Origin of the sequence: uncultured Desulfovibrio sp., from assembly GCF_944324505.1 — a bacterium.
GTDB lineage: Bacteria > Desulfobacterota > Desulfovibrionia > Desulfovibrionales > Desulfovibrionaceae > Desulfovibrio.
This window is the reverse complement of record NZ_CALUWO010000001.1, coordinates 503,003-557,394: the sequence shown is the minus strand read 5'-3', so window position 1 is coordinate 557,394 and position 54,392 is coordinate 503,003. Positions and strand designations below refer to the sequence as shown.

The window sequence follows — 54,392 nt, the reverse complement described above, 5'->3', positions numbered from 1 at the left end:
ATGTGGGAAAGTAGGCCGCTGCCAAAGATTGTTCCAGAACCCCTCGCTGCGTTGCGCGCGAGGGGTTCTTTGTTTTTATGCGGCCTCCTCTGGCCGCTTTTTTTGTCTGTGGCGCCTGCTGCCGCCTGCTCCAGGCAGAGGGCCTGCGCTGGTGCATCTGCCGGAAGGCTGTCCCGGTCCGGCAGGGAAGGGGGAATGGCACGGTCCGTCGGGACAGGGCGGCACGCTTGCTGCCGGCAAGCTGGCAGCGGGGACAATGCGGCGTCGGCTACGCATGCAATGCTGATCGTCGCGGCAGCCACAAAGGCAGGGGCTGTGCAACGCAGCTGGCTGGGCAGGAAATCGGCAGGTGGGACTGTGCAGCGTAGCAGGCCAGACTGGGAACGAGCCGCCGTGTTCTGATACGGGACCGGGCGGCAGCGAGCAGGGCGGACCATCACTGCGCGGCGTCAGGGACGGCAGGCTTTTGACTATGGACCGGACAGCAGCCGGGGAAGTGTTCCGCGTCTGCCACGGACCGCGGCAGACGGAGAAATGGCCCCTTCATGGCCGGTGGCGGGCAGGCTGCGCCCTTGGGGCAGCATGCGGGCCTTTGTACAGCGGAACGCGCCCTCGTCATGGCCAGGTGACCCGTGCCCAAAGGCGGGGTGTGGCGGCTGGTCGCACTGGCTGTCCAGCCGCGTGCCGCTAGTGCATCGGTCGCTGCAAAGGCTGGGAAGGGCGGACTGTTTGGCGGGCGCAGCCTGTTGGTGGAGTGGCACGGCTGCATGATGTCGTGGTGACAGAAAGCTGTCGTAAAACAGCGTCGTCCTGCCTTGTCACAGGGCGCCCCTATTTGCACGGCAGGCGCGACGGAGCCTTTCTGCCTGGGGGCGGGCAGGCCGGACGGCCTCTCCCTCATGGGCATGCGGGCCAGGGGGGCGGTGTGCTGCCGGACCGTGTTGACGAATACGGCATGCGCCTTTTCGACAGACCGTGCTGCGGAAAGCGGCCTCCCGGGTGGCCGGCTGGCCGTCTGACCGCCGCAGGAGCAGATGGGAGCCGCGTTCAGCTCAGGGCGGTGAGGTCGTAGGTGCTGTGCTCCACCACATCGGCCTCTATCAGCGCACCGGGATGCACGCCGGGGCCGCTGATATAGGTGATGCCGTCCACCTCGGGGGCCTGAAACCAGACCCTTCCCGTATGCAGCCCCGGCCATTCCTCGTGCGGCGCGTCCACCAGAACGGGCAGACGCCGGCCTTCTTCTTCCGCCAGCAGGCTTTCGCTGATGTCGGCCTGAATTTCCATGAGGGCGGCACGGCGCTCTTCCTTGATGTGGTCAGGAACCTGATCGGGCATGCCGGCAGCCGGCGTGCCGTCCTCGGCCTGATAGGCAAAGACGCCCATGTTGCGAAAGCGGGCTTCTTCCACAAAGCGGCAAAGCGCCGTGAAATGGGCGTCGGTTTCGCCGGGATAGCCCACAATGAAGGTGGTGCGCAGCGCGGCCTGGGGCAGCTCTTCCCGCACCAGATCAAGAATGTGGTGCGGATCGCGGGCAAAGGGGCGGCCCATGCGCGCCAGCACGTCCGGGTGGGCATGTTGCAGGGGAATATCCAGATACGGCAGCAGGGGCGCGCCTGTTTGGCGGATATAGCGCAGCAGGTCGCGCGTGATGCCCGTGGGATAGAGATAGAGCAGCCGCAGCCAGGCCAGGCCGTCAAGCGGCAGCAGCTGGTCGATGAGGGAACGCAGGTCCTGCGCGGGCATGAGGTCAGTGCCCCAGGACGTGGTGTCCTGCGCCACCAGCACCAGTTCGCGCACGCCCCGGGCCAGCAGGTCTGCGGCTTCCTGGCGCAGTTCCCCGGCCGGTGTGGAGTGCAGCCCGCCGCGGATGGACGGGATGGTGCAGAAGGCGCAGCGGTGGCGGCAGCCTTCGCCGATTTTGAGCCAGGCATAGGATGGCCCGGTGGACAGCAGGCGCCCGCGGCAGGGGCTGCCTTCCTGCAGGGCCAGGGCCTCGCGCAGCATGGCCGGCCATTCTTCCAGCCTGCTGGTGGGCAGCCAGAGGTCCACCTCCGGCAGTTCTGCGGCCAGGTCGGCAACGCCGTAGCGCCCCACCATGCAGCCGCCCACGGCCAGCAGGGGCCGCCGTTTGAGCGGCGCCAGTCGCGCAATGGCATCAAGAACGCTGCGGATGGATTCACGCACGGCAGGTTCGATGAAGCCGCAGGTATTGATGAAGACCAGGCGCGCCCGCCCCATGTGCGGTACGCAGGTAACGGGCAGCCCCAGTGACCCCAGCGTGTGCTCGGTATCCACACGATTCTTGGGGCAGCCGAGGCTGAGGGACCAGACGGGCAGGGCGGAAGGGTGCTTTTTCATGACCGCATGGTAGCCTCGTACGGGCCGTTTGTCATCCTGTGCCCGTGCTTCAGGCCCGCCGTACCAGGCGCAGGCTGGAGGGCAGAATACAGAGGAGTTTGTCCGGGCAGATATGCGTGGGATCGGTCACAAAGCCCTGGGCCGGAATGTGCAGGATGGCCTCGCGTTCATGGCTGCAATCAAAGAGATGCAGACCGTCCTGATCCAGGCGGTCCACCACGGTCCAGTGCCGGATCACCGGAGGCGTCTGGGGAGTCAGATGGCGCAGAAAGCGCAGGATGACGGCCCGCCCTTCGCCGGCAGCCAGCCAGTCCCGGCAGGTATGCAGCAGCGTCCGGGCATCGGGGTAGGGTTGTTGGGCAAAGGGGGTCAGCACTTCCAGGGGATGTCGGGCCTGCTGGGTGGCAAGCAGACGGTCCACCAGCCGGCTGTAGTCCGTTTCCTGCATGAGCACGGCCCGGAGGGCCTCCGGGTCCCTGGCCAGTGCGGTCAGCGTGTCGTTGAGAATCTGCCGGGCCTGCAAGGTGCGCAGGCCGTGGGTCAGCCGCAGGGCATTGAGCACGGCATAGATGGCGCAGAAGGTATCCAGCGTTCCCTGATAGAAGGGTTTGAGCATAGTGACTCCCGTCTTCTTATGCCCGCAGCCGGCAAAGGGGTCAACTGCGGGCAAGGGGGCCGTGCGGGCTTTACAAGTTTGCCGCAGCCATGTATAAGGAAGACCCCATAAACAATATCACAAAAACTTGATATGCAGATATTAACCAATCCCCAGGAACTGACGGCCCAGTGCCGCCAATGGCATAAGGACGGCGAGACCATCGCCCTGGTGCCCACCATGGGCTACTATCATGCCGGTCACGAATCGCTCATGGAGCGTGGCCGTCAGCTGGGCAGCAAGCTGGTGGTGAGCCTGTTTGTCAATCCGACGCAGTTTGGTCCCAATGAGGACCTGGATGCCTATCCGCGCGATCATGAGCGTGATGCGGCCATTGCCCGCAGCCATGGCGCGGACCTTCTGTTCATGCCCGAAGCGGGCAGCATGTACGCCAAAGATCACGCCACGTGGGTGGAAGTGCCCGACATGGCGCGTGGCCTGTGCGGCGCCAGCCGTCCCATTCATTTCCGGGGCGTGTGCACCGTGGTCATGAAGCTGTTCCAGCTGACGCAGGCCGATGTGGCGGTTTTTGGCCAGAAGGACTGGCAGCAGCAGGCCATCATCCGGCGCATGGTGCGTGACCTCAATGTGCCCGTGCGCATTGAAACCCAGCCCATCGTGCGCGAGGCGGACGGTCTGGCCCTGTCCTCGCGCAATGTCTACATGACGGCGGAAGAGCGGGCACAGGCACCGCAGCTGCACAAGGGCCTGGAACTGGCCCGCGCGCTGGCCCGTCAGGGAGAACGCAATGCCGGCATTCTGCGTGATGCCGTGCTGCGCTACTGGGCCGAAAATCTGCCCCTGGGCCGTCTGGACTACCTGAGCGTGGTGGATGCCGAATCCCTGGAGCCGCTGGATACGCTCAACGGGCGCAGCCTCATGGCCTGTGCCGTGCGCATGGGCAAGGCCCGCCTCATCGACAACATTCTTCTGGAAGACTAATTCCCCTCGCAAGGAGACCCCACTATGCAGACCAAGGGCAAGTATTTCTTTACGTCCGAATCCGTGACCGAGGGCCATCCCGACAAGGTGGCTGACCAGATTTCCGATGCCGTTCTGGATACCCTGCTGGCGCAGGACCCCGACGCGCACGTGGCCTGCGAAACGCTGGTGACCACCGGCATGGCCGTTATCGCCGGCGAGATTTCCACCACGGGCTATGCCGACCTGCCCCACGTGGTGCGCGAGACCATCCGCAAGATCGGCTATACCAGCTCCGACATGGGCTTTGATGCCGATACCTGCGCCGTCATTTCCTCCATTGACCATCAGTCCCCCGACATCGCCCAGGGCGTGACGCGCACGGCCCCTGAGGATCAGGGCGCCGGCGACCAGGGCATGATGTTCGGCTTTGCCTGCTCCGAAACGCCCACGCTCATGCCTGCGCCCATCTTCTGGGCGCATCAGCTGTCGCAGCAGCTGACGCGGGTGCGCAAGGACGGCACCGTGCCCTTCTTCCGTCCTGACGGCAAGACGCAGGTGTCCTTTGAATATCAGGACGGCAAGCCCGTGCGCATCAACAATGTGGTGGTCTCCACCCAGCACGCGGCCAGCGCCACGCAGGACGAGATCATTGCCGCGGTGAAGCAGCACGTCATCCGCCCGGTGCTGGAACCCTCCGGCTACTTTGATGAAAAGGACTGCGAAATCTTCATCAATACCACGGGGCGTTTTGTGGTGGGCGGTCCCATGGGTGACTGCGGCCTGACCGGCCGCAAGATCATTCAGGATACCTATGGCGGCAGCGGCCATCATGGCGGCGGCGCCTTTTCCGGCAAGGATGCCTCCAAGGTGGACCGCTCCGGCGCCTACATGGCCCGGTATATTGCCAAGAATGTGGTGGCCGCCGGTCTGGCGCCGGTCTGCGAAGTGCAGATTGCCTACTGCATCGGTGTGGCGGACCCGGTGAGCGTGCTGGTGTCCTCCCAGGGCAGCAGCGAGGTGCCGGATGAAGTGCTGACCAAGGCCGTGCGCGAGGTCTTTGACATGCGCCCCTACTTCATTACCAAGCGCCTGGAGCTCAAGCGCCCCATCTTCTCCAAGACCTCCTGCTACGGTCACTTTGGCCGCGAGCTGCCCGAGTTCACCTGGGAAAAGACCGATGCCGTGGCAGACCTGCGCACGGCTGCCCGGGTGTAGTCGTTCTGCACAGCGTATGTATGAGGCCGGGGTTTCCCCGGCCTCATTGTTTGGTCAGGCGGCTGGCCTGCTCCGTGCCGGGGACGGCCTGCCCCGCGGCATGGCGGCGGGCGTTTGCTTGCAAGCCCTGGCTGGATCACGTATAGTCATCTATTACGGATGACACCTTGGCCGGAGCCTTTTGCCACGGGCTGGCCGCCTCGTGGGCAGGCCATGGGGCAGGCAGGTCATGGACAGGCCCGCGTGCTGGCGGCGGCACAGGGGATGGCAGATGCCGTTTTTTCTGCCCGCTGTGTCCTGCGCACAGCCGCCTTTCCCGCCTTGGGCGTCTGTTCCCGCTACCGTTTCCGGCAGGTCCGGTCCCGATTTCCCGGAGCGGACGGTCATTCACGGATATATGCTGCTGTTCCGGCTGCCAGGCTGCTTCTGATGGCGGGCCTGCCTCGCAGCCGGCCGGCGCACGGCAAGGAGGCATGACATGGCCGGCAATACCTTCGGGCGCATTCTGCGCCTCACAACCTATGGGGAATCGCATGGTGCCGGCATTGGCGGCATTTTGGACGGCTGCCCGGCCGGTCTGCCTCTGAGTGAAGCGGACATGCAGCGCGACCTGGACCTGCGCAAGCCGGGGCAGGGGCGCACAGCCACGGCACGCAAGGAATCGGACACGGTGCGCATTTTGTCCGGGGTCTTTGAAGGCCGCACCACAGGCACGCCCATTGCCTTTCACATTGCCAATGAGGATCAGCGCTCGCGGGATTACGGCAATCTGGCCCAGGTCTTCCGGCCCGGTCATGCGGACTGGGGCTTTTTTCAGAAATTTCACGGCATCCGCGATTATCGCGGCGGTGGCCGTTCTTCCGGGCGGGAAACGGCTGCGCGCGTGGCCGCCGGTGCGGTGGCCCGTCTGCTGCTGGCTGTACACGGCATTCATGTGCAGGCTGCGGCGGTGGAGCTGGGCGGCATTGCCGTTCCCCCTGAGGAACGGGATCTGAACGGCGCGCTGGCACGTCCCTACTTTGCGGCCAGCGACAGTGTGGTGCCCCTCTGGGACCAGCGCGTGGCCGCTGCCCGGGCTGCGGCGGATACCCTGGGCGGCATTGTGGCCGTGCGGGCCTGCGGCGTGCCTGCCGGGCTGGGGGAACCGGTATTTGACAAGCTGGATGCCCTGCTGGCCTATGCCCTCATGGGAGTGGGCGCGGTCAAGGGCGTGGAGGTGGGCGACGGTTTTGCCGCCGCGCGGCACACCGGCTCAGGCAATAATGATCCCCTGACGGAAACGGGCTTTGCCTCCAATCATGCGGGGGGCATTCTGGGCGGCATTTCCAGCGGACAGGACATTCTGCTACAGGCGGCGGTCAAGCCCATTGCCTCCATTCCCCGGACGCAGCAGACCATCGACCGGGAAGGGCGCCCCGCCAGCGTGCTGGTGGGCGGCCGCCATGACCTGGCCGCCATTCCGCGCATTGTGCCCGTGCTGGCGGCCATGACCTGCCTGACGCTGGCCGATGCCCTGCTGTTGCAGGAGCGTATGCAGGCCCTGCCGGAAAGCATGCTGCCCCAGCCGCGTCCGGCGGCACTCCAGAGGCGGCGTTCCTGATGCTTGCGTTCCTGTCGTCCTGCCCGTGTGGGGAAGGTCATGTCCAAGCCCGCTGAACTGCCGCTTCTTGCTGACCCGGATGCCGTGACCCTGAGTGGGACACTGGAGCGCGTCATTTTCCACAATGAAGAAAACGGCTATACCGTGCTGCGCCTGCAACCGGACAGCCCCCTGCCGTCACCGTCCCGGGTGACGGGAGCGCCCTCGCGCGGCATCAGCCGTGATCCCGTGACCTGCGTGGGGCACATGCTGACGCCGCAGACCGGCGTGCACATACGCGTGCAGGGGCGCTGGGTGACCAACCAGCGCTTTGGCCGGCAGGTGCAGTTCAGCAGCGTGGAAGAGGTGCTGCCCGCCACCAGCGAAGGCATACGGCTGTACCTGGCCTCCGGCCTCATCAAGGGCGTGGGCAAGGAAATGGCCGGCCGTATTGTGGAAAAATTCGGCACCGATACCATCCGCATCCTGGATGAGGAGCCGGAACGCCTGCGCGAAGTCCGGGGCATCGGCAAAAAGAGCCTTGAGGCCATCCGCGAAAGCTGGGCCGAGCACCGCGGCATTCGCGATCTGCTGCTCTTCCTGCAACCGCATGGCATCACCCCGGCCTATGCGGTACGCATCTACCGGGCCTATGGCGCCGATGCGCTTGCGGTGGTGCGGGAAAATCCCTACCGCCTGGCCATGGACATTCACGGCATCGGTTTTGTGACTGCCGATGCCGCGGCCCGCAAGCTGGGCTTTGCGTCGGACAGCCCCCTGCGCGTACAGGCGGGCATTCTGTATATCCTGCAGAAGTCCACGGATGAGGGCAATGTCTATGAGCCGCAGAACCGCCTGGTGGAGGAGGCTGCCGCCAGGCTGGACGTGGCCCCGGAACTGGTTCTGGAGGGCATACGCGCCCTGGAGGCTGACGAGCGCCTGGTGCGGGAATGGCCCGACCAGCCTGCGCCCCTGCCGGCCGGTGACAGTCAGACCGCCGTTGCGCCTGAGGCGTCGGAGGAGGGGCCGTGCATCTACCTCAAGCGCTATTATCACTGCGAATCCAAGACCGCCTTTTATTTGCAGCGCCTGCTGCATTCGCCCAAGGCCGTGCGCTTCAGCGATGTGGACGCACTGGTGGACAAGGTGGCCGGCGAGCTGCCCATGACCCTGGCCCCGGAACAGCTGGAGGCCGTGCGCACCGCCGCGCGCAGCAAGGTCATGGTGCTGACCGGCGGCCCCGGCACGGGCAAAACCACCATCATCAATGCCATTATTCGTCTGTTCGGCGAAGTGCGGGCGCGCATTCTGCTGGCTGCGCCCACGGGGCGGGCTGCCAAGCGCATGGCCGAGACCTCCGGTCGTGAGGCGCGCACCATCCACCGGCTGCTGGAATACAGTCCCAAGGAAGACGGCTTTGCCCGCAATGAGGACAATCCCCTGGCCTGCGGCCTGCTGGTGGTGGACGAGGCGTCCATGATGGATATCCTGTTGTTCTACCATCTGCTCAAGGCCGTGCCCCTTGGCGCCACCCTGGTGCTGGTGGGCGATGTGCATCAGCTGCCTTCCGTGGGGCCGGGCAATGTGCTGGCGGACATCATTGCCTCCGGCGCCGTGCCGGTGGTGCGCCTGACCGAGATTTTCCGGCAGTCGGCCCAGAGCGAGATCATCTGCAATGCCCATCTGATCAATCGCGGGCAGGTTCCGCCGCTGGAGTGGCACAAGGACAGACTGTCGGACTTCTATTTCATCCATGAGGATGATCCCCAGAAGGTGGCTGATCTGGTGGTGGACCTGGTGCGCAATCACATTCCCCGGCGTTTCGGCCTGGACCCTGTGGATGACATCCAGGTGCTGACGCCCATGCGTCGCGGTGCCGTGGGCGTGGAGGAACTCAATCACCGCCTGCAGGAGGCCCTCAATCCCCACGGTCTGGAAGTGCGCCGGGGCGAGCGGGCCTTTCGCCTGCATGACAAGGTCATGCAGGTGCGCAACAATTACGATAAGGATGTCTTCAATGGCGACATGGGCCGCATCGTCTTTCTGGACGGCAAGGAGCGGACCCTCAGCGTCAGCTTTGACGAGCGGGTGGTGCCCTATGACTTTGACGAGCTGGACGAGCTGACGCCGGCCTATGCCATTTCCATCCACAAGTCCCAGGGGTCCGAATATCCGGCCGTGGTCATTCCGCTCATGCGGCAGCATTACATGCTGCTGCAACGCAATCTGGTCTATACGGGGGTGACACGGGGCAAGAAGCTGGTGGTGCTGGTGGGGGAATCCCGTGCCCTGAACATGGCGGTGAAGAATAACCGCACCCACCGCCGCTACACCCGGCTGGCCTTCCGCCTGCAACCGTTGACATAGCCGCCGCACTCGGGTAGAGGCGCAAGAATCATGCTCCCTGCCGCAGGGGGAGCTTCTTCATCGCCGCGCTGCCGGCATAACCCGGGTATGGTATGACGCAAAAGAAATACGACCTGACCTTCCATTATTTTCGGGCCTTTGCCATCCTTTCCGTCATGCTGACCCACATGTGGGTCGGCCCCCTGCTGGATGATGACGGCAGCTCCGGCAAGCTGCTGGACAGCCTGCGCCAGTGCCTCTTTCATTCCAGCACCATCTACTTCATCTTCATTTCCGGCTACCTCTTTGACCATGTGAACCGGCGCCGGGCCTTCCGCCTGCTGCGCTTCTACAAGGCAAAGCTGCTGCATGTCTTCTGCCCCTACTGCGTGCTGTCGCTGCTGCTTCTGGGCACGGCCTGGGTGGCGCACAATGCCTTTCACATCGACATTGCCTTCATCAACGAAGGGACGCCCGTGGCCTCGCTGGCGGATGTGCTGGAATGCCTCTGCTATGGCACGGCCTGCCTGGTGCCGTACTGGTACATTCCCTTCATCCTGTCGGTTTTCAGCATCAGCCCCGTGATCCACTGCCTGCGCGACAGCCTGCTGCGGCGGATCATGGTGCCGGCCGCCATCCTGCCCCTGCTGGTGCCGCGCGGTCTGCTGTTCTTCTTTCGCAATTACTGCTTCTTCTTCCCCGTATTTTTGCTGGGAGTGGTTTTTTCACGCCATCGCGGGACCTGCATGGCCTTCATCCGGCAGCATATTGTCATGATTCGCCTTGTGGCCGTCTTCACGTCCCTGCTTATCCTGCTTGACTGCTACCACAGCTTCATTCCCAATATCGAGGCGGCCTTCTATGTGCAGAAGCTCTGCATCGGCTCGTGGATACTGGATGTGCTGGAGGATTTGGACAGGGAGGTGGCCGCCCTTGACCTGCTGGCGCAGTGCAGTTTCCCCCTGTTTTTTCTGCATGTCATTTTTCAGAATCTGTTGCAGGATCATCTCTTTGTTCTTTTTTCCACAGTGCTGAGCCGGCAGACGGTGCTGGTGGCCACATTGACGGCAGGCACGGAGATTGTCCTGTGTCTGCTGTGCATTCTGCTCATCAGGCGCCTGCTGGGGCGGCATTCCCGCTATGTTATCGGGGGCTGACCCCGAAAATCCGGGGGCAGGGCCGCAGTGCGGGGAGAGCAAGGGCACCGTGTGCGGCAGCCCCCGGAGCATGCTTGCAAAATGATTTATAATATACTGAATTTATTTTATATTTTACGCATATTGCTTTCTGCCGCAAATAGGATAAGAAAAGCGTAAACTAAACTGTGCTCTTTTTGGGCACAAGGAGTTCTCCCATGACTGAAGAGCAACGGCGTGCCCTTGCCGCCCTCAATAACAAAGAACCGGATTTTGACCCCGAAGTGGCGGACGAGATTCTGCGCGACGGGGACGACTACCGCCCGCCCAATGATCTGGGCGGCGGGGCGGCAGACGCGCTTTCCCGCTCGCTGTCGTCCACGCCCATGTCCACGGACCGCATCATTGCCATTGCGGCCATGGTCTGCGCCATCTCCGGCTTCTTTTTCTTTGCCGTCTTCTTCATCCCTCCGGCGGTGGTGCTGGCCGTGATCGCCATTTTCCGCAAGCAGTTCATGCTGGGCGTCATGGCGCTGGGCATTTCGGTCATTGCCGCCTTTACCTCGTCCACCTTTCTCGCTCTGCTGGGACTGGTCTAGGTCCCGATAGTCCGCGAAAAAAAGGCCGCCCAAGGGCGGCCTTTTTTCATCCCGCATTTCGTCTGCCATGGTGGCATGGCAGCTCAGGACATGTCGTTTTCCCGGCGGAAGCGGCCGTTGCCGCCACAGGGCGTGACGGGCTTTCTGTCACGTCCGGGGATGCGGGGTCTGGTCCGTGCCTGTCAGTCCATACGGATGGCTGCGTCGCCGTGCTCCCGGCGCCAGATGGCGATATCCTCCACCGAGCAGAGCGGCAGTCCGTGCTGTCGGGCATAGGACGCCACCTGTGGCAGGCGGGCCATGCTGCCGTCATCCAGCGTGAGTTCGCACAGAAGACCACAGGGGCGCAGGCCGCTCAGGCGCATGAGATCCACCGTGGCTTCCGTGTGGCCGCGTCGCTCCAGTACACCCCCGGGGCGTGCCCGCAGGGGAAAGACGTGGCCGGGCCGCCGCAAATCCTGCGGCCGGGCATCATCGGCAATGGCGGCCCGCACTGTGGCAAGACGGTCGGCAGCAGAAACGCCGGTGGTGACGCCCTCGGCCGCCTCGATGCTTACGGTAAAGGCTGTTTGCTGTGCATTGGTATTGTGTGCGCTCATGGGTGGCAGATCCAGGCGGCGGCAATGCTCGTCCGTGAGGCAGAGGCAGACAATGCCGCTGCAATCGCGGATAAGACGGGCCATCTGTTCTTCTCGGCAGAGTTCTGCCGAAAAGATGAGGTCGCCCTCGTTCTCGCGATTTTCGTCATCAACAACCAGTACGCCATGGCCCTGGCGCAGGGCAGAAACGGCCGCCCGCAGCCGCTGTTCGGCAGAGCCGAAGGACTGAAGGGGAGAGGAAGGGGACTGATGCATACAGGTCTCCGTACCCGTAAATCCGTAACGGGTGTATACGATGCATCAGGGCGCGGGCACGACACAAGAGCAGCCTCATGGAAGCTGCTTTGCACGCGTGCCAGACACGATTCTCTTTCATCCGGACTGTTACCGTCGGCTCCGGGATCTCACCGGCTCTGCTGACCCCTGCGTGGGCAGGGCGCTCGCGGGCTTGTGAGCCGGTCCACGGGGCCGCTCCATCACCGCCGGTGGGGAATTGCACCCCGCCCTGAGAAACTATTATTTTAGCACTGAGTCCGGGGTGCCGCAAGCGATGGCAGGCGGTCCCCGGGGTCTGACGTACAACTCGCTTGCAGACGAGGCAGGAGGCCGGTCGGAGAGCAGGAAGATATTCACCGACACGAGGTCTTCAAAAAAACTTTTCCACAGGCTCTTGACGGATGGGGAAATGGCGTTACTTCTATTTCACAAGTTTTCCACAAGGAGGACATTATGAATCTGGTTCGTTTTCAACCTCGCCATTACGCCGCCAATGATACCGCTACGCCGCATGAGTATCAGCCGCTGAGCCGTCTGCATAATGATATTGACCGTCTGTTCAATGGATTCTTCACCGAAAGCCCCTGGGGCCGCATGACGGACATGCTGCGCCAGGTGCCGGACTTTGTGCCCAGCCTTGACCTGAAGAGCGATGCCGCTGCCTACACCCTCAGCCTGGAACTGCCCGGTGTGGCCCAGGACGATGTGAAGGTGGAAGTGCTGGACAATACCCTGACCATCTCCGGTGAAAAAAAGGCCGAAGAGCTGCCCAAGGAAGCCAGCCAGCATGTGCAGGAACGCAGCTATGGTTCCTTCAGCCGCAGCATGACCCTGCCGGAAGATGCTGATGTGGAAAATATCTGCGCCACCCACAAGGATGGGGTGCTGACCATCACCATCCCCCGCAAGACGCCTGAAAAGCCGCAGGCCCGGGCCATCACCATCACGCACGCCTAATAACGTCTCCTCAGGACGAAGGAAGGGGGCGCTCCCGTTACGGGGGCGCCCCCTTTGGCGTTTATGGACAGCTTGGGGAAAGGGCCGGTGCCTGTGGACGCGGCGCTCCGGCAGGCAGGCTCTATTGCGGCATGCGGTTCAGGCAGGAGAGCAGCTTTTTGAGGGCCAGGGCATCCCAGGGCATGTATTCGGTAAAGCTCATGCCCACCACATCCGTCTGTGCTCCGATGTCCTCCAGAATACGGTGCAGATGCCCTATCCGCAGCTTGCCATGCTCGGCAGCGATGGGCGTTTCTACATCGGGATTGGTGAAGAGCAGGGACGTGAAATGGGCCGGGTCAAGAACGTCAATGTCAAGATGGATGGCCGCATGGCGGAAGCCGCTCTGCCGCAGCCAGTCCAGCAGCGGCGTGCTGTTCCGGATAATGTCCCGGCTGGGGATGACGTGCAGTTGCCATTTGCGGATGGTGGCATCCTCATGGGGCAGTACGCCGTCAACGCCCACAAGGGCCACCTGTTCCGGCCTGACAGGCCGGGCCACTTCGGCCGCCAGCAGGGCTTCGCCTTCGCCCAGCAGATTGCCCAGCACCATGGCATGGGCATGGTCAAAGTCCCTGGGGGTGGTAATGTCAGGATGGGCATCAATCCAGATGATGGCCAGGTCGCCCGCGTACAGCTCATTGAGATAGCTGAAGGGGGCCTGGCTGATGAGGCAGTCTCCCCCGAAGGTGACGATGCGCCGGGGCGCATGCTGCCGGATGATTTCCTGTGCGGCCCGCAGCTGCCGCAGGATTTCCTGGCGGTAGAAGACGCCCCCGTCCCTGGGGGCGGGGCTGTCTGCCTGCGGGGGCGCCACGGGAATTTCCACCAGGGGAGCCGTGCTTTCCGGCGCCAGCCAGGCCAGCAGGCGTGCGCCCAGGGGGTAGATCTGCCCGGGGAAGGGGGATTCGTCATAGCCGCCCTGCCATTGCGGAAAGACAAGACGGAGCAGGGAGTGTGCTGTCTGGGGCATGGTTTCTTCTCCTTGCCGTGCAAGGTTTTTGCGGGGCAGCCGTTTCGCGCGGTGGCACAGCCGGTGCCGGCTGTCAGGCGGGCAGGGCCGCCGGAGGGCAAGGTCTGGAAGCAGGGCTGTTGCCGCAGTGCGGCCGGGGAACGGAAAGGGCGCGTGACAACAGCCGGCGCCGGACGCCGGGTCCGGCGGCCGAAAAATGACAGGGGAAAGGAAGGTATGCCCCTTCCTTTCCCCGGAAATAACGCGATGCCGGCCCGTGCCTACAGCGAGGCAGACACCAGGCGCAGCAGACGCAGGAGCTGATTGGTGAAACCGGCCTCATTGTCATACCAGACAATGAGCTTGAGCAGGGTGCCGTCCATGACCTGGGTGGTCAGCGAGTCCACCACGCCGCCGTGCGTATCGGCCTTGAAGTCAATGGACACCAGCGGTTCTTCGCAGTAGCCCAGGTTATCCTTGAGGGCGCCTTCGCTGGCGGCCTTGAGGGCGGCATTCACTTCGGCCACGGTGGTAGGCTTTTCCAGTTCGCAGGTCAGGTCAACCAGGGAGATGTCGGGGGTGGGCACGCGCACGGCCATGCCGTCAATCTTGCCCTTGAGGGCGGGGATGACCAGCGCGGTGGCCTTGGCGGCGCCGGTGGTGGTGGGAATCATGGACACGGCAGCGGCGCGGGCGCGGCGCAGGTCCTTGTAGGAACCGTCCAGGATGCGCTGGCTCATGGTGTAGGAATGGATGGTGGTCATGAGACCGTGGCGGATGCCGAAGGTATCGTTGATGACCTTGGCCGCAGGCGCCAGACAGTTGGTGGTGCAGGACGCCGCGGAAATGACGCTGTGGGCGGCGGCATCGTACACGTCGTCATTGACGCCCATGACGATGGTGGCATCGGCTTCCTTGCAGGGGGCGGAGACCACCACCTTCTTGGCGCCGCGGGCCAGGTGCAGGGCGGCATCGTCACGCTTCTTGGCGGTGCCGGTGGTGTCCACCACCAGTTCCACGCCCAGTTCCTTCCACTGCCATTCACCGGTCTTGAAGCGGGTCACCGTGATGTGGCGGCCGTTGACGATGATGCCGTCATCGTCAAAGCTCACCGTACCGCCGAAGGTGCCGTAGGTGGAATCATACTTGAAAAGATGGGCCAGGGTGGCATTGTCCGCGCGGGCATTGATGACGGAAACCACCACATCCTGCGAATCCGCCATAAGGCGCAGCAGGTAGCGGCCAATGCGGCCAAAACCGTTCATACCGAGTTTGACGGCCATAACAGAAACTCCTCTTTCTGGGTATTGATGTCAAAAGACGGGTTACGCCTTGCCGGACGAACCCATGACATTGCGAATCTTGTGGGCCACCATGTTCTTGACGGCTTCGCGGGCCGGCTTGAGGTAGGCGCGCGGGTCGAAGGCCTCGGGGTGTTCCACCATGTACTGGCGGATGGAGGCCGTGAGGGCCAGGCGGATGTCCGTATCCACATTGATCTTGCAGACGCCGGATTGGGCGGCACGGCGCAGCATGTCTTCCGGCACGCCCTTGGCGCCGCCCACGTTGCCGCCGTATTTGTTGCACAGGTCCACAAATTCCTGCGGCACGCTGGAAGCGCCGTGCAGCACCAGCGGATAGCCGGGCAGGCGGCTGCTGATGTCATCCAGGCGGTCAAAGTCCAGCTTGGCTTCGCCCTTGAATTTGTAGGCGCCGTGGCTGGTGCCGATGGCGATGGCCAGGGAGTCGCAGCCGGTGCGCTGGACAAAGTCCACAGCCTGGGCGGGATCGGTATACACATGGTCGGCGGAGGTCACATGCTCTTCCACGCCGGCCAGCTTGCCCAGTTCCGCTTCCACCCAGACGCCGCGGGGATGGGCGTAGTCCACCACCTTTTTGGTCAGGGCCACGTTTTCCTCATAGGGCAGGTGCGAGCCGTCGATCATGACGGAGGTAAAGCCGCCCTCGATGCAGGCGGCGCACATGTCGAAATCCGGGCCGTGGTCCAGATGTACCACCACCGGCACATCGGGGTCTTCGGCCAGAGCGGCTTCCACCAGTTTCATGATGTAGTTCTGGCCCGCGTATTTGCGCGCCCCGGAAGAAACCTGCAGGATAACCGGGGACTTTTCCTCGGAAGCGGCCTGCATGATTCCCTGAACGATTTCCATATTGTTCACGTTGAAAGCGCCTACGGCATACTTGCCTGCATAGGCGGCGGCAAACATTTCCTTTGGCCCGATAAGCGGCATGGCATCCTCCTGATACGTCAATGATGTTACCGCCCGTGGCGGCGCGCAGTGCAGACACAGAACAAAGACACGTTATCCCAATCACCGGAAAAAGAAAATCCCCGCAGAGCACCTGACAAGGTGGCGCCGTGCGCCGGGGACGGCCGCGGGGCTATTCGTCCCCCACCTTGAGCGCGGCAAGGAAGGCTTCCTGCGGCAGTTCCACATTGCCCATGCGTTTCATGCGCTTCTTGCCCTCCTTCTGCTTTTCCAGCAGCTTGCGCTTGCGGGTAATGTCGCCGCCGTAGCATTTGGCCGTCACGTCCTTGCGGAAGGCGGAAACGGTCTCGCGGGCAATGATCTTCTGGCCGATGGCCGCCTGGATGGCCACCTGGAAGAGCTGGCGAGGAATGGTGCGCTTGAGTTTGAGGGCCAGTGCTCGACCGTAGGGATAGGCCCGGTCGCGGTGCACGATGACGGCCAGCGCGTCCACCGGTTCGCCATTGAGCATGATGTCCAGCTTCACCAGGTCCGAGGCGCGGTAGTCGATGGGCTGGTAATCCATACTGGCATAGCCGCGCGTGGCAGACTTGAGCCGGTCAAAGAAATCATAGACGATTTCGGCAAAGGGCAGCTCGTAGGTGACCACCACCCGGTTGGTGGCCAGATAGTGCAGGTCTTTCTGGGTGCCGCGCTTTTCTTCGCAGAGCTTCATGACATTGCCCACGTATTCATTGGGCACGTGGATGTCCATGCGCACATACGGTTCGTAGAGGGCGCGAATCTTGGTGGGATCGGGCAGATGGCTGGGGTTGTCGATTTCCAGGGTTTTGCCGTCATGGGTTTCCACCCGGTAGATGACGGAAGGCGCGGTGGCAATGAGGTCCACCTCGAATTCGCGTTCCAGACGTTCCTGGATGATTTCCATGTGCAGCAGGCCCAGGAAGCCGCAGCGGAAGCCGAAGCCCAGGGCCTGGGAGGTTTCCGGCTCAAAGCTGAAGGCGGCGTCGTTGAGTTGCAGCTTTTCCAGTGCCGCCTTGAGATTTTCGTAATCGTCCGACTCCGAGGGATAGAGGCCGCAGAAGACCATGGGCTTCACTTCCTTGAAGCCGGGCACCGGCGCGTCGGCGGGATTGTCGGCCAGGGTGATGGTGTCGCCCACGCGGGCATCGCCCAGCTCCTTGATGGACCCGCAGAGAAAGCCCACCTCGCCGGCGTGCAGTTCCCGCACATCCGTGGCTTCGGGCTGAAAGACCCCCAGGCGCAGTACTTCGTACTCCTTGCCCGTGCTCATGAGGCGGATACGGTTGCCCAGGCGGACCGCCCCGTCCATGACGCGGAAGAGCACCACCACGCCCTGGTAGCTGTCGTACCACGAGTCAAAGATCAGGGCCTTGAGGGGGCCATCCTCCCGGCCCTGCGGCGCGGGCAGGCGGTGGACAATGGCTTCCAGCACCGCCGGCACCCCTTCGCCGGTCTTGGCGGAAACCGCCAGGGCATCGGAGCAGTCCAGGCCGATGGCTTCCTCGATTTCCGCCTTGACGCGTTCCACATCAGCGCTGGGCAGGTCAATCTTGTTGAGCACGGGCACGATTTCATGATCATGGTCCAGGGCCAGGTACACATTGGCCAGTGTCTGGGCCTCCACCCCCTGGGTGGCATCCACCACCAGCAGTGCACCTTCGCAGGCCGCCAGCGAGCGCGAGACCTCGTAATTGAAGTCAACGTGCCCGGGGGTGTCGATGAGGTTCAGCTCGTATTCTTGCCCGTCAGCGGCCACATAGGGGATCCGCACGGTCTGGGCCTTGATGGTGATGCCCCGCTCGCGTTCCAGGTCCATCTTGTCCAGATACTGCTGCCGGGCCTCGCGCTGGCTGACCACCCGGGTCAGCTCAAGAATGCGGTCGGCAAGGGTGGACTTGCCATGGTCGATATGGGCAATGATGCAGAAATTGCGGATATGGTCCTGCTTGGGCATGATTGGCTCGTGGGGTTTTGTCCGGAAAGAGACTGTTGTGGAAAACGTGTCTGTATACTCAAATTTTGCCGGAAAGTCCATTTGTCAGGCAGCCAGCCGGCGCGCCCCGTGCGGCGCGGCAGCTGCCGCCAGGAGGACGGGCAGCGGGACCGGCCGCACACCGGCAGGCCGGCAGGCGGGAACAGCGGCAGCAAAAAAGGCCGGAAGCGGACTTCCGGCCTTTTTGTCTTGCCTGTGGCGTCGGGGTTAGTGCCGGGCCAGCTCCAGACGGGTGATGGCACGGCGCAGGGCGGCCTGCGCCCGCTCCACATCCAGATCGGGAGAAGGCTTGGCCAGGCGTTCCTCGGCGCGTTTCTTGGCGGCTTCGGCGCGCGCCACGTCGATGTCTTCGGCACATTCCGCCGATTCGGCCAGCACGGTCAGAACATTGTTGTTCACATCGGCGAATCCGCCGGAAATGAAGACAAACTTGTCCTTGCCGTTGCTGCTGTAGCGCAGATGGCCGATCTTCAGGGCCGAAAGCAGCGAGACGTGATGCGGCAGCACGCCGAATTCACCCATGACGCCGGGGCAGACGACCATGTCCGTTTCGGCGCTGACCACGGTCTTGTCCGGGGTGACGATTTCCAGTTGCAGCGTGCTCATGCGTTGTCCTCGTTGTTCGGTGTGCCTTACTTGCCTTCCTGCTTGGAGCGGGCTTCATACTTGGCCACGGCCTGGTCAATGCTGCCGAGCATGTAGAAGTCGCTTTCGGCGAGGTGGTCGTACTTGCCTTCCAGAATGCCCTTGAAGCCCTTGATGGTATCTTCAAGTTTCACATACTGGCCGGGCGTGCCGGTGAAGGTTTCGGCCACGTGGAAGGGCTGGGACAGGAAACGCTGGATACGGCGCGCACGGGCCACGGTGAGCTTGTCGTCATCCGACAGTTCGTCCATGCCGAGAATGGCGATGATGTCCTGCAGTTCCTTGTACTTCTGAAGGACCATCTGCACCTGACGGGCCACCTGGTAGTGTTCTTCGCCCACCACGTCGGGGGCAAGAATGCGGGAGGTGGAGTCCAGCGGGTCCACGGCCGGGTAGATGCCCAGTTCCGCAATCTGGCGCGACAGCACCAGCGTGCCGTCCAGGTGCGAGAAGGTGGTGGCCGGCGCCGGGTCGGTAAGGTCGTCAGCGGGAACGTACACGGCCTGCACCGAGGTGATGGACCCCTTGTTGGTGGAGGTGATGCGTTCCTGCAGGGCGCCCAGGTCCGTCCCCAGGGTGGGCTGATAGCCCACGGCGGAGGGCATGCGGCCCAGCAGGGCGGACACTTCGGAACCGGCCTGCGTGAAGCGGAAGATGTTGTCGATGAAGAGCAACACGTCCTGATTTTCTTCGTCACGGAAGTATTCGGCGCAGGCCAGAGCCGTCAGGGCCACGCGGGCACGCGCTCCCGGAGGTTCGTTCATCTGCCCGTAGACAAGCGTGGCGCGTTCCAGCACGCCGGCTTCCTTGAGTTCGTTATACAGGTCGTTGCCTTCACGGGTGCGTTCCCCCACACCGGCAAAGACCGACGAACCGCCGTGCTGTTTGGCAATGTTGTTGATCATTTCCATGAGAATGACCGTTTTGCCCACGCCGGCGCCGCCGAACAGACCCATCTTGCCGCCCTTGGGGAAGGGGACAAGCAGGTCCACGACCTTGATGCCCGTTTCCAGCAGTTCCACCTTGGTGTTCTGTTCGGTGAAGCTGGGGGCCGGGCGGTGAATGGGATAGTATTTCTCGGCATTCACCGGCCCCATATTGTCCACGGGACGTCCGATGACGTTGAGAATACGGCCCACGGAAGCCTTGCCCACGGGAACCATGATGGGCTTTCCGGTATCCACCGCTTCCATGCCGCGCACCAGACCTTCGGTGGCGTCCATGGCGATGGTGCGCACCACGCCGTCCCCAAGGTGCTGGGCCACTTCGCAGATCAGGTCAGGGGCGTCGCTGTTGTTGGGGTTTTTGATTTCCAGCGCGGTGAGAATGTCCGGCAGGTGCCCGTCGCTGAACTCCACGTCCACGACGGCGCCAATGACCTGGACAATTTTCCCGATGTTTTTCTTCATGAGTGCTTGCTCCTGTTACCCGTTGAGCGCTTCGGCGCCGCCCACGATATCAATGAGTTCGCTGGTGATGGAGGCCTGCCGCGTCTTGTTGTACAGCAGGGTCAGCGTATCGATCATCTCGTTGCAGTTGCGCGTGGCATTGTCCATGGCAGCCATGCGGGCAGCGTGCTCGCTGGCGGCCGTGTCAAGCATGCCGCGGTAGACCTGCACCTTGACGTAGCGGGGCAGCAGCTCCGCCAGCAGCTGATCTTCCTGCGGTTCATAGAGGTACTCGCACTGAGCAGCAGCGGGAGCCGCCTCGTCGCCGGTTTCCGCTTCGGGGGCGCTCATGGGCAGCAGGCGCAGCGTGCGCGGCGGCTGATGCGCCATGGAAACGAATTCCCCGTAGACCATCCATACCTCGTCCAGTGCCAGCGTTTCATAGCCGTGGATCATTTCCTGCGCCACACTGTTGGCGAGGGGAAAGTCCACGTGCCCCATGCGGTCGGCATAGGCAAGCATCAGCTCGTATTCCGACTTGCGCAGGGCGTCACGGCCCTTGCGGCCCACGCAGGCAAAGCGCACGGTCATGCCCTCGGCCTTTTTCTGGGCAGCCAGCTTCAGGCCGGCATTGATGATGTTGGCGTTGAAGCCGCCGCACAGGCCGCGGTCAGACGTTACCAGCACAATGGCGCACTGCTTCTTGTCCTGGTGTTCGTCCAGCAGCGGGTGGGCGCTGCCTTCGGCCTTGCCGGCCAGGTCCGCCAGAACCTGGCGGTACTTGCCGGCATAGGGGCGAAAGCGCTCGATGCGGGCCTGCGCACCACGCAGCTTGGCCGAGGCCACCATGTTCATGGCCTTGGTGATCTGCTTGGTCTTGCCGACCCCCACGATCTTCATTTTGACGTCTTTGAGTGAAGGCATGGCTATCCTCCCGGCACTAGGCCTGCCACGTCTGCTTGAACGCGGCGATGGCTTCGGTCAGGCCCTTTTCCACGGCTTCGTCAATGACCTTCTTTTCCTTGATGGCTTCCAGGGCGGCGGGCTTGCTGTCGCGCAGGAAGGCCAGCATCTTGCTTTCAAACTCGCGGATTCTGTCCACGGGCACATCGTCCATATAGCCGCGGGTGGCGGCATAGATGGAGGCCACCTGTTCGTGAGCGGGCATGGGCTGGTACTGGGGCTGCTTGAGCAGTTCCACCAGGCGGGCGCCGCGGTCCAGCTTGGCCTGCGTGGCCTTGTCCAGATCGGAGCCGAACTGGGCAAAGGCCGCCAGTTCGCGATACTGGGCGAGGTCCAGGCGCATGGTGCCGGCCACCTGTTTCATGGCCTTGATCTGCGCGGCACCACCCACGCGGGACACGGAAAGACCCACGTTGATGGCCGGGCGCACGCCGGCGTTGAACAGGTTGGGTTCCAGATAGACCTGACCATCGGTAATGGAGATGACGTTGGTCGGGATATAGGCCGACACGTCACCGGCCTGCGTTTCAATGATGGGCAGGGCCGTGAGCGATCCTGCGCCCAGCTCGTCATTGACCTTGGCCGCGCGTTCCAGCAGGCGCGAGTGCAGGTAGAAGACGTCGCCGGGGAAGGCTTCACGTCCCGGAGGACGACGGAGCAGCAGCGACATCTGGCGGTAGGCCACGGCCTGCTTGGACAGGTCATCGTAAATGATGAGGGCGTGCCGGCCGCTGTCGCGGTAGTATTCGGCCATGGTGCAGCCGGTGTAGGCGGCAATGTACTGCAGGGGCGCCGGATCGGCGGCCGTGGCCGAAATGATGGTGGTGTACTCCATGGCGCCGTAGCGGCGCAGGGTGTCGGCCACCAGGGCCACGGACGACTTTTTCTGCCCGATGGCCACGTAGAAGCAGTGGATGTCCGTATCCTTCTGGGCAAGGATGGCATCGATGCACACGGCGGTCTTGCCGGTCTGGCGGTCGCCGATGATGAGTTCGCGCTGGCCGCGGCCGATGGGCGTCATGGCGTCGATGGCCTTGAGGCCGGTGGGCATGGGTTCATGCACGCTCTTGCGGGCGATGATGCCGGGGGCCTTGATTTCCACGGGCCGCACTTCCTCGGCTTCCACCGGGCCAAGGCCGTCCAGCGGCTGGCCCAGGGGGTCCAGCACGCGGCCCATGACCTTGTCGCCCACGGGCACGGAGAAGATCTTGCCCGTGCGCTTCACCGGGTCGCCTTCCTTGATGCCCACGTCGGAGCCGAGCAGGGCCACACCCACGTTGTCTTCTTCCAGGTTGAGCACCATCCCCATGACGCCGCCGGGGAATTCCAGCAGTTCCATGGACATGGCGTTCTGTACGCCATAGACGCGGGCGATGCCGTCACCGACATAGAGCACGGTGCCGGTCTCGCTCATTTCTACGCGCTGCTCGTAGTTCTTGATTTGTGATTCGATGATCTTGCTGATTTCTTCGGCTTTGATCTGCATCTGCTATTCACCCCTCTTGAATGTCTCCCGAAGGATAGCCAGTTGAGCGCGCAGACTGGCGTCCAGCACCTTGTCTCCCACCTTCAGGACCACTCCGCCCAGAATGTCGGGGTCCACATCGAATCCCAGCTCGATGCCGGTTCCGGCCTTCTGTTCCAGCGTGGCCCTGATGGCGGCCTGCTTGTCTTCGGTAAGCTCCACGGCGGTGGTGAGCCTGCCGCGGATGATTCCCCTGGCCTCGTCCAGCAGCGTGCTGTAGCAGCGTACAATATCGCCCAGGAAGGCCAGTCGTTCCTTGTCGGCCAGCAACAGGCAGAAGTTGCGGACCGTCCGGTTGACGTTCATTTTCTGGAGAACGGCATCAAGCACGGCCTTCTTTTCCGCGGGCGAGATGATCGGGCTTTTCAGCACGGTATCCAGCGCCGGGACGGCGGCAATCTCGTTGCCGATGGCAACGAGGTCCGCACCATAGCGGCCGATGGCGTCGTCGCCGTCTTCGCGCCCCAGCGCAAACAGGGCGCCCGCATAGCGGCGTGCAATCATGGAATTGGTCACTAGAGCACCACCTTGTTGAGGGCCTTGGCGATAAGGGCATCATGGCCCTTGGCGTCCAGTTTTTCCACAAGGGCCTTGCGGGCGGCATCCACGATTTCATCGGCGATGGTGGCGCGCACGTCGTTGAGTATGGCGCGCCCTTCATTCCGGGCGGTGAGGCGGGCCTGTTCCACAATCTGGTCGGCCTGGCGCTGCGCCTCGGCGATGATCTGCTGCTTCAGGCGTTCGGCCTGGGCCATGCTTTCATCGAGAATGGCCTTGCGCTCCGCCTCGAGATTGGCGATGCGCTTTTCCACGTCGGCCAGTTTGACCTTGGCCTCGGCGCGGCGCTGCTCAAGATTGTCCAGTCCGTCCTTGATCTGCTGACGGCGCCCCTTGAAGTACTTGCGGATGAGCTTACCCGTAAAGTACCAGAGGATACCGAAGAACAGGACAAAATTGAGCACACGCCAGCCAAAATCGCCCCAGCGCGGCGCTTCGTGCCCGTCTGCCGCCCAGCAGGTGGCGGCGACCAGCACCATGGCCGAGCAGAGCGCGAGGCTGCGTCCTGCGTGCATCCATTTGCTCAAGGTATTTCCCCCCGTTTCGTCTTGCCGGCCTAGCCGCGAAGAACCTTTTCCGCCACTTCGGCAGAAAGGGCGGGTACCTGACCGCGCAGGGCCGTCAGGGTTTCCTGCGCTTCGGCTTCCAGTTCCCGGCGGGTCTGGGCCAGAATGTCCTGGGCTTTCTTCTGGGCGACTCCCAGAAGCTGCTGCTGCTCTTCCGTGCCGGCCGCGCGTCCCTGTTCGCAGGTGGCGCTGGCATCGCGGCGGGCCTGCGTGAGGGCGGCCTCGTAATCGGCCATGCGCTGCGTGGCATCCTCCTCAAAGCTGGCGGCCTCGCCGCGCAGGTCGTCCATGACGGCACGGCGCTTGCGAATGATGTCGCGAATGGGCCGGATCAGCAGAATATTGAGGACGAAAATGGCAATGAGAAAGTTTGCCAGCTGGAAAAGCAGAGTGATATTGAGATCAAGCATGCCGCCTTCTCCTCACGGGTAGTAGTGATAATCGGCGCATTCAATGTACGGAACCATGGCCCGTATGTCAAAGCATTTACGGTTATGGCACGGTAGTAAGCCGCCATTTTTGCCGTTACGTCCGGCTCAGGCCAGCAGCCAGCGCTCGCTTTCCACACCGGCTGCGGCCAGCCAGCGGGCGGCCTCCTCGGGGGCGCCATGGGCCGTCAGGGCATTGAGCACAAAGGTATCTGCGGGCAGGTCCTGCCGCGCGCATACCGGAATGCGGCGCAGGCTGCCGCCCACCTGCACGGCCAGGCGCTGGCCGATCTTGCGGGGATCCACGTCAATGAAGCCTGCCGGCTCCACGCCGCATGCCCACAGCGGGGCCAGCCGCTGCCGGGCCACCCGCCCGGCGCCCAGCACCCAGACGCGCGTCACGCCCTGCCGCAGCAGGTGTCGGGCCAGCCAGCGGGCGCGCAGCCGGTTATTGGCCGCATGGGCATAGCGCCCGTCGGTGCGGGTCAGGCGACCGGGGGGATCATTCCAGACCAGCAGGGTCTGCGGCAGCTTTTCCATACGCGCGCCGCCATCCAGCCAGCGCAGCCACAGTTCCCAGTCCTCGGCAAAGTCTCCGTCGGCATAGGTGCCGAAACGCCGCAGGGCCTCGCGGCGGAACATGACGGACGGATGACAGAGGGGAGAATCGCGGAAACGGTTGCGGGCAATGTCCTCGTGGCGGCACAGGCCGTTGATCCAGTCCACATAATGGGCAAAGCCGTGGGCACGCAGCGCATCCCCGCCAAAGCGTACCAGCGAGGCGGAAAGGTCCGGTCCCCCGGCGGCGAGCAGATGTGCTGCCTGCCGGGCCAGGCGCTGGGGCAGGGCCGTATCGTCCCCGTCCATGCGGGCCAGCAGCCGGCCCCTGGCCAGGTGGATGGCCGTGTGCAGGCTGGGCACAATGCCCCGGTGCGGGCAATGCTGCACCCGCAGGCGGGCATCCTCGCGGGCCAGCGCTTCCAGGACCGTTCCCGTGGCATCCGTGGAGCCGTCGTCCACGGCCACGATTTCAAAGGGGGGCAGGGGCGCCTCCGGGCCGGCCTGCTGCCGGAACAGGCTGCGCAGGGTTTGTCGCAGACCCTCGGCCCCGCGGCCGCTGTCCGGGGCGGCATTCCACACCGGCAGCAGCACGGAAACAAGAACGTCAGCAGGCACCAGAGCCGTCCGTGCGGCGGAGGATGTGGTCCACGGCATCGCAAAGCTGTGGCAGGGGCAGGGCGGCGTCCAGCTCGTGATGCGCGCACTGCCGGTACAGGGGAAGCCGCTGTTCCAGCACCTCGGCCACTTCGTCCGCAAGCGACTTGCCCGTCAGGGACGGGCGCTGCCCTTCCAGGGGATTGTGCAGCAGGCGCTGCACCAACACATCCACCGGCGCGGCCAGAAAGAAAACCTGCCCGCTTTCGCGCATGAAGCGGCGGTTGTCCGCCGACAGGACCATGCCGCCTCCCGTGGCCACCACAGCCGTGCAGTGCGGCGTGGCCGACGGGGCCTCTCCGCCCAGCTGGCGCGCCACCTCCCGCAGGGTGGCGGACTCGCGCCGGCGGAATCCCTCCCAGCCTTCGCGGGCCACAATGGCGGCCACGTCCTCACCGGCCTGTTCCGTGAGCCAGTGGTCCGTATCCGCAAAGGGAATCTGCCGCTGCCGGGCCAGCCGGCGCCCCAGGGTAGTCTTGCCGCAGGCCCGTGGTCCCACAAGATAGATGAGCATGCTTGTATCCTTTGCTTGCGTCGTGCGTTTTGTGTGCCGCTGATGGCGTGCCCCGTCTGCGTGCCGTCTGTGTACGGTTGGCGCGCACAGGCAGGACCGTTCGGCCGGCGGCAAAGCTGCCTGCACGCATGGGCCGTCAGGCCGGGCATGTCCGGCCCGCGCGGCGGTCTGCGGCGCTACAGAATGCGCACGCCGTTTTCTTCCACCAGCACCGTGTGTTCCCAGCGCACGCCGCCCCATTCGGGATAATAGAGGCCCGGCTCCACGGTGACCACCATGCCCGGCTCCAGCACGTCTTTCCGCGCGGGTGACAGGGAGGGAGCTTCGTGGGTTTCCAGACCCACGCCATGCCCCAGGCCGTGGGTGAAGTGCTCTGCCTCGCCGGCCTTTTCAAAGACGGCGCGCGCCGCCGCATGGACATCGCACATGCGCACGCCCGGGCGCATCATGTCCAGGGCGGCCCGCTGGGCCTCCTGCACCAGATGCAGGGTGCGGGAAAACTGAGTCGGAACGTCTGCGCCCACCCAGAAGGTGCGCGTCTGATCCGAGCAGTAGCCGTCCACACGGCAGCCCACATCCACCAGCACCGGACAGTTTTCCGTAAGGCATGTATCGCCGGGGATGGCATGCGGCAGGGCGGCATTGGGGCCTGTGGCCACAATGCTGGCAAAGGCCAGTTCGCTGGCGCCGTGCTCGCGAAAGTATTTTTCCACGGCCCAGGCCAGTTCCTGTTCGCTGCGGCCCGGGCGCAGCTCCCCTTCCAGCCAGCGCAGCATGGCATGATTGAGCGCAAAGGAGCGTTCCAGCGCGGCAATTTCCTGCGCGTCCTTGATGCAGCGCAGCCGCTCCACCAGACCGTCAGCCCCCTGCAGGGCGAATCTGCCCCGGCTGTGCCGTTGCAGCGCCCGGGCCTCTTCCAGGCTCACGGCCCGTGCCTCCATGCCGATGCGGCTGCCGCAGCGGGCCAGCAGATCCGCCAGCTGGCGGGGCGTGTCCTGCCCGTAGATGCAGATGCGTTCCCTGTCCCAGAGGCGCGCCGCCGCATCGCGGTAGCGGGCGTCCGTGGCCAGCCAGTCCTGTCCGTCTGCCGTGATGACGAGGCGTCCTGCGCTTTCATTGCACTGGGGATCGTGCAGTTCAAAACCCGAAAGATAGTAGCGATTGGGGGCGCGGCTGATGAGCAGGGCATCCAGGCCCTGTTCCCGCAGCGCTTCCCGGAGGCGCTGCCGCCGCTGTGCAAAGGTTTGCTCGTTCATGCCATGTCCTTGGTCTTTGCCGGAGAAGAAAAAACGACCGCGCACCGGGCCGGCCGTGGCTTTCTGCGGCGTGATGCTCTGCCGGAGAGGCGGGCCTGACGGCCCGTTCTGTCCGTCCGGCGCTTTCCTGTTATCCTGCGTCCCGGCAGAAAAGGCAAGGCAGGACACGGGCAAGACAGGCGGGGGAAAATGCCGGCATCGGCCTGGTCAGAACAGGAGAATACAGCGGCATGCCGCCGCGGCGGTTATGAAAGGCTCTGGAAGACCATCTGCATGCCTGGGGGAAGTAGTGAGGCGTGCTCGTGCCACCCCGCTTGTCTTGTCGCGGTCTGGACAGCACAGGGCGGATGCGGTCAGCCTGGCAGCAGCGCAGGTGCCCCGTGAGGCGGGCAGGCCCGGCTGGCTGCCGGGGCGCTGCGGGGCGTTTTTTCCTTGTCGCGGTGGCGCGTTATGACGCAGCGGCTTCCGCTGCCGGACCGGGCAGGAATGTTGATTTTTCGTCCGCCAGGGCGGCCACGATGGCCCTGTCGGCAGGCAGAAAGGGCAGCGTCAGGGCTTCGCTGGCATGGACCCAGCGCAGGGTCTGGCCCTCGGCCCGGCAGGGCGTGCCCAGGAAGGCCGTGACGTGAAAGAAGTGCAGGCGCACGTGGATGCCCCGTTCCGGGTAGTCGTGTTCCGCAAGGCGCCAGAAGGCGGCCCGCTGCACATGAATGGTCAGTTCTTCCCGCAGTTCGCGGCACAGGGCGTCCAGGGGGCGCTCGTTCTGTTCCAGCTTGCCGCCGGGAAACTCCCAGAAGCCGGCGTGCGGCTTGCCCTGGGGACGGCAGGCCGCCAGAAAGCAGCCCTGCCGCCAGATGATGCCGGCAGCCACGTCCAGCGAACGCAGGGGGGCCGTCATGCCTTGTCGCCCATGTGCTCGGCCTCGATTTCCGCGATTTGCGCTTCCAGCAGGGCCATGTCGTCCATGAGGCGTTCCACGCTGTCCTTCAGTTCGTTGAAGCGCCGCAGCAGCTCGGTGGAGCGGGCGGCATCGGCATAGACGCCGGGATCCGCCAGCTGCTGTTCCACCTGGGTCTGTTCGTCCATGAGGGCGGAAAGCTGCTCTTCCATGGCGCCGTAGCGCTGTTGCAGGGGCTTGAGCTTCTTATGCAGGGCATTGCGGCGTTCGGCTTCCTCGCGTTTGCGCTTTTTCTGTTCCTCGCGGGAGAGGTTGCCGCGGTCCGCATCGGCAGTGGCCTGCGCCGCCGGCGCGGCAGAACGGCTGCCACGGTTTTCGGTGGCGGCTTCCAGGGCTGCGCGGCGGGCGGCATCGTAGGTGGCAAAGTCGGGATAGACATGCAGGCCCGACTGGTCCAGCGCCCAGGCCTCGGCCCCCACTTCGGCCAGCAGCCAGCGGTCGTGAGCCACCATGAGCAGGGTGCCGTCAAAGCGTTGCAGGGCATCGGCCAGGGCTTCGCGGCTTTCCAGGTCCAGGTGGTTGGTGGGTTCGTCCAGCAGCAGGAAGTTGCAGCGCCGGAGAAAGAGACTGGCCAGCACCAGACGGCTTTTTTCGCCGCCGGAAAGGGAACTGACCTGCCGGTCGAAATACTCCTGCCCCAGCAGGAAGAGGCCCAGCACGCTCATGAGTTCCTCTTCCGTGGTATGCGGATCGGACAGGCGCCGGATTTCGCCCAGCACCGTGGTGTCCGGGCGCAGGGTGTCCATCTGGTGCTGGGTATAGTAGCCCATGCGCACCTGAGCGCCGGTGACGATATTGCCGCCGCAGCGCTCCAGGGTGCCGGCCAGCAGCTTGAGCAGGGTGGATTTGCCGCAGCCGTTGTGCCCCACCAGGGCCACGCGCTGTCCGCGGTAGAGCGTGAAGGTGAGCGGCGGCCACATCTGTTTGCCGTCGCTGAAATGGAAGGCCAGGTCCGCGGTGGCAATGACCACTTTTTCGGAATGCGGAGCCTCCGGCCAGCTGAAATGCAGTTCCCGGCGTTTGGGTTCCGGGCGGTAGTCTTCCAGCTCCTTTTCCAGCTTTTTGGCCATCTTCTGGCGGGACCCGGCCTGACGGGCCTTGGTGGCCTTGGCGCGGAAGCGCTCCACAAAGGCCATCTTGCGGTTCAGCTCGTCCTGCAGGGCCTTGGCCTCGCGCTGGCGCTGGGCATTGTATTCTTCCTGCAGGGAAAGGAACTGCGAATAGGTGGCCTTGCGAAAGACGGGGCGGGACAGGCCAAGATAGAGCACGTGGGTACCCACGCGGTCCATGAAAACGCGGTCATGCGCCACAAAGACCAGCGCGCCCTGAAAGGAGAGCAGGAAGTCTTCCAGCCATTCCACGGCTTCCACGTCCAGGTGGTTGGTGGGTTCGTCCAGCAGCAGCACGTCGGCCCCGGCAGTGAGCACGCGGGCCAGCTTGGCCCGTTCGCGCCAGCCGCCGGACAGTTCGCGCAGGGTGCGGTGCCATTTGTTTTCGGCAAAGCCCAGACCGGAAAGCACGGTCTTGGCGCGCTGTTCGGGATTGTAGCCGTGGATGGCTTCCAGCTCCGCCTGACGCTGCATGAGTTCGGCCAGGCGGGCCTCGTCGCCGGCCGTGGCGGCATCCTCCCACTGGCCCCAGAAGTCGGTCCAGTCATGCAGCACGTCCAGCACATAGGTCAGCAGGGGCGTGTCCAGGGCTTCCTCGGAAAGCTCCTGCTCCACATAGCCCAGGCGGCAGCCCCTGGGCAGGATGACGCGCCCGCCGTCGGGCGGCTCCACGCCGGCCAGCATCTTGAGCAGGGTGGATTTGCCCGTGCCGTTGGGACCGCAGACGCACAGCCGCACGCCGGAGTCCACTTCCAGCGAGAAATTGGTGAAGATATCGCGCCCGCCAAAGGACTTGGACAGGTCCTGAATGGTGATTTTCACAGAAGACCCTCGGCGCGGTATCCGTTGACGGCCTCGGTCATGCCCGCGGCCAGCGACATGGTGGGCGCATAGCCCAGCTCCTGGCACAGGCGGGAGGCATCGCACAGCCAGCCGGCGTGACGGGCTTCGCGGTACTTATCCAGATTCCAGTTGGGGGCGCGGTCGCCGGAAGCGCGGCGCAGACGCCGCAGCAGCCTGGTCCAGAGGGTGGCGGCCAGGGCCGTCATGCCCAGCACGGGCACCGGAACCGGAATGAAGAGGGGGCGGGCATCCAGGGCCTGGGCCGCGGCCTCGTAAAAGGCGCGCATGGTGTGCTGCGCCCCGTCGTTGACATGGTAGACACCATGGGCATCCTTGCGGCAGAGCAGCAGAATGGCCTGTGCGGCGTCACGGGCATGCACCACGGAGACAGGGAAGGGCCGCTTCCAGCCGGGCAGGGCGGCCACGCCCTTCTGGATGCCGCGAAACACGGGCAAAAGACCTTTGTCTCCAGAACCGTAGATGATGGGCGGGCGCAGCACCACCAGCTTGTCGCCGGCGGCGCGCCCCAGAATCTGTTCCACCAGATACTTGGACCAGCCATAGGCGGAAACGGGCGCACCGATAGCCTCGTCATTGCGGCCGGGCATGCCGTCGGCCGGACCGCTGGCCGCCAGACTGGAAACCAGCACCACGCGCGGCAGGGCGCGGCGCCGGGCACGAATGCTCATGATGGCCGCGGCCAGATGCTGGGCGGCGACGGTATTGGCGCGCAGGTAGTCCTGCCAGTTCAGGCCGAAGAGCAGGGCCGCCATGTGGATGAGGATGTCCTGCCCGCCGAGGGCCTGGGCCACGCCGTCACCGGTGGCAAGATCGGCCCGGGCCACGGTAACCCCCTGGGGCAGGTGATCCGTGCGCGATGAGGCGCGGGTCAGGCAGGTGACGTCCGCGCCGGCGGCCACCAGCTGCGGCAGCAGGTGCCGGCCAAGAAAGCCGGTGGCGCCGGTAACAAGCACGCGCTTGCCCGCCAGATGGGCAAAGGGGGCGTGGGAAGGGTGGGGGGCGTTCATGCAGTGATCTCCCGTCGGTAAAGGCGATAGCGTTTGGTGATGCGACCGGAGAAGTCTTCGATGAGGTCGTCGATGGCGGTATTGTCCTCCAGAACCCACGATCCTTCCAGCTGCTGGAAGTCAGGATGCTGCTGCGCCTGGGTCAGCAGGCAGTCCAGCAGCAGCAGGGGCAGGCCCATGAGCCGGAACTGCGGCCGGATGCCGAACAGCATGAGCCGGTAGCGGCCGCGCATTTCGGCGCGTGCCTGCCACCAGTGCCAGAGCACGGACAGGCCCAGGCGGCCGCGCAGGCGGCGCAGCAGGGGGCCGAGATCGGGCAGGGCCACCATGCCGGCAACGGGCTGCCCGTCATGAAAGAAGAGGACGAAGAATTCCCGGTTGAGTATGGTTTTCAATTCGTTGACCAGCTCGTCGGCCTCTCCGGCCGACAGCGGAACAAAGGCAAAGTTTTCGGCCCAGGACTCGCGGTAGATGTCCAGCATGGCGCGGATGTCCTGTGCAAGGGTGGCGCGCCGGGCCGTGCGCCAGCTGAAGCGCCCTTCGGCCTTGAGGCGCCCGATTTCCTCCAGCAGCCAGGGGGCCAGCTCCAGCTGATCGCGCCGGATGCCGTAGGCAAAAAGGTCCTGCTCCTTGCGCAGATGCCAGCTTTCCAGCAGTTCCGCATAGTAGGGAGGGTTCCAGGGCATCATGATGGCAGGGGCCTGGTCAAAGCCGTCCACCAGCAGGCCGCAGGTATAGTTGGTGGAGGGATTGAGCGGGCCGCGCATATAGGCCATGCCCTGTTCCGCCAGCCACTGCCGCGCGGCGTTCAGCAGGGCATGGGCAGCCTCGCGGTCCTGACGGCATTCAAAGAAGCCGAAGGCGCCGCAGCGCGTGCGGGCATAGGCATTGTATTTTTCGTCCACGATGGCGGCAATGCGCCCCACGCAGACGCCGTCGCGCCAGGCAAGAAAGAGTTCGCGCCGGGCAGTGTCCCAGAAGGGATGCCTGCCGGGGGTCAGCAGCTTTCTGTCGTCGCGGAACAGGCCGGGCGACCAGAGCGAGTCCGGGGGATAGAGCGACAGGGGCAGCTCCACAAAGGTGGTCAGCGCTGCGTCACTGTCCACGCGGGTGATGACAGGATCGGCCATACCCGTTGCCTGCTAGGAAAGGATCAGCGCGCCGCGCAGATCGTCAAGGCTGGAAACGCCCAGGCGCTGGCAGGTTTCCGGCAGTTCCTCCACAATGGCAAAGGAGGCGTCGGGGCGCATGAAGTTGGCCGTGCCGATCTGCACGGCATGGGCGCCCGCCAGGATGAATTCCAGCACATCCTCGGCCGAGGAAATGCCGCCGATGCCGATAACCGGAATATCCACGGCGCGGCAGACCTGCCACACGCAGCGCAGCGCCACGGGCTTGATGGCCGGGCCGGACAGGCCGCCGATGACATTGGCCAGGCGGGGTCTGCGGCTGGCCACATCCACGGACATGCCGGACAGGGTATTGATGCAGGAAATCATGTCCGCCCCGGCATCGGCCACGGCCCTGGCCATGAGGGCAATGTCCGTCACATTGGGCGACAGCTTGACGATGACGGGCTTGTGGGCGGCCGCGTCGACCACGGCACGGGTGACGGCGGCGGCCAGGGCAGGGTCCTGCCCGAAGAGAATGCCGCCTTCCTTCACATTGGGGCACGAGACATTGACTTCCAGCGCGGCCACGCCTTCCACCTCGTCAAGGCGGGCGGCCAGTTCACCGAATTCGGCGGGCGAGGTGGCATAGAGATTGGCAATGACCGGCGTTTCCTGCCAGGGCAGGAGGGGGAGCTTTTCCCGCACAAAGGATTCCACACCGTCGTTTTGCAGGCCCACGGCATTGAGCATGCCGGCGGTGGTTTCCACCACGCGGGGGCAGGGGTTGCCGTCGCGCGGGGCCAGGGACAGGCCCTTGACCACCATGCCGCCCAGCTGGCGCAGATCGCCATAGGGGGTGAATTCCACGCCGCAGCCGAAGGTTCCGGAGGCGGTGAGGACAGGATTTTTCAGCCGCAGCTCATGCCGCGGACCGTGAAGGGTAACGGAAAGGTCCATGCTGCACCTTGCGGAAGGGGGCCGCCGCAGGCAGCCCGCCGGGATTACAGTTCGATCTGGTCAGCCCAGAAGACGGGGCCGTGATTGCAGGTCTGCACATAGCCGCCGCGCCGGGCGGCCACGGGCCAGGCCTCGGTGGTGCGGGTCACGCAGCCAAGACAGGCCCCCACGCCGCAGGCCATGCGGTTTTCCAGGGAAAGCTGGCAGCGCACGCCCGATTCCAGGGCAAGGCGGCGCACCGTCTTCAGGAAGGGCAGCGGGCCGCAGGCCTGCACCAGGCCCTTGTGATCCGCCATTTCCCCGATGCGTTCCTGGAGCGTGAAGATGAAGTTTTCCAGGTCTTCGGGCTGGCTTTCCAGCACGCAGTCCAGCGGCACATGCTCGCTGATGCTGTCCACGGGGTAGCAGCTCAGGGGTTCGCGGTGCCCGAAGATCATGCTGAGGTTCCACGGCCTGGGATGCATGGCCACATAGCCCACAAAGGGGGCAATGCCCATGCCGCCCGCCAGCAGCAGGGTGGGGGTTTCCGGCTCCATGACAAAGCCGTTGCCCAGCGGTCCCCAGACGCGCACCACATCGCCTTCCCGCAGGGAGGCCATGCGCTGCGTGCCCCGCCCCTGTACCTGGAAGAAGCAGATGAGGTGCCGTGTGGTCATGTGGCAGATGCCGAAGGGGCGTGCCCACGGCATTTCCAGACCAAAGGAAACGGGCCGGACCATGACGAACTGCCCTGGGCGCCAGGTGTCCCAGTCGGGGCGGGTCAGGCTCAGGGCAAAGAAACGGTGCTCCTGCCCCGTCTGCCCGAAGGGGACGAGGTCAAGCACTGTCAAAAGACAGGAACTTTGTTGTGTCATGCCCATGATTATAAAAAGATGTGCGCAGCGGGTCAACAGCAGGAAGGAAGATAATGCAGAAAGGCCGCGCCCCTTCGGCAGTGCCATCCCGCCGGACTTGCTCTGCGGGAAAATCGGGGCAGCGGGGGCCGTGTTGCCTTCCCTTTTGGCGCATTGCCCGCTATAGTCCTTCTTTCAGGCCGGGGCAGAAGCAAACCGGCCAATTCCGCGCTCGTGAGGAGAGAAAGATGAGCAAGAAGTTGACCGTAGCCGTGGTGGGTGCCACCGGCGCCGTGGGCCGGGAAATGCTGAAGACCCTGCATGATCGCCATTTTCCCGCTACGGAAGTGCGCGCCTTTGCCTCGGCACGTTCGGCAGGCAGCAAGGTGCCCTACGGTGAAAAGGAACTGACGGTACAGGAACTGAAGGAAGACGTCTTTGACGGCGTTGATATTGCCATTTTTTCCGCAGGGGGCGGCACTTCCGCCACCTTTGCGCCGCATGCGGCCCATGCCGGCTGCGTGGTGGTGGACAATTCCTCGCAGTGGCGCATGGATGACCGCTGCCCGCTGGTGGTGCCCGAAGTGAACCCCGGTGCCCTGGAAGGGCATAACGGCATCATTGCCAATCCCAACTGCTCCACCATTCAGATGGTGGTGGTGCTCAAGCCTATTCATGATGCCGTGGGCATCCGGCGCGTGGTGGTGTCCACCTATCAGGCTGTGTCCGGCACGGGCAAGAAGGGCCTTGACGAACTGGAAAAGCAGACCAGCGACCTCTTCAATCTGCGCGAGCCGGAATGCCATGTCTACCCCTACCGCATTGCCTTCAACGTACTGCCGCACATCGATGTCTTCCTGGAAAACGACTATACCAAGGAAGAAATGAAGATGACCAATGAAACCGTGAAGATCCTCAATGATCCCTCGGTCAAGGTCACGGCCACCTGTGTGCGCGTGCCGGTCTTCTTCGGGCATTCCGAATCCGTCAATGTGGAAACGGTGAAAAAACTTACGCCCAAGGAATGCCGCATTCTGCTTTCGCAGGCGCCCGGGGTGCGCGTCATCGACAATCCGCGGGAAAATCTCTATCCCATGGCGGCCTATATTGCGGGCGACGACGATACCTACGTGGGCCGCATCCGTGAGGACGAAAGCATTGCCAACGGCCTGAACATGTGGATTGTGGCCGACAACGTGCGCAAGGGCGCGGCGCTCAATGCCGTGCAGATCGCCGAGGAGCTGCTGCGGCGTGACCTGGTGCGCGTGAAGGACCGCAATGTCTTCATGGCCTGAACATGAGCCGGGGCGGGCCGTCGCCAGCGGCGGCGGCCTGCATCAGAACGAGGGGGAACGTCATGGAAGCCGTGGCTTATGATGCCTATCTGCGCGCACTGCTCGCAGCACCCCGTCCGGGAAGGGACAGGGTGCTGGCCTTCTATGATCATCGCGTGGGCTGTATCGGGACGGATGCCCGCCTCATGCTGCTGCCGCTGGATGACCACCTCTGCCATCGCGGGGACGGCCTGTTTGAGAGCCTCTGCTACCGCGACGGCATGATCTTTGCCATGGACGACCACCTGGCCCGCCTGAAGCGCGGCTGCGAGGCCATCAGCCTGGAGCCGCCCTGTTCGTGGGACGAGGTGCGGCAGCGCATTCTTGATGTGGCCCGCGCCTCCGGGCAGCGCCACGGGGACATCCGCCTGCTGCTGGGGCGCGGTCCCGGCGGTTTCGGCATTTCCCCTGCCGAGTGCCCGCAGTCCACGCTCTATATAGTGGCCATCCGTACCCCGCTGCCCGACGCATCGGTCTATCAGCGCGGGCTGACGGCCTTTACCAGTGCCATTCCGCCCAAGCAGGAATATCTGGCCAAGATCAAGAGCACCAACTATCTGCCCAATGTGTTCATGGCCCGCGAAGCGCACGAAAAGGGCATGGACGTGGCCGTGACCTTTGACGCCCAGGGCTGCATGTGCGAGGCCGCCATAGCCAATATCGCCATTGTGGACAAGGACGGCATCCTGACCGCGCCGGACATGCGGCATATCCTGGCCGGAACCTCCATGAACGCGGCCTTTCAGGTGGCCCCGGCACGGCTGCCGGTGGTGCAGCGCGACATTCGCCACGAGGACATTGCCCAGGCCAGGGAAATGCTGCTGTTCACCAGCGCCACGCTGTGCGTGGGCGTTACCCATTTTGACGGCAAACCGGTGGGGCAGGGAGAAGGGGCCGGACGGCCCGGCCCGGTGGCCCTCTGGCTCAAGGATGCCCTGCTCAAGCACATGCGCGCCACAGGAACGCCTTTTTAGCTGCCTGCCGGCACGGCGCTTGTGCCCGCCACCGGTCCCTGCCGCCCTGGCGCCATGTGTCTGTGTCGGGGAACCGCCGGCCCGGCAAGGCGGAACCAGCGCGGGGGCGCGATTGTGCTGCCGGCGGCAGCCGGGCGTCTGCCGCGGGAGCCGGTTCCGTGCGTGCGCCTGGTGGCGAGCGCGGGGCAGGGTGCAGAACCGTTGCCCCGTCCCCCCTGTCACGCCGGGCGCCGCGGGCACAGCGCTGTCTTGCCTGTGCCTCGCGTGGCGGCCGTTGTCTGCCCATCAACCCTAATGCGGCCCTGCCGCTTTCCGACGAGAACGCATGAAGTGCAAGATATGCAAGGCGCAGGCCGTGGTGGCCCTGCGCAGCCATAACGCGGCCTTCTGTGCCGACTGCTACAAGGCCTTCTTTGCCCGGCAGGTGGCCAAGGGCATCGAGGGACAGCATCTTTTCACCCGTGACGAGCGCATTCTTGTGGCCCTTTCCGGTGGCAAGGATTCGCTGGCCCTCATGCTGGAACTTTCCCGGCAGGGCTATGACGTCACGGGGCTGCACATTGATCTGGGCATCCCCGGTTCGTCCGCCGCTGCCCGTGCGGTGGTGGAGCGTTTCTGCGCCCGGCACGGGCTGCCCCTCATGGTGCGGGATATGACGGAAGAAGGACTGCCCATTCCGCTGGTCAAGGAGCGCCTTAACCGGCCTGTCTGCTCGGCCTGCGGCAAGATCAAGCGCCACTTTTTCAACAAGGCCGCCCTGGATGGCGGCTTTGACGCGCTGGCCACGGGGCATAATCTGGATGACGAAGTGGCGCGCCTGTTCAGCAATACCCTGCGCTGGGACACGGCCTATCTTTCCGACCAGGGGCCGCGGCTGGACGGCGAGGACGGTTTTGCCCGCAAGGTCAAGCCGCTGTGGCGGCTTACCGAATTTGAAACCGCCAACTATGCCTTTCTTATGGGCATAGAACACCATGTGGCGGCCTGCCCCTACAGCCCGGGCGCCAGTTTTTCCGTACTCAAGGGCCTGCTGCAACGGCTGGAGGCCGCCATGCCCGGCCGCAAGCTGGATTTCTATCAGGGCTTCCTGCAGCGGGGGCGTCCGGCCTTTGCCCGGCAGGAAGCAGAGGGCGGCGATGTGCTGGCGCCCTGCACCCGCTGCGGCTATCCCACATCGTCCGGCAGCACCTGCGGGGTATGCCGCATACGCGCGGCACTGGCTGGCGAGGAGGCATAGGCCAGAGGCAGAACGGGCATAGCTATATTTCAGGAAAAAACTGTTTAGTTTATAAATAAACATTGTCCAGAAAAATCAGGGAAAAGGCGGCCGTGAGGGCAGCGGACCGGCTGCGCACCGGGCTGGTCACCCAGGCCAGGGGCTGACGGATGGCGTCATGCTGCCCGGTGAAGCGCCTGTGACCGCCCCGCGCCGGTGCCTGGCCCCTGACGCGATGCCGCAGGCCGCCGCACGGCAGCCAGAAGAGGAAAGACATGAGCCTGTGGGAAAAGATTCGGAAGCATGACCTCACTCCGGCCAATATCATCAGTTATGCCAGTTTGCGCCTCATGCAGGCGGGGGGCAATCTGCTGGGAACCGTGCGGCTGCGCTGCAAGGCCCGTCTGCTGGGGGTGAAGCTGGGGGCCGGCGTGCGGGCGCATGGTCCGGTGGGTCTGCTGCGCTGGCCGGGGAGCAGCATGGAAATCGGCGCCGGATGCAGCTTTGTTTCCTCGTGGCGGCGTTCCACGGCGGCCACGGTGCTGGCGCCCTGCCGTCTGCGTACCTTTGGCCCCCGTGCGCGCATCGTGCTGGGGGAAGGGTGCGAGCTGACAGGTGCGGCCCTGACGGCCCGTTCCACCAGTATTGTGCTGGGGCGTCGCGTCATGCTGGCGCCCAACTGCATCATTGTGGATTCGGATTTTCATGAGCCATGGCCACCGGAGCGGCGCCATCTGGACCCCGGCATGAAGCACGATGCGCCGGTGCGCATCGGCGATCATGTGTGGCTGGGCATGCACGCGGTGGTGCTCAAGGGCGTGACCATCGGGGAAGGCTCCATTATCGGCGCCGGCAGCGTGGTGACGCGGGACATACCCCCCCTGTGCGTGGCCGTGGGAGCGCCGGCCCGGGTGGTGCGCCGGCTCACGCCGGAGGAAGCCGCGGGCCGGTGCCTGCCCCCGGAAGAGGGCCTGAGCCAGTCCGTGGACGCCATGATGGCAGCGCAGGGTGCCTGCCCGCCGGCAGACGACGCGTGCGCAACGCAGGAGCGCTCGGGAGATTAGCATGTCCGTGGCGGACTATATGGCCGCTCTGCTGGCATCGCCCCTTTTTGCCGGCCAGATTCGCGAGCATCGTCTGCTGCCCGGCAGCGAGGCCAGGTATGCCGCGCCGCGCCGCGGCTGGCCAGCGGCCGTGCAGCGCCTGCTGGATGCCGGGGGCATACAGTTGTACAGCCACCAGGCCCTGGCCACGGATCACATCCGGGCCGGGCATGACGTGGTGGTAGCTACGCCCACGGCCAGCGGCAAGAGCCTCATCTACAATCTGCCCGTGCTGGAACGCCTGCTGACGGATCCCGATGCCCGGGCGCTCTATCTTTTTCCGCTCAAGGCCCTGGCCCAGGATCAGCTGGCTGCCCTGGACCGTCTCTGCGCCTGCTGGCCGGCATCCGCCCGGCCCCGTGCGGCCCTGTATGACGGGGATACCACGGACCATTTCCGCCGCAAGATACGGCGCGATCCGCCGCAGATCCTCATTACCAATCCCGAAATGCTTCATCTGGCCATTCTGCCGCATCATGAGCAGTGGGCGGCCTTTCTGGCCGGCCTGAGTCATGTGGTGGTGGATGAAGCCCATATCTACCGGGGCGTCTTTGGCGCACACATGGCGCAGGTGTTCCGGCGGCTCAATCGCCTGGCCGGACGGTACGGGGCGCGCCCCACCTATGTTTTCTGCACGGCCACGGTGGGCAATCCCGGCGAGCTGGCCGGCGCTCTCTGCGGGGCGGACGAGAACGGCGCTGCGCCGGTGGTGGTGGACCAGTCCGGCGCGCCGCAGGGGCCGCGCCATGTGGTCTTCATCGATCCGGAGCAGAGTCCGGCCACAGCGGCCATCGCGCTGCTCAAGTCCGCGCTGGCCAGGGGCCTGCGCACCATTGTCTACTGCCGTTCGCGGCGCATGACCGAGCTGGTGAGCCTCTGGGCCGGCAGTCTTTCCGGTCGCTATGCCGGACGCATTGCCGCCTATCGGGCGGGCTTTCTGCCCGAGGAGCGCCGCAGCATCGAGGCCCGCATGGCCTCCGGCGAGCTGCTGGCCGTGGTGAGCACCAGCGCCCTGGAACTGGGCATCGACATCGGCGGCCTGGATATCTGCATTCTGGTGGGCTATCCGGGGACCATCATGGCCACCCTGCAACGGGGGGGACGTGTGGGCCGCGCCCGTCAGGAATCGGCGGTGCTGCTGGTGGCCGGCGAGGACGCCCTGGACCAGTACTTCATGCGGCATCCGGCGGATTTCTTTGCCCGGCCGCCGGAACGGGCCGTGGTCAATCCGCAGAATCCCGTCATCCTGGCCCGGCATCTGGAATGCGCGGCTGCGGAAATGCCCCTGCGGGCCGACGAACCGTGGCTGCGTCAGGAGCAGACCCGCTGCCTGCTGGACGCGCTGACGCGCCAGGGGACCCTGCTGCGCACGGCCGAGGGGGACCAGTGGCTGGCGGCCCGCAAGCGCCCGCAGCGCCATGTGGACCTGCGCGGCGCCGGGCAGTCCTGCAGCATCGTGGATACGGAGGGGCGCGTCATCGGCGCGGTGGATGCCTTCCGGGCCTGGCGCGAGACGCATCCCGGCGCGGTCTATCTGCATCAGGGCCGGAGCTATGTGGTGCAGGAGCTGGATACCGACCGTGGCCGCGTGCTGGTGAAGCCGGAAAAGGTGGGCTGGTTCACGCGGGTGCGCGGCCAGAAGAGCACGGATATTCTGGAAGAGTACGAGCGTCTGCCCCTGGGGCGCGGCCTGGTCTGCCGGGGACGCCTGCGCATCATGGACCGGGTGACGGGCTATGAAAAGCGCAGCACATCGGGGAACCGCCTGCTGACCATTGTGCCGCTGGAGGCTCCGCCCCAGGTCTTCGAGACCGAGGGCCTGTGGTACGTCATTCCCGACAGTGTGCGGCAGGAGCTGGAAGCGGCCTTTGTACACTTCATGGGATCCATTCATGCCGTGGAGCATGCGGCCATCGGCATGCTGCCGCTGCTGGTCATGGCGGACCGTAACGACTTTGGCGGCATTTCCATTCCGCTGCATCCGCAGGTGGGGCTGGCCTGTGTCTTCATCTATGACGGCCTGCCCGGCGGCGCCGGGCTGACGCGCCAGGGCTTCCGTCAGGCCGGCGAGCTGCTGCGCATTACCCGTGAGGCCATTGCTTCCTGCCCCTGCGAGGACGGCTGCCCGTCCTGCGTGCATTCCCCCAAGTGCGGTTCGGGCAACCGGCCCATCAGCAAGGGGGGCGCCGTACAGCTGCTGGATGCCCTGCTGGCTGCCGGAGGCCAGGCCGAGGGGCAGGAACTGGCCCGCACGCTGCATCTGTCCCCAGCGCCGGAGCGCGGCCTGGGTCGGGACGTGGCCGCCATGGCTGCGGCGGGACGGACGAGCGCACCGGACGCAGCGGACGCGCCCTGCCGCACGCTGGAAAGTGGCACCGCAGCACAGGTAGAGGAAAGGGGTCATGCGGCAGAGCACGGCATGCCCCGCCAGCCGGAGCCGCAGCCCGTGGCGTCGCTGCCGGATGAAAATCAGCCGGGCGAAGCGCCCCGTGCGCTGCCGCAGGAGGAGGAAGCCGGGGAAGCGCTGCCCCCCTTTGTGGTTTTTGATGTGGAAACCCGGCGCAGCGCTGCCGAGGTGGGGGGCTGGCACATGGCCTCGCGCATGGGCGTCAGTGTGGCCGTGGCCTATGACAGCCGGGACGGCAGCTTTCATGCCTTTGGGGAGGACTCGCTGGACGGTCTGTTCCGTCTGCTGCGTTCCGGGCCGCTGGTGGTGGGCTTCAACAGTCTGCGTTTTGACTATGCGGTGCTGGCACCCTTTGCGCCCTATGATATGCGGGTGCTGCCCACGCTGGACCTGCTGAAACACATGGAAAGCCGCCTGCATTACCGGGTTTCGCTGGACAACGTGGGGCAGGCCACGCTGGGCGAGGCCAAGAGTGCCGACGGCTTGCAGGCCCTGCGCTGGTGGAAGGAAGGACGCCTGGACGAGATCGCCGCCTATTGCCGCAGGGATGTGGACATCACGCGGCGCATCTATGAATTCGGCTGCCGGCACGGCTATGTGCTGTTCAGCAACAAGGCCGGGCAGCGGGTGCGCCTGCCCGTGGATTTCAGGTCGGCATCATGACACGGAAAGAAGTGCGCGCGGCGCTGCCGCGCTGGCGTCGTGCGGTGCATGCCCATGCGGAAGAGGGCTGGACCGAATTCTGGACAACGGCCTGTGTGGCGCAGACGTTGCAAGGACTGGGCCTCACGCCCCGTCTGGGGAGGGAGGTGCTGGACGCCGGGGCGCGGATGGGACTGCCTGCGCCGGACGTGCGGGCAGCCGCCAGGCGCCGTGCGGCTGCCGAGGGGGCGGATGCCACCCTGCTGGCCCGCATGGGAGATGCCACGGGGGTGGTGGTGGAGGTGGGGCCGGTGGACCAGCCCGTGGTACTGGCCCTGCGTTTTGACATGGATGCCCTGCCGTTGCAGGAAAGCCGGGAACCGGAGCATGTGCCGGCGGCAGGGGGCTATGCCTCGCGGCATGCCGGTCAGTGCCATGCCTGCGGCCATGATGCCCATGTGACCCTGGGTCTGGGGCTGGCGGCCTGCCTTCAGGCGGAGGGCGCGCCGGCGCTGCGGCAGCGGGTGCGGCTCATTTTTCAGCCGGCGGAAGAAGGCGTGCGCGGCGCAGCCTGCCTGCGGGCGCACGTGACAGGGGTTCCCTGGTTCCTGGCCGTGCATCTGGGGCTGGGCCAGCCTTCCGGAACGCTGATCACCGGCGCCACGGGGCTTATGGCCAGCACCAAGTTTGATGCCCTGTTCACGGGCCAGGCCGCCCATGCCGGCAAGGCGCCGGAGCAGGGACGCGACGCCCTCAAGGGCGCGGCGGCGGCACTCATGGGCCTGCATGATCTGCCGCGTTACGGCAGCGGCGAAAACCGCGTGCATGTGGGCTGCCTGCGGGGAGGAACCGCCCGCAATGTGGTGGCGGACCGTGCCCTGCTGCAAGGAGAGACCCGCGCCGTCACCTGCGACATGGCCGAAGACCTTTTTGCCCGCGCCCGCGAGGTTCTGGCCGGCGCTGCCGCCATGTACGGCCTGGGCTGCCGCATAGACCTGGCAGGGCAATGTCCTGCGGCGGACAGCGATGCCGCCTTTGCCGCACAGCTGGCCCGATGGGCGCGGGAGGTGCGGCTGGAAAACGGGTGTGCCGCCTTTGCCCGCGTGGGCGAGCGGGTCAGTATGGGCGCCAGCGATGATGCCGCCACCTTCATGCGTGCCGTGCAGCAGCAGGGCGGCCAGGCGGCCTATGCCATTCTGGGCAGCAGCGGACCGGCGGGGCATCATGATCCGCGCTTTGACCTGGACGAATCCGTGCTCTGGCCCGGCGTGCTCTGGCTGGAAAGCGTCTGTCGCCATCTGGCCTGACACAGGGCGAGCGGCGTTTTGGCGGACGGGCACGGCATACGCAGCCTGCGGTCACCGCAGCAGCGCAGGGCGTGCGCAGGAATGAGACAGCCGGGAAAGACGAATAGATATGTTCGCCTTTCCCGGCTGTCTTTCCAGGGGCATCATGATGCTGCCGCCGGAGACTGCCTGCCGCAGGGCCGGGAGCGGCGCAGCGGCGGGGCAGACCGGGGCTTGTGTGCGTAATGCTAGGAGGCGCTGCCGCTCAGCACCCGGCGGATGCCGCGGATGGCCTGCCGTGTGCGCTGATCGTTTTCGATGAGGGCAAAGCGCACGTGGTCGTCCCCGTAGGCGCCAAAGCCCAGCCCGGGCGAGACGGCCACCTGGGCTTCGGTGAGCAGCAGCTTGGAGAATTCCACGGAACCCATCTTGCGGAATTCCTCGGGAATGCGCGCCCAGACAAACATGGTTGCCAGGGGGGAGGGCACTTCCCAGCCGATGCGGTTCAGGCCTTCGATGAGGCAGTCGCGGCGCTGGCGGTAGATGTCGCATATCTGCGTCACTTCCTCGTCGCCGCTGCGCAGGGCCACGGTGGACGCAATTTGCACAGGCTGGAAAATGCCATAGTCCAGATAGCTCTTGATGCGGGCCAGGGCATGGATGAGCCGGGGATTGCCCAGGCAGAAGCCCACGCGCCAGCCGGGCATGGAGTAGCTCTTGGACATGGTGTAGAATTCCACGCCCACGTCCTTGGCGCCCTTGGCCTGCAGGAAGCTGGGAGCCTTGTAGCCGTCAAAGGCCAGGTCGGCATAGGCCAGATCATGAACAACCCAGATGTGGTTTTCCTTGGCAAAATCCACCAGCTTTTCAAAGAAGGCCAGATCGGTCACTTCCGTGGTGGGATTGTGCGGATAGCAGAGAAAGAGCAGCTTGGGACGGGGCCAGGCCTGCTTGGTGGCGGTGGTCAGGTCTTCAAAAAAGTCCCGGCCGGGGCCGATGGGCACGCTGCGCACATCCGCGCCGGCAATGATGGGCGCGTATTTGTGGATGGGATAGGTGGGATCGGGAGCCAGCACCACATCGCCGGGCGACAGCATGGCCAGGGAAAGATGGGCCAGGCCCTCCTTGGACCCCAGGGTGACAATGGCTTCCGTTTCGGGGTCAAGGTCCACGTCATACAGGCGCTTGTAGCGTTCGCAGATGGCGTCGCGCAGATGGGGAATGCCCTTGGACAGCGAGTAACGGTGGTTTGCCGGCTTCTGTGCGGCTTCCGTCATCTTGTCCACAATATATTGCGGGGTGGGAATATCGGGATTGCCCATGCTGAAGTCCACGATATCCACGTTCTGCCGGCGGAGCTTCATCTTGAGATCGCCCACAACGGCAAAGACATAGGGGGGCAGACGCTGTATACGCGAGAACTCTTCCATAAACGGATTCTCCTGATATGGGTAGATACACATTTCCGTACATGCCAGCGCATCCTGCCTTTGTAAAGTTCAGGCAGGGCGCGGGAGCGCGTTGCGCGTCTTGTGCCACAGGGAACAAGGCAAAAACGGGGCGTTTACAGGCCATTTTGGCGTCTGAACGGCGACATATGGTCCGTTTTTGCGGCAGAATTCCCCTGATGGCGAGATTATGACGCGAGTATGCAGCCCCGCGTTCCCCGAACAGGCCCAGGGGGCACGAGCGGCCCATCGGCCGGAAATGCCCTTGATATCAGGATGTTATTGTACGAACGATGTGTCTTTTTCTTTTTCCCCTGGAAAAATTGGAAAAAATTTTTTTCAGCAGGGGAGAAATCCGGCAGACAGCCCTTGTGAAGAGCGTATACAAAAGCCTGTGACCAGCCTCGCGGCAGGTGCTTTCCGTGCGGCACAGGGGCCGGAAGCTGGAAGACGGAAGAGTGGCAATGCGCTGTGCCGAGCTGCCTGCACCCAGACGGTTTCAGGGGGCGGTGACAGGGGATGCCCCGGAGATGCAGGCAAAGCGGCTGCCCGGTACCGGTCGCGCACGGGAGCCTCATGCGGGCGGATACGGTCCAGAGCGGGGAGGGGCTGCCTGCTGCGCGACGGCGCCGCTCGGCACCGGATCAGCCACCCGACATGGACGGGCCAGCGCCGGATGTGCGCCACGTCAGCGGCGGGAGGCGGCAGCGCCACGGGCGGGCCGATCCTTGCCGGCAGCGGCACGCAGGGCCTTGAGATGCTTGTGGATGGCATTGAGCGAGCACTGCTTGCCCATGCACTCCCTGATTTCGGCCAGGGTCATGTGCACATCACTGCGCACAAGGTCATCCAGCTCCTGGAGTTCGCTTGCCGAAAAGATGGCGGCACGGTGCCCGCGCGGGCGGGCCTGAAGGCGCTCTTCCTGGGAATATTCCCTCAGCCAGCGGCTGACGGTATTGGGGTGGTAGCCCACAAGATGGGCAATCTGTTGCAGGCTAAGGCCCAGCGCCTGCGCCCGGACGGCAATCTGGCGTATTTCGGGACTGGCGGTCTTCATGCGATGAAAAAACGGGGGAAGAAGGGTTTGCCCCTTCTTCCCCCGGAAGGGCATCAGAGCTTGAGTGCGGCCATGCCCAGTTCAAGTGCCTTGAGATTGACATCCTGGAGCTTGGGGGCCAGGTACTTGCCGATGGCGGCTTCCAGGTCCTTCACGCCAAAGGGCAGAATGCCGGAGGCGCAGGCCACGCTGAGCAGAACCGTATTGCCCGCCTGGACGGAGCCGGCTTGCAGGCCCAGTTCGCGACAGGGGATGAACTGGCACAGCCCGGCCACGCGGCGGACCTGGCTTTCCACCTCTTCCAGGGTGGGGTAGTGCGCGCCGCCCAGCGAGACGCTGAGGGGCGGCAGAGGGTCGGCGCTGGAGAATACCGCGCCGCCGGGCCGCAGATAGGGCAGGCCGCGCAGGGTTTCCAGCGGTTCAAAGCCCAGCAGCACGTCGGCTTCGCCCAGGTCGAGCTTGGGCGAACGCCAGCCGCCGAGCAGCAGGACGGATTCCACGACACCGCCGCGCTGGGCCATGCCGTGCACTTCGCCGGCCACCACGTCCAGCCCGGCATCCATGGCCGTGCGGGCCAGCAGGGTGGTGGCCGTCAGGGTGCCCTGGCCGCCCACACCGGTGAAGTAGATACGCATACGCTTTTGTTTTTCCGTATTCATGAGAACCTCGCAATGGCAGCGGGCTAGTTGCGGCGCCGGGCCTTGAAGGAATGGGGAGCCACCTGCAGACAGACCATGCAGCCGGAGCAGAGGCTTTCGTCCACGGCAAGGGCGTCACCGTCCTTGTAGAACGCGGGACAGGCCAGCGTTTCCAGGCAGTGCGCGGCATCGGGACCCTGTTCGCGCACTTCGGCCACCTGCGGCTGCACCTTCTTGAGCTGACGGCGGGCATACAGGGCGCAGGGTTCTTCGGTGATGAGCACGCGCACGCCGGACTGCTGCTTCATTTCTTCCAGCGTCTTCATGACGGCCTTGACGTTGAAGGAGCGCACCTTGGTGCAGCTGGTCACGCCCATGGCCCGCACAATGGCCTCGATGTCCAGGTGGCAGGCATCGTCACCCAGCATTTCCTGCATCATGCCCGGATTGGGCTGATGGCCGGTCATGGCGGTGGTGCCGTTATCCAGAATGACCACCAGCAGATTGTGCTGGTTGAAAACGGCATTGGCCAGCCCGGTCATGCCGGAATGGAAGAAGGTGGAATCGCCGATGAAGGCCACCACCGGCTTGCCGGAGGCCCGGGCAAAGCCGCTGCCGGCCGAAATGGAAGACCCCATGCACACCAGAAAGTCCGCGCACTTGAGCGGCGGCAGCATGCCCAGGGTATAGCAGCCGATATCGCTGGAATAGTAGGCATCGTCGCCAAAGACCTGCCGCACGGCATAGAAGACCGCCCGGTGCGAGCAGCCGGCACAGAGATTGGGGGGACGGCCGGGCAGGGCCGCAATCTGGGCATTGCTGCCCTTGAGCGGCGCGGGGCAGCCCAGAAAGGCCGCCAGACGGCGCAGGGTGAGCGTGGTGGAATATTCGTCCAGCTCGGTGAGGGTGGCATCCTTGCCTTCCAGCAGGGCCTTGCAGCCTTCGCGCTGGGCCAGGGCACGCACGTCATGTTCCAGCAGGGCCGGCCCTTCCTCAAGAATGAGCACGCGGTCGCACTTTTCCAGAAAGGCCGTGATGCGCTTTTCGGGCAGGGGCCAGGTCATGCCCAGTTCCAGCACGCGAACCCGGTCTTCCCAGCCGCCGGAGGCCAGGGCATCGGCCAGGTAGTTGCGGGCCACGCCGCTGGTGATGATGCCCAGGCGGGAATCGGCGCCATGCTCCGTATTGAAGCGGCTGGTCTCTGCCAGGGCACGGGCCTTTTCCATGATCTCGAGGATGGCCGCATGCCGCTTGCGGGCCACGGCCGGCACGGGCACAAAGCGGCCGGGGTTGCGCTCAAAGGGCACCATGGTCCGGCTGGCGGGCAGATCGTCGAATTCCACGGGGCCGCGCATGTGGTTGATGCGGGTGGTGGTGCGCATGAGCACCGGCTGTTGCAGCTCACGGGCCAGGCGGAAGGCCTCGCGGGTCATGTCGTGGGCTTCCTGGGCCGAGGCCGGTTCAAAGCAGGGCAGCATGGCCGCGCGAGCATAGGAGCGGTTGTCCTGTTCGTTCTGGCTGGAATGGCAGCCGGGGTCATCGGCACTGAGAATGACCAGGCCGCCCGGCAGTCCCGTATAGGCCGAGGTGAACAGGGGGTCGGCCGCCACATTAAGGCCCACGTGCTTCATGGTCACAAGGCACATGGCCCCGGCCAGCGCACCGCCGGCGGCCACTTCAAAGGCCACTTTCTCGTTGACGGCATATTCCAGTTTGTAGCGATCCTTTCCGCCCAGACGGCGGAAGGTGTCCGGAACTTCGGAAGACGGCGTGCCGGGATAACAGGTGACCATGTGCACACCGGCTTCCAGAGCGCCGCGCACGATGGCCTCGTTTCCCAGCAGCAGGTGGCGTTCGCCACGGCCGCCGTCCAGCAGGGGATGTTTGCTCATGGGATCTCCTCGCATGCCTGTCTTGCAGGCAGAAACCGTCCGGCATCAGGCCGGACGGTGAAATGTTCAGGGGCTATTTGCTGGTCTGGGCATCCGCCGCGGCGGGGGCGGCACCCAGGCTGGCGGCGCGGTAGGCGTAATAGGGCCGGTCTTCCTCGTCGCCGCTCTGGGCCAGCTTGCCAAAGGCCGTGGCCGCCACGTCATTCTGGCCGGCCGCCAGGGCCGCTTCGGCCACCATGCGCAGGATGGCCGGCGCCGCGGAAGGATCCACCCGGCTGCCCAGCGTTTGCAGAACAGCCAGCGCCTCGCTGGCGGCCTCGGCCGTGCCTGTCTGCATGAGGGCGCCGCACTGGGCCAGCAGGGCCGCAAGCCCCAGGGCGCCTTCACTGTCCAGCCGGGCGGCCTCGCCATAGGCGCGGGCGGCCTGTGCCCAGTCGCCATCTTCGGCGGCGCTGCGGGCCTGTTCCACAAGAATGGCATAGCGGCTCTGTTCCGGGGCATCCTTGGCCAGGGCGGCCAGGGCCTGCGTGCGCTCTGCGCCCTTCTTGGTGAGGACAATGCGGGTCAGCTCGTTGCGGGCGTCCTCGCTGGCGGATTCCGTATGCCAGTTCCAGATGCCGGCACCGATGATGGCCGCCAGCAGCAGCACCACCACGGCAGTGATGGCCCCCGCATGGCGCAGGATGAACTGGAGGAGCGGGGCCGTCTCCGCGCTCACTTCGGAGCGCAGGTCGTTGAGCAGGGCAGGGGACGGCTGGGAACTGGGCTGGGAATTGGGGATCATCACGTGGCTCCTTGGGTGACGAAATGGGCCTGCCGCAGGGCTTTTCTCCAAACGGCAAGGCATTGAGAATAGGTCACAAGGACGGAGCTGTCAAAATAATTCCCGTTCCGCGCACGGCTTGCCCTTGGTGGCGGCTGACGGTATAATTGCATAATTCGTCATCAGGAAAAGGAGTTCCCATGACCCTTGCAGAAGACATGGCCGGTATCGGCGCCAGGGCGCAGCGTGCGGCCAGGGTGCTGGGCAGCGCCGCTCCGGCGGCCAAGGTTGCGGCACTGGAAACGCTTGCCTCCCTGCTGGAAACCCGGGCCGATGCGCTCATGGCAGCCAATGCCCGTGACCTGGAGGCTGCCCGGCGGAAAGGGCTGGATGCTCCCCGCATGGACCGCCTGACCCTTACACCGGCCATTCTGGCCGACATGGCCGGAGCCTGCCGTCATGTGGCCGGCCTGCCCGATCCCATCGGAGCACTGGACAGCCAGTGGCAGCGCCCCAACGGCCTGCTGGTGGGGCGCATGCGCGTGCCCCTGGGCGTCATTGCCATGATTTACGAGGCCCGGCCCAATGTGACCATTGACGCGGCCATTCTCTGCCTCAAGGCGGGCAATGCCGTCATTCTGCGCGGGGGCAGCGAGGCCCTGCATTCCAATACGGCCCTGGCGGGCCTGTTGCAGGAAGCCCTGGCCGCCGCGGGCCTGCCGGCCCATGCCGCCCAGCTGGTCACCAGCACGGACCATGCCGCCGTCACGGCCCTGTGCAAACTGGATCAGTATATTGATGTCATCATCCCGCGCGGCGGGGAAAGTCTGGTCCGCACCGTCACCGAGGCGGCCACCATGCCGGTGCTCAAGCATTTCAAGGGCGTGTGCCATCTTTTTGTGGATCAGTCCGCTGATCTGGAGGCGGCCGAGAACATTGCCTTCAATGCCAAGGTGCAGCGCCCCGGCGTGTGCAATGCGCTGGAATGCCTGCTGGTGCACCGGGACGTGGCTGGGGCCTTCCTGCCGCGGGTGGCGGCCCGTCTAGGCGCGGCCGGCGTGGAGTTTCGTGCCTGTCCGGTGTCGCTGCCCCTGCTGGGTCCCACGGCCGTACCGCAGCAGCCCGACGATCTGGGGCAGGAATTTCATGATCTCATCCTGGCCGTGCGCGTGGTGGATGACCTGGATGCCGCCCTGGAGCATATTGCCCGCTACGGCTCGCACCATACGGAAGTGATCTGCACCAATGACCATGCCCGGGCCATGCGCTTTGTGCGCGAGGCCGATGCCTCCATGGTGGGCATCAATGTGTCCACACGCTTCAATGATGGCGGGCAGCTGGGCCTTGGGGCGGAAATCGGCATTTCCACGTCCAAGCTCCATGCCTATGGCCCCATGGGCGTGCAGGAACTGACCACCACCAAGTTCATGGTGCTGGGGCAGGGGCAGGTCCGCCAGTAGATGCCCTGCGCTGTTGCAGGCCCGCTGCTGGGGCGGGCCATCCTGGGCGGCAGTTTCAATCCGCCACATGTGGGACACCTGCGTCTGGCCATTGAGGTGCGCGAAGCCCTGGGGCCGCTGGTGGACAGGCTGGAACTCATGCCCTGTGCCAATCCGCCGCACAAGTCCGCGCGCGGCCTGCTGCCCTTTGCCCTGCGGGCAGACATGGTGCGGGCGGCCATCCGCGGTCTGCCCGGCATCATGCTGAATACGGAGGAGGGGCAGCGTCAGGGCCTTTCCTATACCTGGGACACGCTGTCCGTTTTTCGGGCCAGAGAGCCGGAGCGGCCGCTGTATTTTGTGCTGGGCACGCCGGATTTTGCCCTGCTGCATACCTGGCATCGCGGACTGGAACTGCCCCGGCTGTGTCATTTTGTGGTGGTGCCCCGCGGCGAACGGGACCACGGCTTTTTTGTGGAGGCGGCGCGGCGCCTGTGGCCGGCAGCAGAGGAACATGCCCCCGTGCTGCCCGGCAGTCACTGCATGGCCCTGCCGGGCGGCGGGCTGGCCCATTATCTGCCCCTGCCGTGGCTGGCCGTGAGTGCCTCGCGCATCCGGCAGCGCTGGCTGGCCGGGCGCAATGTGGACTATCTCATGCCGCAGGCCGTGGAGGACCTGCTGCGCCTGCGCCGCGAGGAAGTGGTCCGGCACTGGCGGGATGACCGCACGGTGTCTGGCGCGGATGCCCTTTGCCCTGATGCATAGCGGTGCTGCCGGCCTGGCGCTGCGTGCCGCCGTGGCGGATGTCCGTTTTCAAAGACTTGCCTTTTGGCCCGAAACAGACTATTTCTTGATTTCGGCCTTCGACGAAACGTCGATACTCCGGTGGGAGAGGTAGCGAAGTTGGCCGTAACGCGCTCGACTCGAAATCGAGTTATCGGTTAATAGCCGGTACGTGGGTTCGAATCCCACCCTCTCCGCCAGAAATTGTAGAAGTCCTTTTGGGTATATAATTGCCTGAAAGGACTTTTTTTATGCGCGCTGCGTTCATCAAAATGCAGGATGGAACAAGAAAAGTCTCCATACGTTCCTATCGTTTGTCAGCACATCGCAAATATCGGCACATTTTATGCAAAGAACTTAGTGCATTTTTCAGTAAAAAATATGCCGGTATCCTCTCATGGGCATTTTCCCCCCTGTATTATTGGCGGCAACGCCCCTCCTGGTGTATACAGGATGCGGTACCACGGCTGCGCACAGGGTGGATAGTCATATTGTTTTTAGCGCTCGAAGGGTGGTTGCAAACGGCGGAAGGGAGCAGATATGAGCAGGGATATTTCCCGAGTAGACACGACCATACCCGTTCCGGGACATGGCGTGGGGGCGTTGTCTCAGGAACAGCCTGACATTTCCGTTGCCGGAAAGGTCTTGCGTGACGCGCCGCCCCTTCTGCAGGATGCGCTTGATGTGGCAAAGGAAATGGCCATTGTGCCGGAGCGGGACCTTCCTGAAGCGACGCTGCATCAGCGCAATGCAGAAACATCGGAAACCCGCGCCCGACGTGATGCCGACGCCGCCACGGTACATGACGACGGCATGGCGAAGCTGGAGCCGGCAGCGTCTGCGCTGCCACGGCAGCAGGTCGGGCAGTTCGTGCCGCCGGTCTTCAACCATGTTCCTGAAATTCGCATGAGTGCATGTGGCGAGGCCTTGGCCGACGAACCATCCGCCAAGGCCGTCAGGGCTGCCCCGGCAGAAGGGCCTGACAGATGGCAGACACAAGAGAGCGAGGGGCTGGCGGATGCCCCCGTTTTCGCTCCGGCGGCTGCCCAGGGGGAAACTGTCGCCCCTGCATCAGGTCTGTCCGCCGCAGACACGGCCGGAACCGTCACCGCACAGGAGGCGCTCGAGCCGGAGGCGCCTTCCGCCGCGGCAAAGGCTGAAGATACGACATCCGTTGCGGCAGCGCAGGGGGATGCCGAGGTGGACGAATCCGCCGATATGCCGCTTGAGGAGCGCATGCGCGAGCTGGAGGTGCCCGAAGAACTGTTTGCCATGCTGCGCGATTTCAAACCCGGCCTGTTGCGTGGGCAGAACATGACCATGGAGCAGCTGCGCAGCCATGAGGCCAGGCTGGCCGACCTGCTCGATGCGGCGCCTGCCGGGGAAGCGCAGGAAGTATCGTATACCGCCATGCTCAAGGCGCGCCTCATGGAAAGCCGGATTCAGCTGACCAATGCCATCGAGAGCCGCACGCATCTTGACGAGCGGCTGGGGGACCTTGATGCCCTGCGGCACGCCGAAGGCATCGGCAAGGCCAGGAGTATGGATACGCTGGCTGATCTCTCTCTTATCTGGCGCAACGGCAGGGAGCAGACGCAGCTCATGGAGCAGATGGCGGCGGGCGATCCGCAGGCCCTGCAGGAGGCTGCCGAAGGTCTGGAGCTGGGCATCGGCGTGGTGGGGGACGATCTTGCCGTGCTGGAAGATTCGCTGGTGGAAACGGCGGCCATCCTGCTCGAGCGCTTCCAGACGGCGCAGCCGCCGCTAACGCATGACACGCTGCGTGATCTGGCCCGATTGTCCCTGCATGCCGGACAGCGCCCCGAGGTCATTCTGGAGCTGGTGCAGCAGGGTCTGGTCTGGGCGGGCGCGCAGGGCCACCGGGATACGCTTGTCCGCGTGCTTGCCGCCGGCGCCACCGAGATACAGCAGCAGACGGGCCTGGCCGACAGGGCCAGCCGTGCCGAGGTCCTGCGCTATGTGGACATGGTTTTTCAGGGGGCCTATCCAGAATACGCCGACACGGCGCTGGAACTGAAAAAACTGCTGGTACCCGGGCACGAGCGGGAAGTGGAGTTGCAGCATCAGTGCACGGTGGCCAGCCGGCACCTGCTGAGCCTTCTGCTTGTTGGCGAAGAGGCGTCCGGCAAGAGCCGCGCAGCGGCCCTGGAACGAACGCTCCACGGCATGGCCACGGCCTCGGCACGTTCCTTTCTGCTCACACCGGACATTGTGGGCAGTCTGACCAGAAAGGTGGATATCCCGGACTTCAATTATCATATCGCGCATGTGGCCCTGTTGCAGAGACGGGCGGTCAATGCCGGTCTGCTGCCCCTGACGGGAGCGGAGGCCGTGCATCCGGGCGATGTCAGGGCCTGGTGTCAGGCCCTGGGCCTGGACACACGTACCGTAGATTATGCCGAAGAACTGGGCCGAAACCTTGAGGATCCGAAGTACGGCGCCTACTGCCGGCGCGAGTTGCAGCGCGCCTGCGACCACTTTGTACGGGGCTTTCGGGGAGAGACGGAACTTCTTGCTGCGGGACGCCTGGTCCTCAAGCGTGCCAGGCTGACTGGCACATCGGGAGCCGCCCGGCGGGAACACAGCCTGTACGAAAGTTCTCCCGAATATCTGGCCCGTCTGGCGCTGGATCATCATATCGTCAACCTTACCGGTCTCATCCGCCCCGAGGATCGCTTTGTCCAGGGCGGCACGGGCATGACGCTGGATGGCGCTGCCATTGACGCGGCCATGGTCAGAAAGACAGGCGCCCTGTATGCCAACATGCTTGGCGGTGAATCTCCCGACGATGCCCGGCGGGCGGTGACGGAAAAGGCGCAGAAACGGCGCGCATTTCTGAGCGATCTGCAACGCTTTGAAGATCACGCGGGCACCATGCGGGCACTTGCCCGCAGTACCGGCGAAATTGTCCGGTTGCGCGCCACCATGACCCGCCATGAAAAACGTGTCAGGGAGAGGGAGCTGGACAGGAGCCTGCTGCAACCCAGCTGGCCGCACCGGCGCGCCGGCAGAATGGCTGTTTGCAAGACCGTGCTGGCCATCGAAAATCTGCACAAGGATCTGTCTGCGCTGCCGCCGGATGCTCCCGGGGCGGAAAGGACTGACCTGCTGCGCCGGATAGACGGTCTGCTGGGGGAACTGCATGGCGTCAGCCCCTTTACGCTGAGTCATAGTTTCCGCCACCGCAACGATACGCCTGATCTGGAAACCGTGCTGCGGCTCATGCTGCCGCGTGCCCGTGCCCTGCGATTCTTTGAGGCGCCCATCAAGGTCAACGGCTTGTTCAGCACGCGGGCCGGGGAAACCCTGCGCCGCATCCGTCAGACCCGCGCCGAAATCGGCCGGTTGCAAAAGCGTATCGATCACAGCCGAAAGATGCTGGGAAAGCAGATCGGCAAGGAAAATATCCGGCAGATCCAGCAGACGATTACCGCCGGTCTGTACAAGGTTTTTGTGGAATCTCAGCAGCCCGTCAGTCTGTTCAGCATCCGTGATCCGCAAACCGGACGCGCCGTGCGCGAGCAGCTCAGAACCTGGGGGCTGCCCGTGGATGCCGGCCTGACGAAGCAGTTCATCAGGCTCACGCTGATCTCGCTGACAAAGGC

General features: G+C 64.6%; 44 protein-coding genes, 1 tRNA gene and 1 riboswitch (1 of these 46 cut by a window edge). Of the genes, 17 read left to right on the top strand and 28 right to left on the bottom strand.

Annotated features, from left to right (window positions below; all coding sequences use genetic code 11):
• Positions 1 to 1,047 precede the first annotated feature (1,047 nt).
• Positions 1,048 to 2,361, bottom strand: a complete 1,314-nt coding sequence (gene rimO / locus Q0J57_RS02630; RefSeq protein ID WP_297216765.1) for a 30S ribosomal protein S12 methylthiotransferase RimO — start codon at positions 2,359 to 2,361, stop codon at positions 1,048 to 1,050.
• Between the two features lie 49 nt (positions 2,362 to 2,410).
• Positions 2,411 to 2,977, bottom strand: coding sequence for a hypothetical protein (locus Q0J57_RS02625; protein ID WP_297216762.1), 567 nt, complete (start codon positions 2,975 to 2,977; stop codon positions 2,411 to 2,413).
• A gap of 132 nt (positions 2,978 to 3,109) precedes the next feature.
• Between Q0J57_RS02625 and panC the strand changes: the two genes are divergently transcribed.
• From panC to Q0J57_RS02595, 6 genes are all read left to right on the top strand, one after another.
• A complete protein-coding gene (gene panC / locus Q0J57_RS02620; RefSeq protein WP_297216759.1) occupies positions 3,110 to 3,958 on the top strand; it encodes a pantoate--beta-alanine ligase in 849 nt (282 codons plus the stop codon).
• Between the two features lie 24 nt (positions 3,959 to 3,982).
• Positions 3,983 to 5,155: a methionine adenosyltransferase gene (gene metK, locus Q0J57_RS02615; RefSeq protein WP_297216756.1), complete on the top strand. Its 1,173-nt coding sequence runs from the start codon at positions 3,983 to 3,985 to the stop codon at positions 5,153 to 5,155.
• 478 nt (positions 5,156 to 5,633) lie between these two features.
• Positions 5,634 to 6,755 carry a chorismate synthase gene (gene aroC / locus Q0J57_RS02610; protein WP_297216754.1) on the top strand — a complete coding sequence of 374 codons (1,122 nt, stop codon included), beginning with the start codon at positions 5,634 to 5,636 and terminating at the stop codon, positions 6,753 to 6,755.
• Positions 6,756 to 6,794: 39 nt separating this feature from the next.
• Positions 6,795 to 9,101 (top strand): ATP-dependent RecD-like DNA helicase, encoded by a 2,307-nt coding sequence (locus Q0J57_RS02605; RefSeq protein ID WP_297216751.1) that lies wholly within the window; start codon positions 6,795 to 6,797, stop codon positions 9,099 to 9,101.
• A gap of 92 nt (positions 9,102 to 9,193) precedes the next feature.
• Positions 9,194 to 10,237, top strand: a complete 1,044-nt coding sequence (locus Q0J57_RS02600) for an acyltransferase (RefSeq protein ID WP_297216748.1) — start codon at positions 9,194 to 9,196, stop codon at positions 10,235 to 10,237.
• Between the two features lie 197 nt (positions 10,238 to 10,434).
• On the top strand, positions 10,435 to 10,815 hold the full coding sequence (locus Q0J57_RS02595) for a hypothetical protein (RefSeq protein WP_297216745.1): 381 nt from the start codon (positions 10,435 to 10,437) through the stop codon (positions 10,813 to 10,815).
• Positions 10,816 to 10,997: 182 nt separating this feature from the next.
• Here Q0J57_RS02595 and ribB read toward each other — a convergent pair whose 3' ends face one another.
• Positions 10,998 to 11,669, bottom strand: coding sequence for a 3,4-dihydroxy-2-butanone-4-phosphate synthase (ribB, locus tag Q0J57_RS02590; protein ID WP_297216742.1), 672 nt, complete (start codon positions 11,667 to 11,669; stop codon positions 10,998 to 11,000).
• A gap of 105 nt (positions 11,670 to 11,774) precedes the next feature.
• Positions 11,775 to 11,931: riboswitch (FMN riboswitch) on the bottom strand.
• Positions 11,932 to 12,143: 212 nt separating this feature from the next.
• On the opposite strand from ribB, the gene Q0J57_RS02585 reads away from it, so the two are divergent.
• A complete protein-coding gene (locus Q0J57_RS02585) occupies positions 12,144 to 12,647 on the top strand; it encodes an Hsp20/alpha crystallin family protein (RefSeq protein WP_297216739.1) in 504 nt (167 codons plus the stop codon).
• Between the two features lie 121 nt (positions 12,648 to 12,768).
• Here the strand turns inward: Q0J57_RS02585 and Q0J57_RS02580 are convergent, their stop codons facing one another.
• The 20 genes from Q0J57_RS02580 to Q0J57_RS02485 all read right to left on the bottom strand — a co-directional run bounded on the left by Q0J57_RS02580 (position 12,769) and on the right by Q0J57_RS02485 (position 33,805).
• Positions 12,769 to 13,659 (bottom strand): arginase family protein, encoded by an 891-nt coding sequence (locus tag Q0J57_RS02580; RefSeq protein ID WP_297216737.1) that lies wholly within the window; start codon positions 13,657 to 13,659, stop codon positions 12,769 to 12,771.
• Between the two features lie 260 nt (positions 13,660 to 13,919).
• On the bottom strand, positions 13,920 to 14,921 hold the full coding sequence (gene gap / locus Q0J57_RS02575) for a type I glyceraldehyde-3-phosphate dehydrogenase (RefSeq protein ID WP_297216735.1): 1,002 nt from the start codon (positions 14,919 to 14,921) through the stop codon (positions 13,920 to 13,922).
• Between the two features lie 42 nt (positions 14,922 to 14,963).
• Positions 14,964 to 15,890 (bottom strand): class II fructose-1,6-bisphosphate aldolase, encoded by a 927-nt coding sequence (gene fba, locus Q0J57_RS02570; protein WP_297216733.1) that lies wholly within the window; start codon positions 15,888 to 15,890, stop codon positions 14,964 to 14,966.
• A 151-nt stretch (positions 15,891 to 16,041) separates the two neighbouring features.
• Entirely contained in the window at positions 16,042 to 17,847 is a 1,806-nt protein-coding gene (lepA, locus tag Q0J57_RS02565; protein ID WP_297216730.1) for a translation elongation factor 4, read from the bottom strand.
• A 246-nt stretch (positions 17,848 to 18,093) separates the two neighbouring features.
• Positions 18,094 to 18,492 carry a F0F1 ATP synthase subunit epsilon gene (locus Q0J57_RS02560; protein WP_297216727.1) on the bottom strand — a complete coding sequence of 133 codons (399 nt, stop codon included), beginning with the start codon at positions 18,490 to 18,492 and terminating at the stop codon, positions 18,094 to 18,096.
• 26 nt (positions 18,493 to 18,518) lie between these two features.
• Positions 18,519 to 19,940, bottom strand: coding sequence for a F0F1 ATP synthase subunit beta (gene atpD / locus Q0J57_RS02555; RefSeq protein ID WP_297216724.1), 1,422 nt, complete (start codon positions 19,938 to 19,940; stop codon positions 18,519 to 18,521).
• A 15-nt stretch (positions 19,941 to 19,955) separates the two neighbouring features.
• Positions 19,956 to 20,843 carry a F0F1 ATP synthase subunit gamma gene (locus Q0J57_RS02550; protein ID WP_297216721.1) on the bottom strand — a complete coding sequence of 296 codons (888 nt, stop codon included), beginning with the start codon at positions 20,841 to 20,843 and terminating at the stop codon, positions 19,956 to 19,958.
• 16 nt (positions 20,844 to 20,859) lie between these two features.
• A complete protein-coding gene (gene atpA, locus Q0J57_RS02545; protein WP_297216716.1) occupies positions 20,860 to 22,368 on the bottom strand; it encodes a F0F1 ATP synthase subunit alpha in 1,509 nt (502 codons plus the stop codon).
• 3 nt (positions 22,369 to 22,371) lie between these two features.
• Complete coding sequence (gene atpH, locus Q0J57_RS02540; RefSeq protein WP_297216713.1) at positions 22,372 to 22,923, bottom strand: ATP synthase F1 subunit delta; 552 nt, start codon at positions 22,921 to 22,923, stop codon at positions 22,372 to 22,374.
• On the bottom strand, positions 22,923 to 23,492 hold the full coding sequence (locus Q0J57_RS02535) for an ATP synthase F0 subunit B (RefSeq protein ID WP_297216710.1): 570 nt from the start codon (positions 23,490 to 23,492) through the stop codon (positions 22,923 to 22,925). Before Q0J57_RS02535 ends, atpH begins: the two co-directional genes overlap by 1 nt.
• 29 nt (positions 23,493 to 23,521) lie before the next feature.
• Entirely contained in the window at positions 23,522 to 23,941 is a 420-nt protein-coding gene (locus tag Q0J57_RS02530; protein WP_297216707.1) for an ATP synthase F0 subunit B, read from the bottom strand.
• A 126-nt stretch (positions 23,942 to 24,067) separates the two neighbouring features.
• Positions 24,068 to 25,135 carry a glycosyltransferase gene (locus Q0J57_RS02525; RefSeq protein WP_297216704.1) on the bottom strand — a complete coding sequence of 356 codons (1,068 nt, stop codon included), beginning with the start codon at positions 25,133 to 25,135 and terminating at the stop codon, positions 24,068 to 24,070.
• The gene (gene aroL, locus Q0J57_RS02520; RefSeq protein ID WP_297216701.1) at positions 25,125 to 25,688 is read right to left on the bottom strand and encodes a shikimate kinase AroL; all 564 of its coding nucleotides are present in this window, start codon (positions 25,686 to 25,688) and stop codon (positions 25,125 to 25,127) included. The genes Q0J57_RS02525 and aroL overlap by 11 nt, the downstream gene beginning before the upstream one ends.
• Positions 25,689 to 25,864: 176 nt before the next feature.
• Entirely contained in the window at positions 25,865 to 26,944 is a 1,080-nt protein-coding gene (locus Q0J57_RS02515; RefSeq protein WP_297216699.1) for an aminopeptidase P family protein, read from the bottom strand.
• A 448-nt stretch (positions 26,945 to 27,392) separates the two neighbouring features.
• The gene (locus Q0J57_RS02510) at positions 27,393 to 27,842 is read right to left on the bottom strand and encodes a (deoxy)nucleoside triphosphate pyrophosphohydrolase (RefSeq protein ID WP_297216696.1); all 450 of its coding nucleotides are present in this window, start codon (positions 27,840 to 27,842) and stop codon (positions 27,393 to 27,395) included.
• Complete coding sequence (locus Q0J57_RS02505; protein ID WP_297216693.1) at positions 27,839 to 29,833, bottom strand: ABC-F family ATP-binding cassette domain-containing protein; 1,995 nt, start codon at positions 29,831 to 29,833, stop codon at positions 27,839 to 27,841. The genes Q0J57_RS02510 and Q0J57_RS02505 overlap by 4 nt, the downstream gene beginning before the upstream one ends.
• Positions 29,830 to 30,882, bottom strand: coding sequence for an NAD(P)-dependent oxidoreductase (locus Q0J57_RS02500; RefSeq protein WP_297216691.1), 1,053 nt, complete (start codon positions 30,880 to 30,882; stop codon positions 29,830 to 29,832). Before Q0J57_RS02500 ends, Q0J57_RS02505 begins: the two co-directional genes overlap by 4 nt.
• Entirely contained in the window at positions 30,879 to 32,012 is a 1,134-nt protein-coding gene (locus Q0J57_RS02495; protein ID WP_297216688.1) for a GNAT family N-acetyltransferase, read from the bottom strand. The genes Q0J57_RS02500 and Q0J57_RS02495 overlap by 4 nt, the downstream gene beginning before the upstream one ends.
• Before the next feature lie 12 nt (positions 32,013 to 32,024).
• On the bottom strand, positions 32,025 to 32,951 hold the full coding sequence (locus Q0J57_RS02490) for a dihydroorotate dehydrogenase (protein ID WP_297216686.1): 927 nt from the start codon (positions 32,949 to 32,951) through the stop codon (positions 32,025 to 32,027).
• Positions 32,952 to 32,995: 44 nt separating this feature from the next.
• Positions 32,996 to 33,805 carry a dihydroorotate dehydrogenase electron transfer subunit gene (locus tag Q0J57_RS02485; protein ID WP_297216684.1) on the bottom strand — a complete coding sequence of 270 codons (810 nt, stop codon included), beginning with the start codon at positions 33,803 to 33,805 and terminating at the stop codon, positions 32,996 to 32,998.
• 227 nt (positions 33,806 to 34,032) lie between these two features.
• Between Q0J57_RS02485 and Q0J57_RS02480 the strand changes: the two genes are divergently transcribed.
• The 6 genes from Q0J57_RS02480 to Q0J57_RS02455 all read left to right on the top strand — a co-directional run bounded on the left by Q0J57_RS02480 (position 34,033) and on the right by Q0J57_RS02455 (position 42,767).
• On the top strand, positions 34,033 to 35,079 hold the full coding sequence (locus Q0J57_RS02480; protein ID WP_297216682.1) for an aspartate-semialdehyde dehydrogenase: 1,047 nt from the start codon (positions 34,033 to 34,035) through the stop codon (positions 35,077 to 35,079).
• Between the two features lie 62 nt (positions 35,080 to 35,141).
• Positions 35,142 to 36,092, top strand: a complete 951-nt coding sequence (locus Q0J57_RS02475) for an aminotransferase class IV (protein WP_297216680.1) — start codon at positions 35,142 to 35,144, stop codon at positions 36,090 to 36,092.
• 325 nt (positions 36,093 to 36,417) lie between these two features.
• Entirely contained in the window at positions 36,418 to 37,329 is a 912-nt protein-coding gene (locus Q0J57_RS02470) for an ATP-binding protein (RefSeq protein WP_297216678.1), read from the top strand.
• A gap of 254 nt (positions 37,330 to 37,583) precedes the next feature.
• Positions 37,584 to 38,372 carry an acyltransferase gene (locus Q0J57_RS02465; RefSeq protein ID WP_297216676.1) on the top strand — a complete coding sequence of 263 codons (789 nt, stop codon included), beginning with the start codon at positions 37,584 to 37,586 and terminating at the stop codon, positions 38,370 to 38,372.
• Position 38,373: 1 nt separating this feature from the next.
• Positions 38,374 to 41,481, top strand: coding sequence for a DEAD/DEAH box helicase (locus Q0J57_RS02460; RefSeq protein ID WP_297216674.1), 3,108 nt, complete (start codon positions 38,374 to 38,376; stop codon positions 41,479 to 41,481).
• Positions 41,478 to 42,767: an amidohydrolase gene (locus tag Q0J57_RS02455; protein ID WP_297216672.1), complete on the top strand. Its 1,290-nt coding sequence runs from the start codon at positions 41,478 to 41,480 to the stop codon at positions 42,765 to 42,767. Before Q0J57_RS02460 ends, Q0J57_RS02455 begins: the two co-directional genes overlap by 4 nt.
• Positions 42,768 to 42,994: 227 nt before the next feature.
• Here Q0J57_RS02455 and Q0J57_RS02450 read toward each other — a convergent pair whose 3' ends face one another.
• The 5 genes from Q0J57_RS02450 to Q0J57_RS02430 form a co-directional block, all read right to left on the bottom strand.
• Positions 42,995 to 44,176: an aminotransferase class I/II-fold pyridoxal phosphate-dependent enzyme gene (locus tag Q0J57_RS02450; protein WP_297216670.1), complete on the bottom strand. Its 1,182-nt coding sequence runs from the start codon at positions 44,174 to 44,176 to the stop codon at positions 42,995 to 42,997.
• Positions 44,177 to 44,882: 706 nt separating this feature from the next.
• Positions 44,883 to 45,251, bottom strand: coding sequence for a helix-turn-helix domain-containing protein (locus tag Q0J57_RS02445; protein WP_297216668.1), 369 nt, complete (start codon positions 45,249 to 45,251; stop codon positions 44,883 to 44,885).
• 53 nt (positions 45,252 to 45,304) lie between these two features.
• On the bottom strand, positions 45,305 to 45,910 hold the full coding sequence (locus Q0J57_RS02440) for an indolepyruvate oxidoreductase subunit beta (RefSeq protein WP_297216666.1): 606 nt from the start codon (positions 45,908 to 45,910) through the stop codon (positions 45,305 to 45,307).
• A 23-nt stretch (positions 45,911 to 45,933) separates the two neighbouring features.
• The gene (gene iorA, locus Q0J57_RS02435) at positions 45,934 to 47,781 is read right to left on the bottom strand and encodes an indolepyruvate ferredoxin oxidoreductase subunit alpha (protein WP_297216664.1); all 1,848 of its coding nucleotides are present in this window, start codon (positions 47,779 to 47,781) and stop codon (positions 45,934 to 45,936) included.
• Between the two features lie 73 nt (positions 47,782 to 47,854).
• A complete protein-coding gene (locus Q0J57_RS02430; protein ID WP_297216662.1) occupies positions 47,855 to 48,565 on the bottom strand; it encodes a hypothetical protein in 711 nt (236 codons plus the stop codon).
• A 179-nt stretch (positions 48,566 to 48,744) separates the two neighbouring features.
• Between Q0J57_RS02430 and Q0J57_RS02425 the strand changes: the two genes are divergently transcribed.
• From Q0J57_RS02425 to Q0J57_RS02410, 4 genes are all read left to right on the top strand, one after another.
• Positions 48,745 to 50,004, top strand: a complete 1,260-nt coding sequence (locus Q0J57_RS02425; protein ID WP_297216660.1) for a glutamate-5-semialdehyde dehydrogenase — start codon at positions 48,745 to 48,747, stop codon at positions 50,002 to 50,004.
• Positions 50,005 to 50,748: a nicotinate (nicotinamide) nucleotide adenylyltransferase gene (gene nadD, locus Q0J57_RS02420; RefSeq protein ID WP_297216658.1), complete on the top strand. Its 744-nt coding sequence runs from the start codon at positions 50,005 to 50,007 to the stop codon at positions 50,746 to 50,748.
• A gap of 123 nt (positions 50,749 to 50,871) precedes the next feature.
• Positions 50,872 to 50,966: transfer RNA gene (locus tag Q0J57_RS02415), tRNA-Ser, on the top strand.
• Between the two features lie 484 nt (positions 50,967 to 51,450).
• On the top strand, positions 51,451 to 54,392 hold the 5' portion of the coding sequence (locus Q0J57_RS02410) for a hypothetical protein (protein ID WP_297216656.1). The gene runs 1,474 nt beyond the window's last position; 2,942 of the gene's 4,416 nt are visible here — the first part of the coding sequence; the start codon lies at positions 51,451 to 51,453; its stop codon lies off the right edge, out of view.

Coding starts and splice junctions, on each gene's coding strand:
- Q0J57_RS02550 (WP_297216721.1), bottom strand. CDS start 20,843: ATGCCTTCACTCAAAGACGTCAAAATGAAGATCGTGGGGGTCGGCAAG.
- atpA (WP_297216716.1), bottom strand. CDS start 22,368: ATGCAGATCAAAGCCGAAGAAATCAGCAAGATCATCGAATCACAAATC.
- Q0J57_RS02430 (WP_297216662.1), bottom strand. CDS start 48,565: ATGATCCCCAATTCCCAGCCCAGTTCCCAGCCGTCCCCTGCCCTGCTC.
- Q0J57_RS02600 (WP_297216748.1), top strand. CDS start 9,194: ATGACGCAAAAGAAATACGACCTGACCTTCCATTATTTTCGGGCCTTT.
- Q0J57_RS02425 (WP_297216660.1), top strand. CDS start 48,745: ATGACCCTTGCAGAAGACATGGCCGGTATCGGCGCCAGGGCGCAGCGT.
- Q0J57_RS02495 (WP_297216688.1), bottom strand. CDS start 32,012: ATGGCCGATCCTGTCATCACCCGCGTGGACAGTGACGCAGCGCTGACC.
- Q0J57_RS02580 (WP_297216737.1), bottom strand. CDS start 13,659: ATGCCCCAGACAGCACACTCCCTGCTCCGTCTTGTCTTTCCGCAATGG.
- Q0J57_RS02485 (WP_297216684.1), bottom strand. CDS start 33,805: ATGACACAACAAAGTTCCTGTCTTTTGACAGTGCTTGACCTCGTCCCC.
- Q0J57_RS02440 (WP_297216666.1), bottom strand. CDS start 45,910: ATGAATACGGAAAAACAAAAGCGTATGCGTATCTACTTCACCGGTGTG.
- iorA (WP_297216664.1), bottom strand. CDS start 47,781: ATGAGCAAACATCCCCTGCTGGACGGCGGCCGTGGCGAACGCCACCTG.
- metK (WP_297216756.1), top strand. CDS start 3,983: ATGCAGACCAAGGGCAAGTATTTCTTTACGTCCGAATCCGTGACCGAG.
- Q0J57_RS02605 (WP_297216751.1), top strand. CDS start 6,795: ATGTCCAAGCCCGCTGAACTGCCGCTTCTTGCTGACCCGGATGCCGTG.
- Q0J57_RS02560 (WP_297216727.1), bottom strand. CDS start 18,492: ATGAGCACGCTGCAACTGGAAATCGTCACCCCGGACAAGACCGTGGTC.
- Q0J57_RS02465 (WP_297216676.1), top strand. CDS start 37,584: ATGAGCCTGTGGGAAAAGATTCGGAAGCATGACCTCACTCCGGCCAAT.
- aroL (WP_297216701.1), bottom strand. CDS start 25,688: ATGCTCATCTATCTTGTGGGACCACGGGCCTGCGGCAAGACTACCCTG.
- Q0J57_RS02475 (WP_297216680.1), top strand. CDS start 35,142: ATGGAAGCCGTGGCTTATGATGCCTATCTGCGCGCACTGCTCGCAGCA.
- Q0J57_RS02470 (WP_297216678.1), top strand. CDS start 36,418: ATGAAGTGCAAGATATGCAAGGCGCAGGCCGTGGTGGCCCTGCGCAGC.
- Q0J57_RS02450 (WP_297216670.1), bottom strand. CDS start 44,176: ATGGAAGAGTTCTCGCGTATACAGCGTCTGCCCCCCTATGTCTTTGCC.
- Q0J57_RS02490 (WP_297216686.1), bottom strand. CDS start 32,951: ATGGACCTTTCCGTTACCCTTCACGGTCCGCGGCATGAGCTGCGGCTG.
- nadD (WP_297216658.1), top strand. CDS start 50,005: ATGCCCTGCGCTGTTGCAGGCCCGCTGCTGGGGCGGGCCATCCTGGGC.
- Q0J57_RS02595 (WP_297216745.1), top strand. CDS start 10,435: ATGACTGAAGAGCAACGGCGTGCCCTTGCCGCCCTCAATAACAAAGAA.
- Q0J57_RS02480 (WP_297216682.1), top strand. CDS start 34,033: ATGAGCAAGAAGTTGACCGTAGCCGTGGTGGGTGCCACCGGCGCCGTG.
- Q0J57_RS02530 (WP_297216707.1), bottom strand. CDS start 23,941: ATGCTTGATCTCAATATCACTCTGCTTTTCCAGCTGGCAAACTTTCTC.
- Q0J57_RS02460 (WP_297216674.1), top strand. CDS start 38,374: ATGTCCGTGGCGGACTATATGGCCGCTCTGCTGGCATCGCCCCTTTTT.
- Q0J57_RS02515 (WP_297216699.1), bottom strand. CDS start 26,944: ATGAACGAGCAAACCTTTGCACAGCGGCGGCAGCGCCTCCGGGAAGCG.
- Q0J57_RS02625 (WP_297216762.1), bottom strand. CDS start 2,977: ATGCTCAAACCCTTCTATCAGGGAACGCTGGATACCTTCTGCGCCATC.
- rimO (WP_297216765.1), bottom strand. CDS start 2,361: ATGAAAAAGCACCCTTCCGCCCTGCCCGTCTGGTCCCTCAGCCTCGGC.
- Q0J57_RS02455 (WP_297216672.1), top strand. CDS start 41,478: ATGACACGGAAAGAAGTGCGCGCGGCGCTGCCGCGCTGGCGTCGTGCG.
- Q0J57_RS02510 (WP_297216696.1), bottom strand. CDS start 27,842: ATGACGGCCCCCCTGCGTTCGCTGGACGTGGCTGCCGGCATCATCTGG.
- Q0J57_RS02585 (WP_297216739.1), top strand. CDS start 12,144: ATGAATCTGGTTCGTTTTCAACCTCGCCATTACGCCGCCAATGATACC.
- Q0J57_RS02500 (WP_297216691.1), bottom strand. CDS start 30,882: ATGAACGCCCCCCACCCTTCCCACGCCCCCTTTGCCCATCTGGCGGGC.
- panC (WP_297216759.1), top strand. CDS start 3,110: ATGCAGATATTAACCAATCCCCAGGAACTGACGGCCCAGTGCCGCCAA.
- gap (WP_297216735.1), bottom strand. CDS start 14,921: ATGGCCGTCAAACTCGGTATGAACGGTTTTGGCCGCATTGGCCGCTAC.
- fba (WP_297216733.1), bottom strand. CDS start 15,890: ATGCCGCTTATCGGGCCAAAGGAAATGTTTGCCGCCGCCTATGCAGGC.
- Q0J57_RS02445 (WP_297216668.1), bottom strand. CDS start 45,251: ATGAAGACCGCCAGTCCCGAAATACGCCAGATTGCCGTCCGGGCGCAG.
- lepA (WP_297216730.1), bottom strand. CDS start 17,847: ATGCCCAAGCAGGACCATATCCGCAATTTCTGCATCATTGCCCATATC.
- atpD (WP_297216724.1), bottom strand. CDS start 19,940: ATGAAGAAAAACATCGGGAAAATTGTCCAGGTCATTGGCGCCGTCGTG.
- aroC (WP_297216754.1), top strand. CDS start 5,634: ATGGCCGGCAATACCTTCGGGCGCATTCTGCGCCTCACAACCTATGGG.
- ribB (WP_297216742.1), bottom strand. CDS start 11,669: ATGCATCAGTCCCCTTCCTCTCCCCTTCAGTCCTTCGGCTCTGCCGAA.